We start from the raw sequence: 48,053 nt of genomic DNA on the forward strand, positions 1-48,053 counted from the left end.
CTGGATCTGTTGTTTCCGGTTTTTCTGGACCTGGTGGTGCTAAAGAAGTCAATTTATTTAATACTTCTAATTGAACCGGACTTACCATTCCTTTTGTAATTTCAAATGGAATTGGATTAGTTAATTTTTCATAACCTTTTGGTGCTTCTACTTCTACAAGTGTGTAGTGACCTACAGATAAGTCTGAGACTTTCGCTTTTCCTTCTTTATCTGTTGTTACTTTCGTTACTACTTTTCCTTTTTCGTCATGGACTTCAAACACTGCCCCTGATAATACATTCTTACTTTCAGCAGCCATTTTTGTAATTTCCACTGAACCTTTGTCTAACTGTTCATTCTCTACTTTCAATGATAAGACTTCCGTCATACCTTTTTTGATTTCAAATGATACTGGTTCTGTTAATTTTTTGTATCCTGGTAAGTTTTCTTTCTCTACTAATTTGTACTTTCCTACAGATAAATCTGAAATTGTTGCTTTTCCTTCTTTATCCGTTTTTACTTCTGTTACTACTTTTCCTTGCTCATCTTGCACTTCAAAGACTACGCCTGCTAATGCTTTTTGGCTCTCTTTATCTACTTTTGTAATTTCTACTGAACCTTTATCTAGCAATTCGTTCTCTACTTTTATTGATAAAACTTCCGTCATACCTTTTTTGATTTCGAACGATACTGGTTTTGCTAGTTTTTTATATCCTGGTAAGCTTTCTACCTCTACTAGCTTATATTTCCCTACTGATAAATCTGAAATTGTCGCTTTTCCATCTTTATCTGTTGTTACTTTTGTTACTACTTTATCTTTTTCATCTTGCACTTCGAAAGTTACGCCCGCTAATTTTGCGCCACTTTCTTTGTCCACTTTTGTAATTTCTACTGAACCTTTGTCTAATAGTTCATTCTCTACTTTCAATGATAAAACTTTCGTCATACCTTTTTTAATTTCGAATGATACTGGTTCTGTTAGTTTTTTGTAGCCTGGTAAGCCTGCTTTTTCTACTAATTTGTACTTTCCTACAGATAAATCAACAATTTTTGCTTTTCCATCTTTATCCGTTTTTACTTCTGTTACTACTTTTCCTTGCTCATCTTGCACTTCAAAGACTACGCCTGCTAATGCTTTTTGGCTCTCTTTATCTACCTTTGTAATTTCTACTGAACCTTTATCTAATAGTTCATTCTCTACTTTCATTGACAGGACTGTCGTCATACCTTTTGTAATTTCGAATGATACTGGTTCTGTTAGTTTTTTGTAACCTGGTAAGCTTTCTTTCTCTACTAGTTTGTACTTTCCTACAGATAAGTCTGAGATTTTTGCTTTTCCATCTTTATCTGTTGTTACTTTTGTTACTACTTTTCCTTGCTCATCTTGCACTTCAAAGACTACGCCTGCTAATGCTTTTTGGCTCTCTTTATCTACTTTTGTAATTTCTACTGAACCTTTATCTAGCAGTTCGTTCTCTACTTTTATTGATAAAACTTCCGTCATACCTTTTTTAATTTCGAACGATACTGGTTTTGCTAGTTTTTTATATCCTGGTAAGCTTTCTACCTCTACTAGCTTATATTTCCCTACTGATAAATCTGAAATTGTCGCTTTTCCATCTTTATCTGTTGTTACTTTTGTTACTACTTTATCTTTTTCATCTTGCACTTCGAAAGTTACGCCCGCTAATTTTGCGCCACTTTCTTTGTCCACTTTTGTAATTTCTACTGAACCTTTGTCTAATAGTTCATTCTCTACTTTCAATGATAAAACTTTCGTCATACCTTTTTTAATTTCGAATGATACTGGTTCTGTTAGTTTTTTGTAGCCTGGTAAGCCTGCTTTTTCTACTAATTTGTACTGTCCTACAGATAAGTCTGAGACTTTTGCTTTTCCATCTTTATCCGTTTTTACTTCTGTTACTACTTTGCCTGCTTCATCTTGTACCTCGAAGACTACGCCTGCTAATGCTTTTTGGCTCTCTTTATCTACTTTTGTAATTTCTACTGAACCTTTATCTAACATTTCGTTTTCTACTGTTAAAGCGAGAGATTTTGTCATGCCTTTTTCAATTTGGAAAGTAATCGGATCTACTAATTGCTTATATCCTTTTGGTGCTTTTACTTCTACCAACTTGTATGTTCCAACTGATAAATTAGTAACTTGTGCTTTTCCATCTTTATCTGTCGTTATTTTAGCAACCACTTGTCCTGCTTCATCTTGAATCTCAAATACGGCATCAGCTAAAGCATCTTTATTTCCTTTGTCTACTTTTGTAATTTCTACATTTCCTGAATCCACTAATTCATTTTCTACAGTTAATTGTAATGCTGTTACTCTACCTTTTTCAATTTCGAATGAAATTGGTTTTTCTAGCGGTTTGTATCCTGCTGGTGTTTCTACTTCTACCAACTCATACTTTCCAATAGATAAATCTGAAACATTTGCTTTTCCATCTTTATCTGTTGTTACTTTAGTAACTACTTTCCCTTTTGAATCACGTACTTCAAACACAACACCTTGTAATGGGGCTTTACTATCTTTGTCTATCTTTGTGATCTCTACATCCCCTGTATCTACCATTTCATTTTCTACAGTGAATGTTAAAGACTTCGTCATACCTTTTTTAATTTCAAATGATACTGGTTTTTCTAACTTTTTATAACCAGGTAAACTTTCTACCTCTACTAATTCATACTTTCCTACAGGTAAATCTGAAACATTTGCTTTTCCATCTTTATCTGTCGTTACTCTTTTCACCTCATTGCCCTTTTCATCTTGGACAACAAACGTTACTCCCGCTAACGGTGCCTTATTATCTTTATCTATCTTTGTGATCTCTACATTTCCCGTATCTACCATTTCATTTTCTATTTTTAATGATAGTACCTCGATCATGCCTTTTTTGATTTCAAATGATACTGGCTCTGTTAGTTTCTTATAGCCTGGTAAACTTTCTACTTCTACTAGTTTGTATTTTCCTACTGATAGGTCTGCAATTTTTGCTTTTCCATTTTTATCTGTTGTTAATTTCTTTATTACTTTTCCAGCTTCATCTTGCACTTCGAAGACTACACCTTCTAATGCTTTTTGGCTGTCTTTATCTACTTTTGTAATTTCTACTGAGCCTTTGTCTAACTGCTCATTTTCTACTTTCAATGATAAAACTTCTGTCATACCTTTTTTAATTTCGAATGATACTGGCTCTGTTAGTTTTTTGTAACCTGGTAAGCTTTCCGTCTCTACTAATTTGTATTTTCCTACTGATAAGTCTGAGACATTCGCTTTTCCATCTTTATCTGTCGTTACTTTTTTTACCACTTTTCCTTTTTCATCTTGCACTTCGAAGACTACGCCTGCTAATGCTGTTTGGCTGTCTTTATCTACTTTTGTAATTTCTACTGAGCCTTTGTCTAACTGCTCATTTTCTACTTTCAATGATAAAACTTTTGTCATGCCTTTTTTAATTTCAAATGATACTGGCTCTGTTAGTTTTTTGTAACCTGGTAAGCTTTTCGTCTCTACTAATTTGTATTTTCCTACTGATAGATCTGAAACGTTTGCTTTTCCATCTTTATCTGTTGTTACTTTTCTTACTACTTCACCTTTCTCATCTTGGACTTCAAATTCGACACCTGCTAATACTGCACCGCTTTCTTTGTCCACTTTTGTAATTTCTACATTACCTTTGTCTACCATTGCATTTTCTACTGTTATTGGGAATATGCCGTCCCCTGCTACATTTACTTCGAACTCTTTTGCTTTTAATTGGTATCCTTCAGGCGCTTTCGTTTCTTTTAAAATATATTTTCCTGGTGCTAACGGTTTAGAAATTGCCTTACCGTCTTTATCTGTAATAATATGTTCAACTACTACACCGTCTTTTACTATATCAAACTCTGCATTTGCTAATGCTTTGCCACCATTTTCCGAATCAATTTTCTTTAATTCAATTTGACCCTTTTGCATGGTATTTTTAATTTCAATTGTTTTTGTTTCTCCAGCTTGAAGTGTAACCTCTACCGGACTTGTTAATTTTTGATATCCTTCAGGTGCTACTTTTTCATAAATTTTATACGTTCCAGGTGTTAAAGTTTGAGGAGCTGAAAAACCTTTTTCGCCTGTTTTCAGTACTGCAACAACCTTATCTTCACTATTTCGAACTTCAAATTCGGCACCTGTTAACTCTTTATTCGGATCCTCAGCATCTATTTTATGAATAGCTACTGTACCTTCTTTTGGAGGTTCCGGCGGCGTAACCGTTACTTCATTCGATGTTAATTTCTTATCATCATAATGTAACTCTGCTTTATTAGGAATCTTCTTATCTACATAAGAAGATAAGTCTGCATCAGCTTTAATTTTCGCCTTAATATTCAAGTTAATTATCTGGTCTTCATATGACTTATAGTCAAAGCTCTCACCGAACGTAAATGTTACTTTACTTGTTTGTTTATCTATCGTTAGCTTTCCTTTAGACGTAATATCTTGACCACTTTGATCAAATACTTTCGCATCTATAACGTCTAATACATCTTCTAAATCATCACTAATTACCATTGATGTATAATTAGGCGGATCTTGTGGTATATGCGTACCAACTTGATATTGAATAGTTTGATCCATTTGTGTTAACTGCTGATTCTCTACAAGCTTACCATTCTCATTAACTATATTTTTTTCAATGCTAGGTGGATTATTGTCACCTGAACCGGTTCCTCCCCCACCACTTACAAATACTTGTCCTACTTTTTCTTCAGTTTCAATATTTTTGCCTTCTAATTTCACTGTATTTTTATGAGGCTTTGCAGCAGGATTTGTAATTTTTGTTTTATATCTTAAAATATAACCTTTTGAGCTGTCTGGAAATTCAATTGTAAATCCAGCCTTCGTTGTATTGATTTTAATTTTAGATAAATCTGCTGGCTTAATATTTGTTGCTGCATAGCCATCTTCAAATACAGCCTCTTCTAATACTAAGCTATCTGTAATTAATTCATGCCCAGGTCCTAATGTGTCTGTTAATTTAAGATCTTGCATTTCTGTTCCAGTTGCATTTACATATACCGTCCAGTCTGCAATTGAAGGATCTTCCTGATTATAAGAACCCCATTTCAATAGATTATCTGTATTGGGCTGTGGCTTCGGTCTCTCTGTCGTATTATTTACACTTACTTCTTTATCTACGATTTGACCATCAACGTTAAATTCTAATGGGATTTTTTGAACACCATCATATGCTTCTAGAGCAAAATAGAATTCTACGAATAAAGAACCTTTAATGTTATTCTTTCCTTCTACATAATCACCCATAGTACACGTCAATAGACCATTTTTCATCTCACATGTACCAACTGTTTTTCCTTCAGCATCTTTTAAAGGAAAACTCATATTCATAAGATCTTTTCGAAATTCTTTTGGCATATCAATTGTGAATTGATCTCCACTTTTTATCTGTTCTTTAGCTGACCACTTCACTTCTACTTTCATACCATCTGAAGCCTGATATGGTTCAGATATCGTGCCATCAGTACGGGAAATGCTAATATCATCCACCGGACTTTTCATCACAGCAGCTTGAATAACTGGAGCCCACACATTCAGCACTGAAAATAATACTAGAAAAACTAATGAAACCATTGAAATGTGCCTTTTAGTACTTTTTGCTTGCATATTTTCCTCCTTGAATATTATATTTATATAATAAAAAAGATCATCCAATTGCATCAAAAGTGCAACCAGACGATCTTAGTAACCAATATATATTACCGTAGACTCTAAGCTTTGCGGCCTATCCTTTCGAATAGTGTGCTAAAAATATGTTTTATTCTTTTTTTGTTTCATTTCCCACTTGTACCAAATATTACTATACCGTCTGGACGGTTATAATTCAACATCTATACAATTGTTCTATTATTCTAATTAAAAAAACAATTCCCCACCGGATTAAACAAACCAATGGGGAATTTTTTCATTCTATAGTTTATATATTCTATTTATAAGAAGCATTAATAAGGGCTTGAATCACTTTTTCTCTTAATTCAGGACTTAGTCTTCCGATCCCTAAATATTCCGAATACCATAATCCATCAGCTGCTAATCTAATAATTGTGGCACAAACAGAATCCATTTCATCATTTTCTATTTTAGTTTGCAATTGCTGAAATGCTTGTTGTAATGGCTCAAGTAATTCAGGTTTTAGCATTAATGCTGCCATCATACTACTACACAACTCTTCTGTTCTGTTCTCATTACTTAATCTTTCCTCTACAAAAGAACGAACCCACCTTCCTTTCTTCTCTGTGTCTTCCGTTACCCTATTATGAATAGCACCATGATACTCCTCTGTCCCTTTGAGTATCATGCCTTCTATTAAAGCTTCTTTATTTGAAAAGTGATACAATAATCCCCCTTTACTTACACCTGCCTCTTTTGCTACTGCTTCTAAAGTTAACTTAGCTACTCCTTTAAATTGAACAATTTGAGAAGCGGCGGCTAAAATTTTTTGCCGTGTTATGCTCGTGTTCATTCCTTTTTAAACCCTCATTTCTACTAATTCTATCTAAATACGTATTTTATCTTTAATATTGTTGAGTACTACTAGGTATTTTTTTATTCAATATAGGCCTCATTATTTTTGAATTGTGAGTTGCTTCTTCTATTAAAAATTTCCATATCATCCAATATGATAACATTAAATACACTACGTTGACTATACATCTATACATTTATATTAATTCCTAATATACCCATAAACATGAAATGTCATTTTAACGAGTTGATTTCCTATCCTTTAGTTTTCAAGCATTTTTCGAAGCTGGTCTTCCTACCACCCTATCAGCGTTATTGTTTTATTTTATAAGACGGTGTCAATTCTTTAATCACTAAATAAAAAATGTTATTACTTCTCTTTCTATAAGTAATAACATTTTCTACCTATAAACCACTTAACAAATTTGCTTCCAACTAGAATCCTTCACATCTTCACTAGTCGGCTTTCTAACTGATCCAACCAAACATTCCTCGCAAGCACCAAATGCAATGAAATTTTTCTGTGCTTGCCTTAACGAGGGCTTATTTGCTCCGCCTTCAAAGTCATGATCGTTAAACTGAACAGGATCATCTTCCCAATAACATATATTACAAATTTCATATGTACCTGGTGATTCTTCTTCTAACATTTTATATCCGCAGCATGGACAAGTGTATTTCATTCTGTCACTCCATTATTAATTTATTTTTTCTCCCATATATTCCGGCCCACAAAGAATGTAACAGCGCAAATCATAGTTATTACCATGAAAAAAACATTAGAATCTTCATATGTAGTTGGAATTCCTACCGTTACGAAAACAATACTAAAGGCTAAAAGTAAATATACTAATAAAGATATGATATAGCTTAGTTTAAATCGTAAAATGATACCTCTAAACAATAGCTCACCAAGAAGACAGCCACCTAAAATGATAGGTACTCCAAAATACAATGTAAGGACTCCCATTTGCGCAGTAGATTGAATTATCTTTCCAATTATGTTCGGCGAAGTCATCTCATCATTTTTCCCCATCCTATCATATAAATCAAGTGCCGTTGCTGAAATAAAGAAACTTAATATAGCAAATGAATACGGTATTAAAAATTTGCTCATTCTCATTCACCTCACTTTTTTGCTTCACATATATTATTAATTATTTTTTATCATTTTCACATAAAAAAATAACCCTCTATGATAAAACATAGAGGGTAGAATTTCTATATAAAAACCTATACCTTATCCTGAAGTGACCCCCGCGAACGGAACACCTAAACTATCTGTGCCCTATATTCTTTGGGGGATAGGTGGTTATTAGAAAGTAGTGTCTTCTTTTTTATAATATTCTTTTGAAATCTCTTCATAAAACGCTGCCGATGTCGAATAGAAATAAGGTACTAACCATAAGAAACCGATTCCTAAAGTAAGAATACTTAAAATGAACCAACCTAAGAAACTTAAGCATAGTAAAAAGTAATCCATTTTATGTCCATTCATCATACGACGACTTTCAGTAATCGCTTGATTCGCTGTATATTCTGGATGATCATTCAAAATAAAATATGTCATAGAATAAGAAAATGATTTAATAATACCTGGAATAATAAGAAGTAATGTCCATAGAATCAAGTATACATACATTAATAAGTATGTTAAAAACGATTTCATAAGCTTACTTCCATCACTAAACCATCTAAATATATGACCAATGCGAACACTAGTCCCACGAATTGCATTTAAAACAAGATAATAGGCGCCCATTGTTAACGGACCGATAACAAGCATTGCAATAATACTTACTGTAAGCGAATCACTTGCTTCTTCCCAACCCCAAAACATCGAGAAAACACCCGTGATTAGAAATTCCACAGCTCCAATAAGGATTCCAAGTAATAGTGTTGCCCCTACCGCTAATCCCCATTTTCCTTTTAATGCATCAAGTGCTTCTCTTTTTAACTGACTTATCATATATAGCCTCCTAATACTTTTTCTATATCAGTATACCATTTATATCAAAAATTCCACAGATTTTCCTGAAATAGAAGTATACTACTTTTTTTGATATGTATTGATATATGTGCGCTGTCGCTGTACTAATACATGGATTAAGTCACTCATTTTCCTATAACAAAAAAAGCCTGCCTTTCATAATAGGCAAGCTTTTTCAAGTTAATCCTCACTTATTCTCTTCTTATACCAATCCTGCATTCTCTCCGCATCTTCAACTCTCGTATGTTCTAATTTATAATTCGATGATGCACTAGAAAAATTATAGGTACATAAATCCGCCCGGCGCTGGAAATATGATTGTGTTTTTTCAATTGATTGGACGTGTCTTCTTCTTACAAGTCCTGTATGTTTCCCAATACTACGATGTATGATCGTAATTTGTTCTCCGTTTACGCCGTAACCATTTGTTTTAAATGTTGCGTATCCAAGTGTAAAGATGAGGATAGCGAGCGGTAACAACGCCCACATGATGTAATACTTTTCAAAGTATATGCTTATTCCAGTAAGCGGGATTGCTAGCATTGCGAAGAATATGAAACTATCAATTAAGTAACGGCGCAAGGCTGCTTTTGGTAATGCAATAATGTTTGTATTCAGTTCATATGGCAATTGTAAATGAGCAAGTAACTGTTGCACGCGATCTTTTCGAATAATCGGATGCAATGTAACTTTGTCTTTCTCTTCTCCCAAGCCCTTACTTTGAATGACTTCGACTTGCACAGCACAATAACCGAATGGCTGACGTAAAATACTTTCTTTTATCGTAATACCTTGAATACGGTGCAATTTTAGTACAAGTTCTTTTTTCTCAAGTAATCCTTGCGAAATGCGGACTTCATCATTTCTTCGATTCACTGTGAAATCTCCATGTTTCAACGCATAACCAATTGTGGATATCATCCAAGAAACGACAAGTAAAATAGCTACCATGTAAATCCAGCCGTATATATCATGATCCATTACATACGACTCTACGCTATTTTTTATCCATTTCGGAATGTATTCATCTACTTGGTTATAAACGAAAAATATTAAAGAGAATAACAATCCAAATTGACCAGATGTAACAGATGCTAATAAAATTTCTTTCAAAGTTAATTTGTACTCTGTCGCTTGCTTTTCCTCTGTAATGACTTCTTTTTCTACTACTTCTAACGTTTCTTCTGCTTTCACTTCTGGAGTTAGCTCATTTAGTAAGGAGATAAGTTCCTTCGCCTCATCTTCCGTAATACCAGCTAAGCTTACTTCTGCATCATCGCCTCCGCCAGCTGTTTCGATTTGAATTTTCTTTAAACCAAGCATTTGATATAACACGTTTGAACTTGTATTAATCGTTTGAACACGTTCTTTATTTAAGTAGCTCTCCTTCTTCACAAAGAGCCCTTGTTTCACATGTAATACGTTATTTTCAACCCAGTATGTTGTGTAATACCATTTTTCAAACGCTGAAAAGACGGTGAGTAAACCGAATCCAGCGGGAATTAAATACCAAAATGGAAACTTTCCATTTAAACTAAACATGAAAATAAGTAGTGGTATAAAGTCTGTTATTTTTAATTCTAATAACATCGTAATGGGATGCTGCCTCTTATACATCCTCATCACTCACTTTCGCTAATTCTGCGATTTTCGTTTTCAACATTTCTGCTTCATACATCGTTAAACCTGGGATGCTGTGAGAAGTTGCCGCTGTTGAAATATGTAATTCTGCTAATCCATATTTTCTCATAATTGGTCCTTGTTCAATTGTAACGTGCTGTACACGAATCATCGGTACTAATACGCGCTTTACAACGAAAAGACCGTGCTGAATTTCAAGCTCTTCTTCATTTAATTGATAGCTATAATAACGCTGACGCAGTTTCGGGAATAGGAAGTACTCAAATGGTGCTAGTGCAACTGTTAACCCGATCAGCACATACAAAATCCACGCCCACCAATCAAACTTTATCATAAGGAACAGGTAAGCTAAAATGACGAGAATACCGATCCCTTCCTCAATTACAGCACGAACTTTCCACACCTTGATCATGTCAGGATGAATTTCATTTTTCAATGGATCCATGTAACCACTCCAAATCTAGTAATCTAATATACGAATACTCTCAATCTATATTTTACATAACTTTACAGAAAATTGAAATTTAATTATCTTTCTTCTCAGGAATAAAATATCCGAACCAAAGTAACCACACGAAACCGATTAATGCAAACCAACCTTTATCCGCTTGAAAAGATTCAATCATACCTGGAATTTTATAAACGCCAATCAATCCAAGAAAACCGAGCCACCAGTTTTTTTGCATTTTCACCTTTAGTCCTCCTTCATTACGTTTTTCACATTTCGAATCCAAATTTCTTTATACTTTAACTGGAACCCTATTAATATGTAATTACTCATATTATCAATAACGAGCGCTAACGTATGCGCGTTTTCTTCTGTTCCATGTTCTGACACAATACCAAGTTCCACACCTTGCTTCAATAAATCGTGGAATCCATTTAAGAAATCTTCTTGTATTTCAAATAAGCGTTTCTGATACTTTTCATTTCGCGTCGCAGTTACGATGAATTCATTTATAACGCGTAATACGCCTTCTTGACCTTCATACTCAGACAACATATGTAAACCATCTGCGATTAACTTTTCTGCAAAGTTTTCTTTCGTATATTGGTCTTTATCGAAGTAATTTACGAAATGATATTCAGAAAAAATCTCTTCAAATAAAAAATCTACTAACGCTTCTTTAGACGGAAAATGATAATAAATAGCTGGCTTTGATATGCCTACTTCTTTCGCAATCATGGAAAGACTCATCTTCTCAATACCATGCTCTGCCATGAGTTTAAATGATGCCTCGACAATGTTTTGCGATGTTTGTAAATTCTTTGTCATACTGTACCTCACTTATTTTTACTTACCGGTCGGTAAGTAAATTGTAAAATAAAAAATCATCGTTTGCAAGTTTGATTCAAAACTGTATATTACTTTTTCAATCTACATTATGGATCTAGGATCATATTCCTTAATAATGACTAAAATAATCTTTAATCCAGTTAAACTACAAAAAGCACCTTTGTGAGTGCTTCTTGTAATTTAATATTTAGGCCCCATGTAATCATAACTTTGATCTAGCGCTTTTAATAAATCAATCGCACCCTTTAACTCTCTTTTATCAGACTCTAATTCTTCCATCCTTCTTTCGATATCTTTTTTAAAAGATTCTAAATCGCTAATGGCTTTTTTTCCCACCCCAAGTTGAGACCAACTTGATAAGAGTAAATTATGTACATTACTTACAACCCTTTTATTATGGTTTAAGTCTTGAATCATATGATCAAATTGCTGTAAAGCTTGGCTCAATGCTTCTTCATTTAAGTAAATTCTCGGCATCCTAATCTTCTCCCTTAATATTGTTGATCCGTCTTCTTATAATCATCGGCTTTCTTCTCAATAAAATCTGAAATTTCCGTTGCTGTTCGTATGTACCAAAAACTTAAATGCTCTACATGTGCACGTATATTATTTACTTTAGCTTCTACCCGTCTACTTTCAGCCGTTTCTAATAATGTCATCATATTAGAAATTAACCTCGGTACTCTATCTTGAAATTCTTGCGCGTTTCGCTTCATATCTCTTACAGCTTGTTCTAAATTCTCTACCACTACACGAATTTCTCCCCCGCCTAATAACGCACCTGGTGAATCATAAACTCTTTCATTCGTGTCTACATTTAACAAGTATTTATTGGATAAAGACCCATTCTCTCCAAACCGGAAGTTCTGATCTGTTTGATAATGATAACCAGGGCCACTTATCGAATTCAAAAATCGGGTAACATCCATCCCAAGCTTTTGCTGTAATGGTAACTTTGACATTGCTTCTTTCGAAATTGGTGGTGTTACCGCATAAGTAGATCCTATATGACTTTCATATGAGCCAAACGGCCCATAACCAATCGAATCATTTCCATGAACAACACTTACAATTCTATTATTAAATTCACCATTATTTGCTTTTTCTTGTAAATCAGGCGGTAACAAATGTTTTGCACTCGGCGCATTCCACGACAAACATCTTACGCTATCATTAAATGCTGCAACATATTCAGCTAAAGCGCCACCTAACGAATGACCTGTCGTATATATCTCGACATCATCCCTATCCTTGTATGTATCCGTTACTTGTTTCATGACTCTTTCAGCTTGTTCGAATTGATTGTGTGTTTCCCAACGTTGATGCTCTTCATTCCAATATTTCTTTGAATCTGCATTCTCAGTCCCTGCTACAGGAGGTGCTGCTGGTTCATGAACACCTTCTCGTAATACAAAATGATTGGTATCCGTTTTTAAATCCTTCATGCCTTCCCCTGACTTCATCGGAATGCCTAAAGAGTTTTTCTCTATAATTTTATCCCCTTCTGTACCTCGGAAAGCTACCATAACTTGCTTTTTGCCATCCACATCTCGTTCAAAGGCTACTGCGTCCATTCCGGTTTGTTTGTCGTGGAATGTTTTTTCTACTTTCCATGTTTGGACAATATTATCATGAGTATCTTTAACATCAAATTCTTTTTTTAATTGCTTATCATTACGATAAGCCCCTTTTGCTAATTGATAATAACTTAAGTCTAATACTTGATCATTTTCACTCAAAACATTTCCCCTCCCAAGAATTTTAAGATATCCTAAATATAGGATAACATTCAAGGAGGCTTATTGATTGAAAAAATATTATTTAGGATTAATGATGGTCTTTATATTAATGTTTATAGGAGGGTGTAGTATGGATAAAAAAAATGAGGAACAACAAATCGTTAATAAAGCAAAAGAAACAACCATTCAATATTTTAAAGAAAAACATAATTTAGATGTAGTAATTACAGGACATAGCTTTCCTCCAAATGATTTTCAAACTGTATTTATAGATGGTTATGTTAAGGATGATAAAAGTAAAGAATTCTCAGTAGATGTAGAATTTGGTGATGGGGAATATAGGGTAGGTTCTATATCTCGTTCTGAAAACTTTAAATTAAATTATTAATAATAATTCTAAAAAAATTTAATAATATTTAAGATTAATATAATATATAGGGCTTGGTTACCAAGTCTATCAAAGACACTTTATAGTGTCTTTTTTACGTAAAATATTTTAGCATATCAGATTTTTTCTTAACAAAATGATTGGTATCCGTTTTTAAATCCTTCATGCCTCCCCCTGGTTTCATCGGAATGCCTAAAAAATTTTTCTCTATAATTTTATCCCCTTCTGTCCCTCGGAAAGCTACCATAACTTGCTTTTTCCCATTTATATCTCGTTCAAAGACTACTGCGTCCATTCTGGTTTGTTTGTCGTGGAATGTTTCACTTGTTCCCCACTTTTGTATACTATTCCCATCCCTGTCTAAGACAGAAAATCCTTTTGCTAAATCCTTATCAGATTGATAAGCGCCCCTTGACAGCTGATAATAACTTGAATCTAAAACTTTATTATTTTCACTCCTAGAAAATTTAATATATTCTAAATATAGGATAACATTAATGGAGGAATGATAATTGAAAAAATTTTTTTAGGACTAATCATAATTTTTACACTAATATTTTCAGGGGGATGTAGTATGAATACTGATAAAAAAATGAGGAACAACAAATCGTTAATAAAGCAACAGAAGAAACCATTCAGTATTTCAAAAAAACAGAGGGCTTAGATGTAACAATTACTGATTATGAATTTGGACCAAAAGACTTTCAAACTATCTCTATATCAGGCTATGTGACTAATGATAAAACTAAAGAATTTACTGCTTCAGTTGAATACGCAAATAATTATCATATCGGCGCTGTTTCAGCCACCAAAAATTTAGAGCTTAAAAACTAATAATTGGGGCACTTTAGAGTGCCTTTTCTTTTTGCTTCACCACACAATGTTCAGTGAATATAAAATTTAGTGAAGAGGAATATAACGCACTATTAATGGAGTGATTATTCGTGAAAAAATATAGTATAAGATTATTCATTATTCATTATTCTTACACTTATACTTTTAGGAGGATGCAGTATGAATAATAAAACAAATGAAGAAAAAGAAATAGTAACAAAGGCAGAAGAGGTAACAATTAAATATTTTAAAGAAACAGAGGGCTTAGATGTAACAATCACTGATCATAAATTTGGACAAAAAGATTTTCAAACTATCCTTATCTCAGGTTATGTAACAAATGACAAAAGTAAAAAATTTACCGCTTCAGTCCAATACGCTAATGATTATCATATTGGTTCTATTTCAGCGTCTAATAATTTGAATTTTAAACACTAAATCTAATAGTTTCACGTCAACATAATTATTTAAGCTTTTTCTTTAATTCAAGAATGTTCTTTATAAGAAATAAAAAGCAACGGTTATCAGAAAAAGTGAGTGCTTTTTTCACTAAAAACATTCCTTCTATCACGATATTTTATATAATCAAGATGCCATTACTGGAGGATAAATATGGATATTAAAATCAAAAAAATTAGTTTTTTTCTATTCTTTATATTTATTTTAAGTATTTTAGGGGGATGTACTATAAATCAAAAAAATGAGGAACAACAAATAGTTGAAAAGGCACAAGAAAGGACAATCCAATACTTCAAAGAAAAACAAGACTTAGATGTAGTAATCACTGATTATAGATTTGGTCCAAGTGATTTACAAGGTATCTTTATCTCCGGCTATATAAAAAATGATGAAAGCAAAACATTTAATATTACAATAGAATACGGTGGAGATGAATATACAATAAGTTCTATCTCTACAAGTGAAAATTTACATTTAAAATAATAAAGAAAAGGCACTCTTTTAAAGAGCCCTTCCTTTATCCCCCACCACACAATGTTCAGTGAATATAAAATTTATTGAAGAGGAATATAACGCACTATTAACGGAGTGATTATTCGTGAAAAAATATGCTATAAGATTATTCTTTATCTTTACACTTATTCTTTTAGGAGGATGTACGATAGATCAAAAGAATACTGAACAACAAATCGTTAATAAAGCAACAGAAACTACAATTCAATATTTCAAAGAAAAAGAGAATTTAGAAGTGACTATTACAAATCATAGATTTCCTTCTAATGATATCGAAACTATTTTTATAACTGGTCATATCAAAGATGATACAAATAAGAAATTTACTACTTCAATTGATTATAAAGATGATTATAATATCGGTTCTATCTCTACCACTAATTTCAGCCTAAAACACTGAAAAGACAATCTGATAATTTCCTTTTAAACATTAATCATTAGAACAAAAAAGACATCCTAAATATGTGATTTAGGATGTCTTTTTTATAAAACAAATTAATTCCTGTTTAGATACACGGGAAAAGTTTCATCTGTAATTTTATTATTTTCTTTCAAAACACTCCCTCCTTGTAAAAAATGGTATATTCTAATAACTGGGACAACATCATTGGAGGGAGAAAATGGTTATCAAATTCAAAAAATTAGTTTTTATTTCCTTTTAATCTTTGTATTTACTACTTTAGAAGGGTGCACTGTGGATAATAAAAAAGAAGAGCAACTAATAGTAAATAAGGCTACAGAAACAACCATTCAATATTTTAAAGAAAAAGAAAATCTAGATGTAGTGATTACTAAACATAAATTTGCTCCGAAGGACTTTCAAAGTGTTTGGATTTCAGGTCATGTGAAAGATGATAAAAATAAAAAAATTTCGGCAGATGTTGAATTCGCTAATGATTATCACATCGGTTCCATTTCCACATCTGAAGGTTTTGATTTAAAACACTAAATCTAACAGTTTCACTTCAACATAACTATTTAAGTTTGCTTCTTTCATTCAGGAGTGTTCCTTATAAGAAATAAAAACTAAAAAACACCCACTATCAGAAAAAGTGAATGCTTTTTTTGCTTCTAGGAGTACGCCAGTAAATTGGATATAAACATAGGCATGCAAAATAAAAAGCCCCGGTTATATTTAACAGCCCGTGCTTTCTATTTTCAGTATTCTTATAATACTTCATCTATATTTCCAACTCGTAACCGTAAATCATTATTGATCATCCACAATAATATACGCTGTTCTGATTGGCCCGTGCACACCTACGACAAGGTTCATTTCAATATCCGCGCTATTTGATGGACCAGAAACGAAGTTCACACAAGCCGGCAGGTTTTCTCCCGCTTTACTTTGATCATGAATCAGTTTTGTAGCTTGGGTTAACCTTGGTACGATCGTACTTTTAGGAACGATTGCAATATATGACTCTGGGAGCAAACTAACATGTCTTCCTTTTAACCCATCATTAAATAGCACAACGGTTCCTGATTCCGCCAGAGTCATATCACTAAACGTAATGCCAAGGTCAGCAGCTTTCGCAAATTTTATGTCCTCTTCTTTATCACCTAATCCCCATGCACGAAAATGTGTTGTGCCTTCATTGTTGAAACATGAAGTAAGACCGTACTCATTAAAGCGCTCATCGTTCGAATACATAGCAGATTTGATATTCCATTCTTTTATTAAAGACCCCAATGTTTCAACAAGATTTTCCTTTGTTGTTCGCTTTACTTCTGTATGAATCACTTCGCAGTGCTCCATTAACTGTAATACAAGTTCGTCTTGCGCCAGTCCATCAAAAACATTCCACTGCGGGGAAAAAGACCATTTCGGTTTTTCCACCGCTTCTGGACGTTTCCTACCAAGCTTTTCTGATAATTGGAGTAAAAATTCCTCACGATTTTGAATGGCCATCATCGTTCTCCTTTACGTGTTTTTCAAACCACTCTCGAAACGGTTGTTTTTTCGGAACCGGAAAATCTCTCGCGTCCGTCCAAGCTTTTAACGGTCCAATGCCGCGCTCAATCTTATCTCCTTTTGCGAGAGGTTTTAATGCATACGGAGCGCTCTTCGCAGCAAAAGAAAATAGTCTAGGACTCTTCACCGCTTTTTCAAAACCTTTCATAGCCACGTTCCAAGCTACGGGTGATTGTTTTTCTTCTACGATGCGGCTGCGATGTTTAATTAATAAGTCGTGTAACGGGATTTTCACTGGACACGCTTCTGTACAAGCACCACAAAGGCTAGATGCATAAGGTAAATCCTTATATTCATCATATCCTCCTAAAAGCGGTGTTAACACAGCTCCAATTGGCCCTGGATAAATAGAGCCGTACGCATGTCCACCAATATGCCTGTATACAGGACACACATTAATACATGCTGCGCAACGAATACACTGAAGAACACTTTGGAATTCTGTTCCTACAATATCGGAACGACCGTTATCAACAATGACTAAATGAAATTCCTCAGGTCCATCTGTCCCGCCAGGCTCAGTTAATCCTGTAATATAACTTGTTAACTTTTGTCCTACAGAACTTCGGCATAGAAGTGTTACTAAAACATCAAGCTCTTCCCATGTCGGAACAATACGTTCCATCCCCATAACTGTAATTAGCGTTTTCGGAAGTGTCGTAGTAAGTCTTGCATTTCCTTCGTTTGCTACGATAGAAATTGATCCCGACTCTGCAACAGCAAAGTTACATCCAGTCACCCCTATATCCGCTGCAAAAAAATCATCACGTAAATAATCTCTTACAAACCTCGCCATTTCCGTAGGATCAGATGTTCCAGTGTAATTTAACTTTGTTTTAAATATTTCACAAATGTGTTCTTTATCTTTGTGAAGGCACGGAACAACAATATGCGAGGGAGGATCGTGGTCGTTCACTTGTAGAATAAATTCAGCAAGATCTGTTTCTAACACTTCCGCTCCAGCTTCTTCAATCGCTTCATTTAAACTAATCTCTTCTGTTACCATCGATTTTGATTTCACAATTTTTTTCGCATTTTTCTTTTTTACAATCTCTTTTACATATTCCCTTGCGTCTTCTGCAGTCTTTGCGAAATAAACGAAACCACCGTTTTTCTCAATATTTTCACTCAGCTCATATAAATAATAATCAAGGTTTTCTAATGTATGCTTTCGAATTTCTTCTCCTAAAGCTCGCCATTCTTCCCAGTTCCCAAGACTCTCAGTAGCTTTTAATTTCTTGACTCTCAGACCATCTTGCGCTTTCCTGACAGCCTGTCGCATAAATTGATCCCCAATACCTGTTGCAGTACGCTTATGAAAGGGATCGTTCCCAATTTTCATTCCCATCTCTATATCCCCCTTTGTTTTCGATCTTCATTTAATACTTGAGCAATATGTTTTACATCAATTGGATAATCATTACGTGTTAAACGTCCTTTTATATTCATTAAGCAGCTACAATCCATCCCGATTAACAATTCCGCACCGGTTTCCATAATATGCTTTACTTTTTCCTCAACCATTTGCTCAGAGATTTCTGGCATTTTCACCGAGAATGTCCCTCCAAATCCACAGCAATCATAATTATGCGGCAATGAAACAACTTCCAGTCCCTTTACACACTTTAATAGTTTTTGCGGTGGTTCCTTAATCCCCATTAATCGGCTCATATGACAAGATGTATGAACCGTTGCTTTTTTATGAAGCTCTGCACCTAAATCTTCTTTCCCTAATACTTCAACTAGAAATTGTGTGAATTCATACGTTTTATTCCCAAGTTCCGTAGCTTTTTTCTTCCACTCCGCTTCACTTTCAGAAAATAAGCTAGAAAACTCGTGAACCATCATAGCGCAAGACCCCGATGGTGCCACAACATATTCTGAACTAGCAAAGGCTTCAATCATATGTTTTGCAGCTGTTTTTGTTTCTTTCACATACCCGCTATTATAAGCAGGTTGTCCACAGCAAGTTTGAGTTTTTGGAAAATCAACTTCACACCCTAAATCTTCAAGAATTTCCACAACATCTTTTCCTACTTCTGGATAAAAAACATCTGCAACACAAGTAATAAATATTGATACTTTCATATTTTGCACCCCTAAATACAGTAAAGTAAGCTCAAGTAACTTTATAACCAAATCCACTTCATATGTATATTATTGGTAAAAAAATAAAAAATATGAATAGAAACAAAAAAAGACTCTCAAATTTGAGAGTCTTTTTTATCTGTTTAGAACTTCTTTTTCTAAAATTAGCGAATATGTATCCGTACGACGATCTCTTAAAAATTGCAGTAGATTACGTGCTTCATTAATTTCCTTTGTATCAATTTTTTGGATGAGTATTCCTTCCTCATCCTCTAAAGAACAAACAATTTCCCCCATTGGATTACTAATAAAACTTCCTCCATAGAAACACATGTCCTTTTCTTTTCCAACTCGATTTACAGCTGCAACAAATACACCGTTATGAATACTATGAGCTGAAATAGCTTTTGTCCAAATTGGTTTTGTTGATAGTTCTGGATAATCTGGTTCCGAGCCAATTGCGGAAGGGTAAAATAATATTTCTGCCCCTTTTAGTGTCAAAATTCGTGCCACTTCAGGGAACCATTCATCCCAGCAAATCCCGATTCCTATTTTTCCATACTTTGTACTATATACTGGATATCCTGTATTTCCTGGTGTGAAATAATATTTTTCATGGTAACTCGGTCCATCTGGAATATGATTTTTACGTGTTGTTCCTAAATATTTACCGTCAGCATCAAACACTGCTGCACTGTTAAAGTAAATCCCTTGCGCCACCCATTCATAAAAAGGAACAATTATAACCACATGAAGTTCTTCCGCTAACCTTTGCATCGCTTGTAATGCTTCATGTTCAAAAGGAATTGCCAGTTCATAATTACAAACTGAAACGCTTTGAGCAAAGTATTCAGCATGATATAACTCCTGTAAACAAATAATCCTGGCTCCCTTTTTTGCCGATTCTCTTACCTTTTCTATTGTTCTTTCTATATTTCCCTTAATATTTTCATTACACGCTAATTGAACTAGCCCAATTGTCACTTCATTCATTCTCTTCTTCCCTCCCCATTAATTCTTAACACTTTCTTTTTCATCCCGAAAAACTATATTGCCATTTACCATTGTAAAAATAACCTTAGCATCTTTAATTTCTTCCACCGGTACAGTAAACAAATTCAGATCTAGCACAACTATGTCAGCTAGCTTCCCTTCTTCTATTATGCCTAGTTCTTTTTCACGAAATGAGGCATAGGCAGGAGTATACGTGTATGCTCGTAACGCTTCCGCTAATGATATTTTCTCTTGCGAATTCCATTCCACACCTTCATCATCTAGCCTTGTTACAGCGCGGTATATTTCTGGTAACGGATTTATTGTAACAACAGGATAATCGCTGCCAAATACAAGCTTTGCTCCTGCGTCCATTAATGTTTTCATCAAGTAATTGTATTGCATTCTTTCTGATCCAATTAACCTACTATACACTTCTCTGCTTGTAAGATTAATATGTTCAGGTTGAATAGACGCCAGCACTCCTAATTTTTGAAACCTCTCAATATCATTTGGATGAATCATTTCGACATGCTCAATTGCGTGCCTCGCATCTCTTTTTCCATTCTGTATTTCAGCCTCTTCGAAAGCATCTAATGCTAAACGTACAGCCCCATCTCCTATTGCATGAAATCGTACGCGAAAGCCCTCCTTGTCAGCATCTACTGTCCATTTTTTTATGATTTCTGGTGGATATGTAGTATGCCCTCTTGTCGTTTCTTCATTATATGGTTCAAGTAAATATGCCGTATAACTAGTTGTTACTCCATCAATAAATTGTTTAAACCCACAAAATTGAACCATGCTAGATTTGTATTTTTCCTTTAAGGATTTTGCTAAGTTTAAATCTCCATTTAGCGGAGCAACAAAATGAATTCTCGTTGTTAACTTTCCTACCTTTTCAAATTCATCATATAACTCCGCTTCTTCTACGCCCATTTCTGGTATCCTCAATAAATCATGCACAGAGGTTACTCCATATTTCGCAGCTTCTATTAAAAAATTTTGAAGCAATGTCCTATTGCGTTTAGAGTTAAACTGCAATACGCTAGTTGCTAACCCTACTGCATTTTCCTTTAAGACTCCTGTTGGCTCACCATTTTGATCCCTAACGATTTCTCCATATGGTGGACTCTTAGTTTCTTTATTAATCCCTGCCATTTCAAGTGCTTTACTATTTAACCAAACACTATGAAATTCAGCATGGTATAAAAAAACTGGTCGATCTGCAACATACTCATCCAATATCATCCGATGTGGCTCTTCATGAATTTCCCACAAATTCTGTTCCCAACTGCTTCCAATTACACAATTTATCTCTTTATTTCGTTCAGCAAATTCCTTTACAAACTTTCCAACTTCTCTAGCTGAACGCGCATGAATTAACTGTACTCCTTCACTCACTAAACTTCCTAACATTAAATGAATATGGAAATCATGAAATCCAGGCATAATAAGCTGATTTCCAAAATCATGTACAATTGTGTCTGTATCTACATAACTATGAATATCTTCTTTCGGAACAAGAGCAATAATCTTATCATCCTTAACAATAATTGATGCCGGGATTGGTGCTTCTCCTATACCTGTAAATACAGCATGACTACTTAAAATCATATCCGCTTTTTTTCTCATAAATCTCCCTCCTAAATAGATACTTCTTTTCCATCTTCTTTTGGCAATTCATCAAAATTCATCTGTGGTGGTTGAACACGGAAGAATTTTGTTATATATAGAAGATATGCAATCCCTATAATGGTCCATAGTCCTCCTAGTATGAGAGACATCTTGTCCAAATCACTCCACAATTTAATTGTTATACATGCACCAATTAATGGTATTAATAAATAGAGAATTGTAGATTTTAATGACCTTTTTCCTCCCTTAATAAAATAATGTGCAATGACGGAAATATTCACAAATGTAAAAGCAATCAATGCACCGAAGTTAATAAAAGATGTAATTGTAACAAGGTCAGTAAATAGTGAAACCAGCGCAAAAATACTCACTAAAATAATATTTTTGATAGGTGTTTGAAAACGCGGATGTATATAGGCAAAAAATGATTTTGGCAGTACAGAGTCCCTCCCCATTGCATATAAAATACGCGAAACACTAGCATGAGAAGCTAACGCGGATGTGAATGAAGTTACAACCATTCCTGCAAGAAACAAAGCATTAAATAAATTTCCGCCTAGCATTCTAGCGATTTCAGCAGCTGCCGTATCTAAACTTTTATATGCCAAATAGTCTGGATGTATTAAATGTGCTAGATATGAGACGATAATATAGCACATACCAGAAAAACAAATGACAAAGAAAATCGCTTTTGGAATGGTTCTTTTCGGTTGAATTGTTTCCTCTGCAAAAGTGGTTAAAGCATCAAACCCTAAAAAGGATAAACAAAGTACAGATGCCCCTGAAAATGCTGCAATTATTGAAGAATCTGGATTCATAAACGGTTTTAATGAAAATAATGTTCCTTCTCCTGTTCCATTAAGAAGTGAATGAATACATAGAGCGCAAAAAACTATCAATACGATATATTGGAATCCTAAAAAAATCATATTCATCGTAATCGTTACTTTGGTCCCTACAACATTAATTACTGTCACAATTACAATCATCGCAATAATCCATATACTAGAAGGAATAGAAGGAAGATATTCCGATAAATAGAGTGAAATAATGAGGAAGTTGATCATGGGGATAAACAAATAATCCATTAAAATTACCCAACCAACCATGAAACCTAATCCTGGGCTTAATGACTTTTGTGTATACGTATAAGCTGATCCCGAAATTGGATATGCTTTTGTCATTTGTCCATAACTATATGCTGTAAATAGCATCGCACATAGTGCAAGTATATAGGCTGTTGGTATCACTCCTTTTGATAAAGATTCCACTACCCCAAACGTAGTAAATACCGTTAATGGTGCCATATAGGCCAAACCTAGCAATACAAGTTGAAAAAAAGTCAATGAACGCTTTAACTGAATATCATCTTTCACTTTTCAACCCCCTTCATCTTTGCAACTTATCTATGCAATTTCCGTTCCATTTTGTGACCATATAGAAAAATCATTATTTTCTCATGTTATAAAGTAAAAAAAGGATAAATTCCCCACGGGAAGATATCCTTTTCTGCATAATTTATGAATACTTGCATACTTTCCGTACGTCAGAAATATTAAAAAAATAAAAAATCCCGGGTGAAATTAAACTTAGCTTGATGGGTATGGTGCGAGAATCCTAAAAGAAAAAAGCACCCTAAATTACACATTTAGGATGCCTTCTTTTTATAAATTAATTTAATTTCTATTAAGCAATCGCATACGATAACAATTCATCGTCACTTCCCCAAGCCTTTGCAACAATTGATAATTCGCATATGCGCCAACCGGGGCACCTATGATTGGAACGAGTTGAAGCATTTTTGCTAAATCGATATAGTCTCGGTACTCTGTTTGGAACTTTTCCCAGTCCATATGATTTTCTTCTTCTGTATCCCACGTTTCAATCGCTTTCCATACTTCTTTTCGGTGATCGTCACTTGAAAAAGCAAGTTGGAAAACGTGAAGGATAAAGAGGCGCTCTTCTTGTTTACTCGTATCAAATCCGTACAATGTTGCTGCATCGAATAAAAATTTAATTTTAATTGTAAGTAATAGCGGAAAGTCAGCAAGACCGAGAAGAATACCACCAGCTCCTGTTCCCGCTCCTTCTGCCGCTGCTACTTTTTTATATTCGTCCATTTTTTTACGAACTTCATCGTCACGTCTTTGCAGCGACCAAGTCGTTTCTTTTAGTTTCGGCTTTATAAAATTTGATCCGGCGCTAATCGTTTGTACCATCATCCGAATCGTTTCTGTTAGTACCTTTTGCACTTTCGCCGGAATGAGCTGTTGTACTTTCACCTGCACTTTTTTAGAGAACCGTGTCATCATAGAAGAATCCTTCATGAATGTAGCTTTCCACTGCTCCAATTCTTTTATAACCTTCTCTTCATATGTAATCATAGGTTCATTCCCTTCAATTTAAACGCTCAATACGTTTCGCCCCGTATTGATAAACGAAACCGATACTAAATACTATGCTTACGATTAGTAAAATTCCCGTCATCATGAAATCTTTCGTCGCAAGGGCGAATATAACCGTAAATACAACACTGCCGATAATAAGAATCGCATTTAATAAAGTAAGAAAATCGTTCTTCTTCTCGTCTCCCCCTACCGGATATAAATCAAGCCAAACTTTCATACGGTGATGTTTCCAAAGGGTTAATAGCTGGTAGCCGATTAAGTATAAGAAAACAAGGCTTACGATAAAACGTCCATATAAAAATGGAATAAAGTAAAGAATAACTCCTCCAAGAGCGAGTAAACGCATATATAAGCCGAAATAGTTACCCGATCTTAAAAATGTTCTCGTATATAAGTATAAATATGTACGCTTCTCACCGATCATCGAAAGGATGAAATCAAGCCATTTCCTACGTGATACTCTCTCTTTTAACGCCGGTACATCAACGAACATATTCGCAATGCGGTACAGCAGCATCATTTTTTTACCTTCTTCAGAAATTAAATACTCCCAGTTTAGCGGCTTTCCCTTCACCATTTGATGCAGAATCACAAGGTATAACATCATGAGAATGACGATTCCGCCAATAAAAATAACGGAAGTACGCTCTACAAGGAAATACACAAATAAGCCGTTTAAAATAAAACGAATGAACCAATCAGCTCTTTGTATATTTTGATCTGTTAAAAATGATTTTTCCCACGCCACGAATAAATTCCACGCTTTTACAATGACGAACGCGATTACAATCCATATGTAAGCCGCTCCTGTTTGTTTCATTTGCTGGAAGTATAACGGGGCAAGCGCAGCCGCTACCATTGCGATTATGTATAACTGAATCATAAACGTAAAGAGAAATGCCTTTGTAAAATAAGGCTTTAACTTTTCTTCAACTGGCAGCAAATAAACGAGGTCCGCTTCTTTTAATAACGTTTGGATGGATCCAGCTGTTAATACGAGGCCAAGTAAGACTGCCATAACGAGCGCCGCCTCAAACGAAGGTGTTAACGTTTGTAACCATTGCTGGTAATAATACGCTCCTGCGCCGATGATGAATACGAAAATAAATTTCAAATGATCATTAAATACGTATTTACTATATGTACGAACTTCTTTTAGAAAGTGACGAAATCGTTCTTTCCATAATGCTGTGCTATTCATAATCTTCTTCCTTTGTTAATGCAATATAAATATCATCTAACGTTGCACCAGGCATGTTAAACCCAGATTGAAGTTCTGATAATGTTCCCATCGCTCTCACTTCACCTTGATGCAAAATAATAAATGAATCACAATAGCGCTCTGCTGTCGCTAAAATATGTGTACTCATTAAAATACCTGCACCACTCTTTTTCATTTGATCCATCATTTGAAGAAGCGATTGAATCGCTAACGGATCAAGACCAACGAAAGGTTCGTCCACAATGTAAAGAGATGGTTCAACTAAAAATGCACTCATAATCATTACTTTTTGTTTCATCCCTTTTGAGAAATGAGACGGAAACCATTTCAAACGATTTTTCATGCGAAACTCTTGTAATAGTTGTCCTACGCGTTCTTCATATTGTTTTTCATCTACACCGTACGCCATCGCTGTTAATTTCAAATGCTCTTCTAACGTTAACTCATCATATAATACCGGCGTTTCTGGAATGAAAGAGAAACTAGAACGGTACGCTGTCATATCATCACGAATTGTTTTCCCGTTAATTGTGACAGTTCCTTTTTTCGGCTCCATTAAACCGATGATATGTTTAATTGTCGTACTCTTCCCGGCTCCATTTAAACCGATTAAGCCGACAAGTTCGCCTTTATTCACAGAGAACGAAACATCTTTTAGTACAGGTCGTTTCGTATATCCTCCTGTAACATTTTCTACACGCAATAACTCGCTCATACGACACCACTTTCTTCATTAGTATTCATTCTATATTCATCTTACCAAAAATGGCGCTGTACTACATAGTATCGATGCCCTCAAAAAAAATTTAAATTTCTTGGCATATATTTTTACGAAAGCGGACATCATAATTAGTGAGGAAGGAACACATTGAAAAAGCAACCACCAATTGATGAGTATAACAACACAGTGAAGTCATCATGAAATGGGGTGTCCAAATTGGACAATGAAATTTACACATAACCAGATAATTTGTTTCATTTTCGAAACGGGGTGTCTCCGAAAGAGCATATACTGTTTTAAAAAATAAACAATTTCATTTTAAAAAAAGATTGCAATTCATTTCACTTGAAAATGGGGTGTCTACGGCAGAAACTTTAGCCGATTTACCGTGCATTTCTTAAATAAATGAGGTGTCTGCGAACCGTAAATTATAAAAAATGCTTTTTCAATCCCTCTTCAGAAAACAGGAAGCTGAGTCAGCTTCCTGTTTTTCGTGTTTGTTCTCCTATGTAATTATGGTAAAATACGGCTAAGGATATTTGAAAGGATGAGATCGATGAATCATACAGCGGACAATTGTATTTTTTGTAAAATTATTGACGGGCAAATCCCTTGTTCAAAAGTATACGAAGATGAACATGTGCTTGCATTTTTAGATATTAGTCAAGTAACAAAAGGACATACTCTTGTTATTCCAAAAGTTCACAAACAAGACATTTTTGCGTTAACGCCAGAAATCGCATCACACATTTTTGCTGTCGTTCCAAAAATCGCAAATGCAATGAAAGCAGAATTTAATCCAGTTGGCTTCAACTTGCTTAACAATAACGGCGAGAAAGCTGGACAAACTGTATTCCACTTCCACCTTCATTTAATTCCACGCTACGGTGAAAACGATGGTTTCGGTGCTGTTTGGAAATCACACCAAAATGAATACACTATGGAAAATTTACAAAACATCGCAAGTACAATTGCAAATAGTGTGAAATAGTGCCACTATAATAAGAAGTAATACATAACAAGCCTATCCCTTTGGCATATATACCCTATGGCTTGTTTCTTCACAAAAAATGCCAAGGATATGATTTTTTGTGCATAGCACGTACAAGAGAGAAAATTTCACTTTTCTTCCCCTTGTCTTAAAGATATGCACAGTTTTATACATCATGAATACGAACGAAAAATAAGGAGGTTTCCTTTTATGTCAAAAGCTAAATCCTTTATTACAGGTGTAATTTGCGGCGGAGCAGTTGCTGGACTAGCCGTTCTTTTCTCAACTCCTTCTTCTGGTAAAGCTATGCGCGGTAAGCTGAAAGAAAAAGGAACTGATATTAAAAAGACATTAGCTGATATTACAGCTGATACGAAGTTGTTAAAGCGCCAAATCGTCGAAACTGCTTCAGAAGGTAAAGAAGTATTTCAAGAACTAAAAGACGATATGCAAGACACGCTTTCTAACTGGAAACAAGATATTTCTCAAAACAAACGACATATTGAAAAAGAAATTTTAGACATTCAAAAGTCAATTGAGAAACTACAAGAAGCGGTTCCAGAAAAAGCGTAAACATATTCCTGCTTAGTTTTTTGCATATAACAAATATTTTTTATACAAATTGACCTTGACACGGCATATCACATAGATATGTCGTGTTTTTATGCATTTACAATATCTGTTATCCCTTAACATGTACAGACAACACATGTATTCTTGACTCATAAAACGCTTCCATAGTTATGCATGATTTGTATAGAATGTCATTTTTCCAAAAAATTTTCACAATTCTCACAAAAAGACTTTATTAATTTTTATTTTACTGGCATAATAGATAGTAATGAAAAAGAATGTTAAAGTGGGTGAGTAAATGAAAAGTGGAGAAAAAGATTACTCGGTAAAAGAAGCGATGATTTTCAGCCAACGCATTGCTCAATTATCGAAAGCGTTATGGAAATGCGTAGAGAAAGATTGGCAACAGTGGATTAAACCTTACGATTTAAACATTAACGAGCACCATATTTTATCAATCGCTTATCATTTAAAAGGGGCTTCTATTTCTGAGATTGCTAAGTTTGGAGTTATGCACGTATCAACGGCGTTTAACTTCTCTAAAAAGCTAGAAGAACGCGGCTATCTTGTATTCTCGAAAAAAGAAGATGATAAACGAAATACGTACATTGAAATTACAGACAAAGGGGAAGAATTACTACTTCGCTTAATGGAGGAGTATGATCCTGAAAATAATTCTGTGTTTAATGGGGCACTTGCACTTCGTAATTTTTATGGTAAGTTCCCAGAAAATATCGAACTTATCGCGATCCTTCGCAATATTTACGGACAAGACTTCATCGATATTTTTGAGAAATCATTAGAAAATATTGAGGAGAACTTTACGGAGTCCGATCAAAAATTAGTTAAGAAATAATCTATTTATCCTTTCGCAATCATGCGTAAGAATTCATTCATAAGTGGTACAAATAAACCTTGTTTTACTAGCGCTTCCGCAGTTTCGTTTACTTCGAGCTGATGTGGAAGCGCTTTTTCAAATTGATCTAACAGCGCGTCGAACAATAGAAAGCCTTCTGCTTTCTCCTTTACGTATTGTTCGTTCAGCTTTTCACAAAGATTTAGTATACGTTCAATATCTTTTTTACGAGCTTTTTTCTTTATGATTAAAGAATAAAATGGACACTTTTCTTCATCAATCATTTTAAATAGTAGGTCTACGTAATATTCAGCTTGTTCTAGTCTTCTTACAACGTCCATTTTCTCCCTCGCTTCCTAACACAAAGTCTTCTATTTCTGAATTTTGTAACACGAACAAAATATCGTATGATACAATATATAAAGTATATGTATTTTAGCCAAAAGGAGGTCTCGCCTCATGACTCTTATAACCGTTGTTTTTGTCGCATTTGCACTTCTTGTTATATTTTACACGAATTTCATGACACATACACTGTGTGAGCGAAAACAAATATCTGCGAGCCGCCAGCCAGGTGTCTTTCGAGTTATTAATGTATGTATTACCATTCTATTAATTTCTAGTTATGTAGAAATTATATTTCATGGAAAGTGAGGAAGGAAAGCCCCTTCCTCATTTTTTTCCTCTATAAGCAAATTATACCTACTATAACTAATAAAATAAACAGTACAAGTAATAAAATAAGTTTTGAATTCATCCCCCATCCCCTCCTCTTTTCTATATATGCGACATGTGCCCAATACGGCACCCCTTCAAAATCTGACACAAACTGGTTAAAATTTCTTTATCAATAGGAAAACAGGTCGAAATATGATATATTAAATTTTGTACATATTGCTTATACTATGAAATAAACGACACGCATCTAAACTTTATCCTCAGCCTCGGTAAGCCCTGTTAAGCGCGCTTTACCAAGATAGAAAGCAAAAGTATCAGTGAGACTTAATCGGGCTCTTATGAACCAAAATTCATCGGTATAGGATAAATTAAAAATACATAATAGTAGGAGTGTTTATCGAATGAAGAAAGCTATGCTTGCCTTAGCCGCAACAAGTGTAATCGCATTATCAGCATGTGGAACATCATCATCATCAGACAAAATTGTTACATCTAAAGCTGGTGACATTACAAAAGAAGAGTTCTACAATCAAATGAAGACACAAGCTGGTAAACAAGTACTAAATAACATGGTTATGGAAAAAGTACTTATCAAAAACTACAAAGTCGATGACAAAGAAGTAGACAAAAAGTACGATGAAATGAAAAAGCAAGTCGGTGATCAATTCGATACACTATTGAAACAACAAGGCCTTAAAGAAGAAACAGTTAAAAACGGTGTTCGCGCTTCATTAGCTCAAGAACAAGCAATTGAAAAAGCAATCACTGATAAAGACTTAAAAGCAAAATATGAAGACTATAAGCAAGAAATTAAAGCAAGCCATATTCTTGTAAAAGATGAAGAGACTGCTAAAAAAGTGAAAGAAGAACTTGCACAAGGTAAATCTTTCGAAGAGTTAGCGAAAAAGTACTCTGAAGATCCAGGTTCAAAAGAAAAAGGTGGCGACTTAGGATTCTTCGGACCAGATAAAATGGTTAAAGAATTCGATGAAGCTGCTCGTAAGCTGAAAAAAGACGAAGTAAGTGAACCAGTAAAAACACAGCATGGTTACCATATCATTAAAGTAACTGATACTCATGCTGACAAAACTTTCGATCAAGCAAAAGCTGACATCAAAAAAGAAGTAGTTCAAGAAAAAACACAAGACGCTCAATTTATGAACGATCTTATGATGAAAGAAATCAAAAAAGCTGACGTAAAAGTTGACGATAAAGATTTGAAAGATCTTTTCGAAGAACCAAAAGCTGACGCTAAAAAAGACGAAAAGAAATAATGAAAAGCTCGGGCTTAGCCCGAGCTTTTTTGTTTGTCCAAATACTTTTTATATAAGAAGTAAACCTATTTTACGTTAAATGAAATTATATCGACTTACCGACAAAATCAGACATGAGTCCCCTCTCCCCTTGTAAAAAGGAAAACAAAAAACCTCAGTTCCACCACATACGGAACCAAGGTTTATCTTATTATCATTGATTAAATTAAAAAACTATGGTAAATTAGTACAGAAACACGTTTCTATAAATATAAAGAACGTATTTATCCGTATCTTAATTTTACACCAAAACACATCTTCAGTCAACCTCTATTTTTCACTTTTAAAGGAGTGCTTACGTATGAACAAAAAACTTGATTTAGAGCAAAAACGATTGGATACCGTAATAGAAACGATTACGGAGCAAATTGATAAACTGGAAAACGAAACTGGCAGACGCCGGGCAGAAGTAATCAATATTCGTAAACACTTCTGGGATGACGTTAAAGTGAATACTGATACTTTTGATGATTATCTTGAAACAGTTATCAACTTAAGACAACAAGCTCAGTCACTAGCTGTCACACAAATCACCCATAAGCACACCTTTAATCGACTTGCCGCACTAAGACGAATGCATAAAGCACCTTACTTCGGACGAATCGACTTCAAAGAAGAAGGAGAATCTGCTGCAGAGCAAATTTATATCGGCGTAGCTACCCTTACTGATGCAAGCGGAGAAAACTTTCTTATATACGATTGGCGCGCACCAATTTCAAGTGTCTACTACGATTATCCGCCAGGACCGGCTGAATATAGTACACCAGGAGGCGTAATCCACGGTAATGTAGAGAAAAAATTACAATACATTATTCAAAATGGCGAGATTGATTCTATGTTCGATACGAGCCTTACAATTGGCGATGAAATCCTGCAACAAGCGCTCGGAAAAGGTACAAACAAACATATGCAAAGTATCGTTGCTACGATTCAGCGCGAGCAAAACGAAATTATTCGTCACGATGAAGGCCGACTCCTTATCGTGCAAGGAGCTGCTGGTAGTGGTAAAACGTCAGCTGCCCTGCAACGAATCGCCTACTTACTATATAAATATCGCGAATGGTTAAAAGCTGATCAAATTATTCTCTTCTCCCCTAACTCTATGTTCAACAGCTACGTTTCTAACGTACTACCTGAACTTGGTGAAGAAAATATGCAGCAAGTGACATTCCAAGAATATTTAAACCATAGACTAAGCAAGTCATTTGATGTTGAAGACCCTTATGAACAATTAGAATATATGTTAACTGAAACGAATAGCCCTACCTATAAAACGAGAAATGCGAGCATTCGATTTAAAGCATCTACTCAATTTTTCGAGATGATTAGAGCGTACAGACAATCTCTCGAATCTTCAGGCATGCTATTTAGAGGAATGAAATTTAGAGGAAAACTGATTGCCTCTGCTAAAGAAATTACAGAGCAATTTTATAATACTGATTCCTCCCTCCGCTTCCATAATAGAATTGAAAAGTTAACGGATTGGCTAAACAAACAAATAGATGCAATCGAAAAAACAGAACTGAAAAAACCTTGGGTAGAAGAAGAAATTGAACTGCTTAGTAAAGATGAATACCAAAAGGCTTATAAATATTTACAGAAAAAAGGCGAGTTTGACGACAACTCCTTTAATGATTATGAGAAAGAAACGAAAGTACTTGGACGTATGATTGTCCGTAAAAAATTGAAGCCACTTCGTAAAGGCGTTCAAACATTGCGTTTCATCAATTTCACAGGCATATATAAACAACTCTTCACAGATGCATCATGGGTTACTGGAGAAAAACCGAAAGAATGGGATGACATTTGCTCACTGACAGTGAACATGCTTGATGAAGGTAAGTTATATTACGAGGATGCGACTCCATTTTTACTTTTAAAAGAATTAATTGAAGGCTTCCAAACGAACAGATCGATTAAACACATACTCGTAGACGAAGCGCAAGATTATTCGCCGTTTCAGTTCGAGTTTTTAAAACGTCTCTTCCCTGCTGCAAGAATGACTGTACTCGGAGACTTTAACCAAGCGATATTTGCCCATGCGAGTGAAGCAGTGAATTTCAATACACTTACTAGCTTATACGGACCAGATGAAACGAACGGTATCAACTTAACTCGTAGCTATCGCTCAACAAAACCAATTATTGAATTTACACGTGATCTCGTACCGGAAGGAAAGAACATTCACGCATTTGAACGTGACGGTGAAAAGCCTACAGTGACTAAAGTGACTGATTACAGCGAACTGCACGAGCATATTACTGCCAAAGTTGCTGAACTACAAAAACAACAGCACAATACGATCGCAATTATATGTAAATCCGCAGCTGAAAGCGCCGCTGCATACGAAGCACTCTGTCATATCGAGAATATTAAACTTGTCAAAAGTAACTCAGCCGAGTACGAGCAAGGCATCGTCGTTATCCCTGCTTATTTAGCGAAGGGTATCGAATTTGATGCTGTTATTATTTACGATGCTTCTAAAGATGTGTACAGCGATGAGAGCCTACGTAGATTGTTCTACACTGCCTGTACGCGCGCGATGCATGAGTTGCAACTTTATAGTGTTGGTGAGGTTAGTCCTTTTGTACTTGGGGCTGATACGGAGAGTTTTGAAGTTATTACACCTTGATGTGAATCAAGGTTTTTCTTTTTAAAAACAAGTATGACCTCATTTAAATATTAGATGAGGTCATACTTGTTTTATTTTGACGCAATACATTTACATATACTTTCGTTAACACTAAACTTGAATTTTTATTTTAGAAAAAATTGTATAAATGCTAAACTATCATAAATATAATGGCAAATCCAACTTACCCAAACACTATTGGATTTTTTCCATACATAATTTAGTGCCAATCTAATTGGAATTATAGTTATTAATAACTGCATTGGCACAAAACCATAAGCTGGAATATGCCATAAAGCGAACAAGACACTACATATGATTGATGCCGTGCCAAATTTCAACCCTAGTTTTTGTAATGCAAGAATTCCATTCGTACAAAGCAACTCTTCACCCATGAGCATAAATGGTACACGGAATAAAATCATAGAAATACTTATTACTTCTGCAACAGAATTTTTAGTTGCTGGTTCAAAAATGTAATTGAATATAGCGCCGGAACTTACACCTACGATAACTACTAAAGGTAAACCCCAAAGTAATGTCTTAAATTTAAAATGTTTAAATTGCTCTAACGATATTTCCCCTAAAAAATAGTATCCAATAATTCCACATAATACAAGATTCCATAGAGCTTCAAGAATCATTCCTAATAAATTAGGTATAGCATCTCCCAAAACATTCCCTAAAAACTGATATGTAATACCGGTAATCATCAATAGCCCCAAAGCCAAGAGAGACTTCGAATCAATTTTTTTCTCTGTTTCTAAAAGCTTTGTTTCCACAACAACCCCTTCTTTCTTATTATTTCGTTAATTACGAATATATCATAGCACAATGACCCAATATCTATATAGAGACTGAATCGTGAATTTTTGAAGGCATTATGCATTTTATCGCTAAGTTAGAACCGTTACATTATAGGTATAGAAAAGCTGTCCTAGTTCTAGAAAAATAAAACCACCTATCCCCTAAAGAAGACAGAGAACAGATGGTTTAGATGTTTTGATGTGCGTCCCATTTTCGGAGTGCACGTTAAATCATCAAGGTGTTTTTTTCATTCTAAATGAAATATCTTTACGTCGATACACACTCAACACGATCCCCATTATAAATGCATGAAACAGAGTTGGTATCAAGCCGTAGCTAATAAAAGGTAATGATATAGAAGCAAGCGGTAATAATCCTAAAATCATACCAACGTTACAAATAAAATGAATTACAAAAAGAGTCACTCCGCCAACGAGAAGCAATTTACCATAATCATCATTTATTTTATAAGTTATGTTCATTATTCTCACTGCAAAAAGAGAAAGAATCAAGACAAGAACTAGCGCAAGCACATACCCATAGTAGTAAGTCAAACTCGCGAATACAAAATCAGTATGCGCAGCAGGGATAGAATTTATATTTCCATATGTACCAAACCAACCTGCCGACGACATTGCCTCTTTTAAACGTAAATACCATACATGCTCTGGGTTTAAAAATCCTAAAATTCTAGCTATCCGATATTCTTTTACAGCAGACCAGGAAAATAAATCCCTAATAATAAAGGGGAAAATTGGTAACATCGTAATGAGCCATGCCGTTTTCTTTCCTAGCTTACTCCACCAAAGCATAACGAATACCATCGTAATATAAATGTAAATTGGCACCATAATTGATGTAGTTAAAAATAGATATAAAGAAAATACGTACAGCATGAAAAGATGTATAAACTTTAACCTACTATTATTGAAAAAAGAAGCCCAAGCTAGAAAGAAGAATGGTATCGTCATTAAACAGTCAATTGTGAGAGGACCAATCTTTATTAGTGCTTCTCCACTCACAGAAATAGTCGGAAAACATTTTATAGCTAACAAGATAAGTATTCCAATTGTATAAAACAGCCACCCGATTCTTTCTAGCTTCCGGTAATCAAGCAACATCATCCCAATAGCTGTTGCAATGCCGAGAATCACAAAAATTACTTTATTCATTAATAAATCATTCGTATGCCCAAGAGCAATTATTGGTAAAAACCCTAGCCCCATAGCAGCCACTAGCAAAATAAGTAAGAACCAATCAACCTTTGGCTTATGAAGTTTATTAAGTTCTTGCCCTAGTTTAATTGGACTTCCCATTTGTTCCACAGCTTTATTTTCAGCAACTTCCTCACTTAAACCTTTTTCTGTCCATGTGTTCTTCGCCTGTTTTAAGTGAAACTCTAGTTCAGTTGCTACAAAGCTCTTTGCTTCTTTTGATTTAATATGATTCGTAACTTCGCTTACAAAACGCTCCCCTTTTTTATTCAATTTCGCCTCACTCCTGTACTAAGCCTTTTAATATAAATTGTACCTTCGTAGCATTTTTTTCTGCCTTTCGCAGCATCTTTCTTCCTTTATCATTTAATTGATAATATTTCGCTCCTGCATGATCCCAACTCGATTGGATAAAACGATTCTGTTCTAGACGATGTAATACGGTATATAAAAACCCTTCATTTCCTTCGAATTTCCGAATCCCTCTCCCTCGTAGTAACTGTGACAATTCGTATCCTGTTTTTTCATTACTGAGGAGTTGTAAAATGGCTAAAGAGATGTCCTCTTCCTTTTCGTTTGAAGCATTGATTTTTTCGCGCACCTGCTTTCGATGTTGATCAGAAAAACTCAAATGTTTAAACGTTGTATTCTCCATTGATTTTCGCAGGCTTTTTAATCGATCTTCCATTTGATTATTCCTCCAATCCTTTCTTCAAAAGCTCCTTCGCTTTTTTCAGTCTCGTTTTTATCGTGTTTTCTTTCACGTCTATTACAATAGCAATCTCTTTAATTGATAATTCTTCATAATAAAATAGATAAATGACTTCTCGATATTTTATCGGTAAATTCATTACCGCAGAAGCGAGCTCACGGTCCTCCGCATTTTGAATGACAGTTTGTTCAACGCTCTCTTTTTGACTCCCAACATACGTAAATTCATCCTCTGTCACGATCACCTTTTTGTTATACCAACTTTTTATATAGTCTTTACATTGATTAATTGCAATTCTCCATAACCACGTTTTCACATTCGACTTCCCTTTGTATGTATGAAGAGATTTATAACATTTCACAAATATATCTTGCGTTACATCCTCAGCAACCTCTTTATTGTTTACATATGAATACACAAGCTGTAAGACTTCTTGTCCATACTTGTTCATGATTTCATCGATAAGGAGTTCCTTATCTTCTATTTCAAACGCTTCTACCGTTAATTCATCCACATCATTTCCTCCTTCCCATATATTAGACGACGCACTGTATGGAAAAGTTTTATAAATTCATAAAAAAATACGGTTGGAAATGTCCATACCGTTTTTTGAAATCTTAATGTTTCTTTGCTTATTCCTCACACTAACGCTCTGCTTGAAGACAGAAATTTTCATCTATATGTCTTGTTCCCTATTTTAAAACATAATACAATTAAAATGTAACTTAATAAGCTATAACTAGTAGGTGTGGTAATCATCTCTTCCATTTTGAAAAAGGGGGGAGGTGATAAAATGATCGCGATGTTTGTAATTAAATTAGTGTATGGTATCCTAACTGGAGCTGGCGTTGTCATCGGTAGAAGATACGTCGGTCCGTGGCTAATTTCTGTATACAAAAAAGCGAGAACCACCCTGCTTCGTGGAAAAGGTAAGGGCGGTTCTCGGCTAAAACGTTAATGTAGTTGTCTTATAACCGCACCTACTACCACCACAATAGCAAGTTAGGTTACACAAGGCAGAAGTTTCTCAGGCTTCTGTCTTCTTTATTTTATGCAAAATTCATACTATATACTCTATCATCATTGTAACACATTCTATTTATTTTTAGTCAAGATAAAAAACACCTGAAGGCTTCTCCTTCAGGTGTTTCTCTATTTTACGCTAACGCAGCCGCCTGCTCTTGTTGATCTACAGGAATTACAGCATCTGTTAATGCTTTTTCTAGTTCAGCTGTGTATTTCATTTGCTCTTCTTTGCTCCAGCCTAGTTTCGCAGCCATATAGTTGATTACTGCTTCTTTCCACTCATATACCCAGTGGATGTTGAAGAATACAGCGCCTCTACGGCGTACGAAGAAGTCAACTGGTTTTGCTGTCATTTCGTAATCCATTGCGTATACAAGTGGGATTAGAACGTCTAGCGGCATGTTGTATTCTTTCGCTTCGTCTTTATGTTTTTTCGCTAAGTCGAATAGTACGTCAACGTTAGAGCCGTAGAATTTCGCGAATTCTTCTGCTTGTGCTTTCGTTAAACCAGATTTCGTACCTTCGTCTGCTTTTTTCGCAACGAATGCTGGGAATCCGTGTGAACCACTTACATGTCCACCAGAGATTGGCATATGTTTCGTGTCACTCTTCTTATATGCGCTATGACCTTCTTTTTGTAATAGATTCGTTACGTAGTCTACTACCATCTCAGCCATTTTACGGTATCCTGTTAATTTACCACCTGCGATTGTAATTAAACCAGATTCAGAAGTCCAAATTTCATCTTTACGAGAAATTTCAGATGCATTCTTACCTTCTTCATAAATTAACGGACGTACACCAGCCCAGCTTGACTCCACGTCTTTTTCTGTAATTTTCACGCTTGGGAACATGTAGTTAATCGCGTTAATGATGTATGTGCGATCTTCTGTTGTCATATGCGGTACAGCTGCGTCTTTATCATAGAACGTATCTGTTGTACCTACGTATGTTTTTCCGCCGCGAGGAATCGCGAACACCATACGTTTATCTGGTGTATCAAAGTAAATCGCTTGACCTAATGGGAAACGTTTTTGGTCAATTACTAAGTGAACACCTTTTGATAACTGCAGTACTTTACCTTTTTTCGAGTTATCTTTTTCACGAAGTGTATCTACCCAAGGACCAGCTGCGTTTACAATTTTCTTACCGTAAACTTCGTATACTTCTCCGTCTAGTAAATCGATTACACGTACACCGCATACTTTTCCATCTTTATATAAGAAACTGTCTACTTTTGCGTAGTTAACAGCTTTCGCACCGTGTTCAATTGCTTCTTTCATTACTTCAATTGTAAGACGCGCATCGTCTGTACGATATTCTACGTAGTAACCGCCGCCTTTTAATCCTTCTTTTTTTACAAGAGGCTCTTTGTTTAATGTTTCTTCACGGTTAAACATTTTTCTGCGCTCGCTTCGTTTTACGCCTGCTAAGAAGTCGTATACACGAAGACCAATTGATGTACTGAATGATCCGAACGTGCCGCCTGTATGGAACGGAAGTAACATCCACTCTGGTGTTGTTACATGGGGACCGTTCTCATATACGATCGCACGCTCTTTCCCCACCTCTGCTACCATTTTCACTTCAAGTTGTTTTAAATAACGTAAACCGCCATGTACAAGTTTCGTTGAACGACTTGATGTACCTGCTGCAAAGTCCTGCATTTCAAACACAATCGTTGATAAACCGCGTGTTGCCCCATCTAATGCAATACCAGAACCAGTAATACCTCCACCAATTACGATCACATCTAACTCTTGTTTATTTACTCCATTTAATACGTCTTTACGTTGTTTACTTGAAAATTTCATGGTAATTCCTCCCTTTGATAACGAAAAAAGAGACCACGAACTCCGCTATAGATTTCGCCTCTATAGCGTGTTGTGGTCTCTCCAAATCTCCTACCGAATTATTAACTTGTCATCATTATAACACTGTTTATGATTATTTAAAAGCTTTTGTTGCTTCAATTGCTTTTTTCCATCCAGCATATAGCTCTTCGCTTGTTTCCGCTTCCATTGCTGGTGTAAAGCGTTTATCCATATGCCACTGCTCTTTAATTTCGTCTTGGTTTTTCCAATATCCAACTGCAAGACCCGCTAAGTACGCTGCTCCTAAAGCTGTCGTTTCATTGATCACTGGACGCTCTACAGGAACGTCTAACATATCGCTTTGGAACTGCATTAAGAAGTTATTCTTAACTGCTCCGCCATCAACGCGTAATGTGTTCAGTTTAATACCTGAATCAGCTTCCATTGCACATAATACATCTTTCGTTTGGTATGCTAAAGATTCTAGCGTTGCACGAATGAAGTGCTCTTTCGTCGTACCGCGTGTTACTCCAAACATAGCGCCGCGCACTTCACTATCCCAATACGGTGTACCTAATCCTACGAATGCTGGTACAACGTATACGCCGTCAGTTGATGCAACGCGAGAAGCGTACACTTCACTCTCACTTGCATCTTTAAACATGCGCATTCCGTCACGTAACCATTGAATTGCAGAACCTGCTACGAAAATACTTCCTTCTAATGCGTAATTTACTTTACCATCTAAACCCCATGCAATTGTTGTTAATAGGCCATGCTCAGAAGCAACTGCTTTTTCGCCTGTGTTCATTAACATGAAGCAACCAGTTCCGTAAGTATTTTTCGCCATACCTTCACCGAAACAAGCTTGTCCAAATAATGCTGCTTGCTGGTCACCAGCTACACCTGCAATCGGTACATTTTGACCGAAGAAGTGATAATCAATTGTTTCTCCATATATTTCAGATGATGGACGTACTTCTGGAAGCATGCTCTTTGGTACTGTTAACATGTCTAGAAGCTCATCATCCCACTGTAAGTCGTGAATGTTAAACATTAATGTACGTGATGCATTTGAGTAATCTGTTACGTGCGCTTTACCGCCAGACAATTTCCATACAAGCCATGTATCAATTGTTCCGAATAATAGCTCGCCGTTTTCCGCTTTTTCTCTTGCACCTTCAACGTTATCTAAAATCCATTTTACTTTCGTACCAGAGAAGTATGCATCAATTAAAAGACCTGTTTTTTCGCGAACCATCTCGCTATAACCTTTTTCTTTTAACTCATCACAAATTTCAACTGTTTGACGAGATTGCCATACGATTGCGTTATAAATTGGTTTTCCAGTTGTTTTATCCCATACAACCGCTGTTTCACGTTGGTTCGTAATACCGATACCAGCGATTTGTTCTGGTTTTACATCCGCTTCACTTAAGCAAGTTGCGATAACTGCTAAAATAGATCCCCAAATTTCTTGTGCGTTATGTTCTACCCAGCCTGGCTTCGGAAAATGTTGTGTAAACTCTTTTTGAGCTGAATGAACGATTTTTCCTTCTTTATTGAAAAGAATTGCGCGTGAGCTTGTTGTTCCTTGGTCTAATGAAAGAATATATTTTTTCATATCGGTTTCCCCCTATGCTACTTTTCTACTTTTTGTAGTAGTTCCACTTTTTTTACTTGTCATATAAGAGATTGCTAGTACAATCACAGTTGCAATAATCACATAAATAAGTGCTGAATTTTGTTTTCCTTCAAATACAACTTGATGGAATAATCCTGCAAGTGATCCACCTAAAATTGGACCAACTACCGGAATCCATGCATACTTCCAATTTGAACCGCCTTTTCCTGCAATCGGAAGGAAGAAGTGTGCAATACGCGGACCTAAATCACGAGCCGGGTTGATCGCGTATCCTGTTGTTCCACCTAATGATAAACCAATACTTACAATTAAGAAACCTACGATAAATGGATTTAATCCATCTGCAAATTTATTTGCTCCAATTGCTAATATACCAAATACTAAAACGAATGTTCCAATCATTTCACTTAAAAGGTTTGCAAATGTGTTCGGAATTGCTGGACCTGTTGCAAATACACCTAACTTCGTTCCTGGATCTTCTGTTTCTTTCCAATGTGGTAAGTAGTGTAAATATACGATAACTGCCCCGATAATTGCCCCAATCATTTGTGCTGCGATATAACCTGGTACGTCACTCCATGGGAACGCTCCCTTAAAAGCAAGTCCTATTGTTAAAGCCGGATTCAAATGTGCCCCACTAATTGATCCAACTGCATATGCTGCAACCGCTACCGCTAAGCCCCAGCCCATTGTAATTACAATCCAACCCGAATCTTTCGCAAACGATTTCTTTAAACTTACACCAGCACAAACGCCGCCACCAAGTACGATTAACAACGCTGTCCCTATTAATTCCCCTAAAAATGCTGACATAAAATCCCTCCACAATCAATTTAAATGCGTTCAAATGTGATAGAGGTAAAATGAATGGCCATTCGTTTTTTTCAAAAGAAAAAGATCCACAGCTTACATGCTTCTATATAATATATAGAAACAATAAAATGTGGATCTCTTCTTTTCTCCGTCACGTTTATTAACTTGTCTATAATGTTAACCTCTAATGAAAGCGGTGTCAACAGAATTTTTTCACATTTTCGTCACTTTTTTTGGTAATGTTTCCATAGTTCTTTTTTCGATGTCGTAATTGCTGTCGCACCAGCATTTAACGCTCTTTCAACGTCCTCGACAGTTCGAATGAAACCACCCGCTAAAATCGGTACACCTGTACGCTCTTTCACTTCAGCGATCACATCCGTTAACGCACCAGGAAGCACCTCTATATAATCCGGCTTCGTCTTTTCTAGCAAATTACAGCTCTTTTCCATCGCACTAGAATCAATTAAAAAGATGCGTTGAATTGAGACGACACCTTTTTGCTTCGCCTTCATAATTACACTCGCCTTTGTCGATAATAACCCATACGGTTTATATTCTTGGCATAAAAACTCCGTCGCATGCCCATCACTTTGTAATCCATGGATCAAATCCACATGTAAAAATACTTTTTTATTATGCTGCTTCGCGAGCGACACAACACTCTTCAATTGACCGACATGAATATCTAAAATAACAATATATTCATACGAACTATGTAATAGCTTCTCCAAATCTTTAATTTGTCTCACTGCCGGCAAAATCTTTTGCTCATGAAATTCCATTCTAAACGTCCCCTTCCTATCTATCCTTTATAGTACACAATTTGGGTGAAAAGAACAGCTAGTGTAGGGGATTTCTTACAAATCTTTCTCTTATCTATATATTTTCTTCAACTTATCAGAAACCGTACCACCTATAATCATTAATAGGAGCGGTAAAAAATTCATTACATATGGTGCATCTGCGACAATTGTAATGCTTGCTCCTGCAAACTTATTTAACGCCCATACAACGATTTTTGTAATAAACAAAAATACCCCCAGCATGAATAGACCATCAAAGAACACCTTCCATTTTGGATACGCTAATTGTTTACTATCTGCAATTACTTTCTGCGTCAACTCTTCATCACTCCTTAGCAGTTCATCAATTGTAATACCGAACAGATCACTTAAATGAATAATAATTTCAATGCTCGGATAGTTCTTTCCCGTCTCCCATTTCGAAACAGATTGTCTACTTACATGAATTTTTTCAGCCAAATCATTTTGCGACCAATTTCTTTTTTCCCTTTCTTCTTTTAAACGCTCACTAAAAATCATACTGTGTTTATCACCTCTCTATGTCTAGTATGGTCAAATAAATGATGAAGAGTAAAGCTAGTTATCGTTGCATAGCCTGTGCAACTTGTGCGTTACAGCTTATAATGGCGCCATTTTGTATTTTATGTCGTGCATATTTTATATGTTTTTCTTCTATAATAATTTCCCGAACAATAAAAAGAAGAGAAACAAAATCCTTTTCTCTTCTTCAAAAGTTTCTATTAAAGTAAAACCGAAAATTTTTCCTCTGTCATACTGATTACGTCTCTTTTTATAAACAGTATTTGGACTTTGTTATTTAAGGCATTTCCCCAAATCATCTAAGTTTCTCGTATGATTTAAAATGATTACATACTCAACTTCAACTTCTGTTACTACCGTTTCTAAAACTTGATGAATCTCAACATAATCATTTTCATATTCTTTTGCCGAAGCTACAATCTCTTCTAAGGTTCTTACAAATGTTTCAGCACTCCAGTCTTTTGTTGACAACGCCACATAGGTTTGAAATTTTTTTGTATTCATGTTAGTTCTCATCCTCCTCCAAAAACAATAAAACTATATATTAAATATTTTAAATGTAAAGTATCCCCCAGCAATAATCAATTATCTTTTCATTTAATAAGTCTTCAATTTTAAAATAACAGCTACTAAACGTAACCTATACTTTTATACAAATATTTCATACAACAAAAAAGAAGAGAAACAAAATCCTTTTCTCTTCTTCAAAAGTTTCTATTAAAGCAACACCGAATCCTTATCACTATCCTGATTCCGTTTCTCTCGTTCTTCTTCTAAGCGCTTCATATATACTTCGCCTTCTTTTTCGATAAAATCATTATCCATCTCTTGCTCTTTTTTTGAAGTATATAAAACCATGTAGCCACTCAATACAATCCCAATGATCACAAGATAAATCCACCATGGTAAAGTTTCCAAATCACTTCATTCCTTTCCTTAGACAAGCCTTATTAGTTTCACTCTATGAGGAAGGAAGTGGATTTATGCTTAAAATTTCATTGTGGATTCTCCGCGAAGAACGCTTGTACATATTCCATAAACTCGATTGGCTCCTGACGAAACGGTGCGTGGTATCCTTTTTCAATGATATGAAACGTGCTATTTACAAATAGCTGATGATACAGTTCACCATTTTTCCAAGAGACGCTCTTATCGTGTCGGCCCCATATAATTAAAGTCGGCACCTTAATTTTATCGGCTTCCATCGCAATGCGGCGCTCTCTCATTTTTGTAAGCTGATCATAATGCTCTTTATCGTCGCGGCTATTTTTCACTGCATTTTTATTATAATCCGTAATCGCAGTCACAGTTTGTGGGTCCATTGATAACTGTGGCAGTTCATAACTTTCCTTTTTCTGGAAAGATTCGATCCCTGTAGAATCCGCTAAAATGAGATGGGTAACCGCGTCTGGATATAGATACGCTAAATTAAGGGACATCTCTCCCCCCATCGAATGACCAAGTACTGCAAATTGATCATATCCGAGTTTCTTCATTAATTTATAATATAAATTCACTTGCGTGGGAAACGAATACTGAAAATCAATTGGCTTAGAAGAACGCCCAAATCCTAAAATATCAACAGCGATAATCGTATGATCCTTTACGAGTTCCGGATAAATATCACTAAACCCATCTGAAGAACCGCCAAATCCGTGAAGCATAAGTAAGGGCGGTTTCCCCTCACCAAGTTGCTTAAAATAAATCGTCTGCCCATCAATTTGCGCCATCTTCTCTTTCGTATTGAACTTCATCATAACAGTATCTTTCACTTCTTCAACCTTCGCAATCGGCTTATCAACGAAGTTACATACTACTAATACAACAAGAACAATACCGCTAATCATATAAAACTTAAACCGTTTCAACATTCCCGTCTCCTTTCTCAAGTTGCTATTTAAAGGTTTTACATTATTTGGTTGTTTTATGTTCTCTTTTTGATTGTAACCGATTTAGTTACAATTATATTAAAAAAATATAACTCATTTCTATTAATGATGGTTATTTTGTAACTATTATAGTTACATATAAAAAGTAAGTCAATTATTTTATTCTATATAATAAAAAGAGCGCTGAACAAACATCAGCACTCTTTTTCATCATCCTCGTTATTTACACAAAGTTGTTCCGCTATTTCTTGTACCCGTTCCATCGTTATTCCTTCTCTAAACTCCACTGCTAGAGGACGGTCTGTCGGCTCCAGTTCAATATAGGGACGAATACCATCCGCTCTCGGATGAACCATTGTTTTTAAACTTACTGTTTCCAGCTCATATGGTAAATCAGTCGAAAGCCACCCAAACATCGGCTCTAATAATTGTTGCTTATCCCAAAATTCATTCACCTTATCAAAATTCGCTTCACTTAATGAAACCCATACACCCCATATGAAATGTTCACCTGTACCAACGATAGGAATTTCAATACTCCCTCGCATAAAGAAGTGTTCTCCATCCATCACGCATAAATCATCGTTCATTTCAAATCTATCTTCTCGCTCTTCAGGTTCAGCGTCATAATAATAAACAGGAGCCGATGATCCATAGCTCGTTGGAATTTCTTCATGATATGTACCGCAGCATCTACAAGTATACCCATTAATTTTCGTCATTCTATTCCTCCATCAGTTTTACATACCTTTTAGCAAAATACTTATAAAGCGAAAACAAAAAAAACAAGCAATTCCAGCGATTCGCTAAAACTACTTGCTCTCCTACTTATTATTTTTACTCTTTAATAAATTCCTTCGTACTTCTCACTGTATCAATCGGACGAACTAATTTTTCGATTTCTTCACGTTTTGGCTCTAGGAACGGAGGTAATGATAATTTTTCGCCAAGTGTTTCGTATGGCTCATCTCCCATAAATCCTGGGCCGTCTGTTGCAAACTCGAATAAAATTTGTGGTGCAACTCTTGCGTATAATGACTCAAAGAAGTGACGATTTACATAACCAGATGAAGGGAGTCCAACTCGGCTTAGTCGCTCAATCCACTCTTCTAATACAGCGCGATCCTCTACGCGGAATGCTGCATGATGCACTGTACCAAAACCTTGTTGTGCTTCAGGAAGAACCGTATTATGTTCTACAATGACAGATGCACCGTTTCCGCCTTCGTTTACTTCAAATAAATAGAATTCTCCTTCTTGAGCAATCTCTTTAAATAATAGAACTTTTTCTAGCACCTCTTTGAAATAACTAAAGTTCGCGATACGGATAAATACAGGTCCTAAACCAGTAATTGCATATTCTAATGGAACTGGACCATTTTGCCACGGTGTACCTGATTCTATCCCGCTATCTAATTCATCTGAGATTAATTGATAGTGTTGATCATCAAAGTCAACGAACGAAAGAGTTTTCTTACCAAATTGCTCTTTAATTCCTGTATGTTCCACTTCAAGACGGTCAAAACGTTTCACCCAATATGCTAATGCCGCATCAGTTGATACTCGGAATGAAGTTTTTGAAATTTCATTTGTACCGTGTACACCTTTTGGAACACCTGGGAAATCAAAGAAAGTCATATCTGTTCCTGCACTACCTTTATCATCTGCAAAGAATAAATGATACGTTTGAATATCATCTTGGTTTACTGTTTTTTTAACTAAACGCATTCCTAACACATGAGTGAAAAACTCATAGTTCTTTTCTGCACTACTTGTAATTGCTGTAACGTGGTGAATTCCTTTTAATTGGTTCATTTTATATTCCTCCAATGGTTTTAAATTGTATATTTTCTCTTCTATTACTTCTCTTCAATAGGTGCTAAATTCGCTTCAATTTCTGCTCGCTTCTCCTCTAAGAACGGCGGTAAATCAAGTTTTTCTCCTAAATGTTCCACATCTCCATCAACTGTAAATCCCGGCCCATCTGTCGCAATTTCAAATAGGATTCCGTTTGATTCACGGAAGTATAAGCTTTTAAAGTAGAAACGGTCGATAATGCCTGAAGAATGGAAACCTCTTTGTATCACCTGTTCTTCCCAATAAGCTAGCTCTGCACTGTTCTTTACACGAATTGCTAGATGGTGAATGCTACCGCGGCCTGGCTTTTCAGTAGGACCATCTAAATATTTCACAACGATTTCTCCAAAAGCTTCTCCATTTATAGACTGGAAAATCGCTTCTTCATCGCTTCGGCTAATCTCTGTATAACCAAATATGTCTGTAAGTGTACTCGCCAGTTTATCAAGTCTACGCACTGTCATTTCCACAGAACCCATTCCTTGAATTTGATGTTCAGCCGGAACTTCGGATTTCTCCCACGTTTCCCAGTGCTCCACTTTTTCTCCGTTTGAAACGAGTAGTACGAGGCGAAGACCTTCAGCATCCTCAAATTGCAAAGCAGGACGATTTGCATATGTTGTTATTTCACTATGTTTTACACCAAACTTCTCAAATCGTTCTTTCCAGTAATGTAAGCTTTCCTCTGACGGCACGAGTAATCCAATTCGAGTAATTGCATTCGTACCACGGTATGTTTTTCCTACTAAAGGCATTTCAAAAAATGATAGTTCTGTACCGGGACTTCCTGTTTTATCTCCATAAAATAAGTGATACATGGACGGATCATCTTGGTTTACCGTCATTTTCACACGGCGTAAACCAAGTACATTTTTATAAAAATGGTTATTCTCACTCGCGTTTTTTGTAACCATTGAAATGTGATGATGCCCTTTAATTTCATACATTGATAATTCCCCCTTTTCATTTTACTAGTCAAGTGATACATAAAAAATAATATTTCCAACAAATAATATGGTTATTAACTTTTCAATTTATGCTCATTATGTTTTTATAGCTTAGTCGTATTTTTTTACTGAATAAGCTGCACTGAATCCATTTATAAATTACTTTGTTTTGTATACCGAAAGCAACTGAGTGTATGTTTTTCATATGACTCAATCGCTTTCGTTACTATCACTTTACATCTCAAGTGATTAAAAAGCAAGTAAATTATCTCGAATTCAAGACATTTTTTTATATAGTCTTATGTACTTCCTATAAAAACAGCTGTGCAGAAATAATAAAGTTGTTTAATTTACAATAAAGTCATTAAAAAAATAATATAGTTGTTTAAAAATCCTTATTCGACGAACGGAGCAGGTTAGTGGAAGCAATAGTAATTAGGTTTGACTGGGAAAATTGTCGATGATATTAAAAAAGACACCGAAGTGTCTTATGTTTTTCAAATTAAGCATACCGATAAATTGA

General features: G+C 35.4%; 48 protein-coding genes, 2 pseudogenes and 1 riboswitch. Of the genes and pseudogenes, 13 read left to right on the forward strand and 37 right to left on the reverse strand.

The genetic code is table 11. The annotated features are described in order from the left end of the window. The 11 genes from Q3V31_RS06015 to Q3V31_RS06065 all read right to left on the reverse strand — a co-directional run. On the reverse strand, positions 1 to 5,653 hold a 5,653-nt coding region (locus tag Q3V31_RS06015; RefSeq protein WP_329762755.1), incomplete at its 3' end, for a SpaA isopeptide-forming pilin-related protein. Positions 5,654 to 5,710: 57 nt separating this feature from the next. Continuing rightward, positions 5,711 to 5,803, reverse strand: a riboswitch (cyclic di-GMP riboswitch). Positions 5,804 to 5,972: 169 nt separating this feature from the next. Beyond that, complete coding sequence (locus Q3V31_RS06020; protein ID WP_001097940.1) at positions 5,973 to 6,509, reverse strand: TetR/AcrR family transcriptional regulator; 537 nt, start codon at positions 6,507 to 6,509, stop codon at positions 5,973 to 5,975. 418 nt (positions 6,510 to 6,927) lie between these two features. After that, a complete protein-coding gene (locus Q3V31_RS06025; RefSeq protein WP_329762756.1) occupies positions 6,928 to 7,194 on the reverse strand; it encodes a CPCC family cysteine-rich protein in 267 nt (88 codons plus the stop codon). A 20-nt stretch (positions 7,195 to 7,214) separates the two neighbouring features. Beyond that, positions 7,215 to 7,628, reverse strand: coding sequence for a hypothetical protein (locus Q3V31_RS06030; protein WP_016128893.1), 414 nt, complete (start codon positions 7,626 to 7,628; stop codon positions 7,215 to 7,217). A gap of 198 nt (positions 7,629 to 7,826) precedes the next feature. Continuing rightward, complete coding sequence (locus Q3V31_RS06035; protein ID WP_329762757.1) at positions 7,827 to 8,480, reverse strand: DUF975 family protein; 654 nt, start codon at positions 8,478 to 8,480, stop codon at positions 7,827 to 7,829. Between the two features lie 201 nt (positions 8,481 to 8,681). Continuing rightward, positions 8,682 to 10,118: a PH domain-containing protein gene (locus Q3V31_RS06040; RefSeq protein ID WP_329762758.1), complete on the reverse strand. Its 1,437-nt coding sequence runs from the start codon at positions 10,116 to 10,118 to the stop codon at positions 8,682 to 8,684. Continuing rightward, positions 10,111 to 10,587 carry a PH domain-containing protein gene (locus tag Q3V31_RS06045; RefSeq protein WP_329762759.1) on the reverse strand — a complete coding sequence of 159 codons (477 nt, stop codon included), beginning with the start codon at positions 10,585 to 10,587 and terminating at the stop codon, positions 10,111 to 10,113. Before Q3V31_RS06045 ends, Q3V31_RS06040 begins: the two co-directional genes overlap by 8 nt. Before the next feature lie 79 nt (positions 10,588 to 10,666). Beyond that, on the reverse strand, positions 10,667 to 10,834 hold the full coding sequence (locus Q3V31_RS06050; protein ID WP_329763065.1) for a hypothetical protein: 168 nt from the start codon (positions 10,832 to 10,834) through the stop codon (positions 10,667 to 10,669). Between the two features lie 2 nt (positions 10,835 to 10,836). Then, positions 10,837 to 11,418: a TetR/AcrR family transcriptional regulator gene (locus Q3V31_RS06055; RefSeq protein ID WP_329762760.1), complete on the reverse strand. Its 582-nt coding sequence runs from the start codon at positions 11,416 to 11,418 to the stop codon at positions 10,837 to 10,839. A 201-nt stretch (positions 11,419 to 11,619) separates the two neighbouring features. Continuing rightward, positions 11,620 to 11,916 carry a hypothetical protein gene (locus tag Q3V31_RS06060; protein ID WP_098271496.1) on the reverse strand — a complete coding sequence of 99 codons (297 nt, stop codon included), beginning with the start codon at positions 11,914 to 11,916 and terminating at the stop codon, positions 11,620 to 11,622. Positions 11,917 to 11,930: 14 nt separating this feature from the next. Further along, positions 11,931 to 13,178 carry a lipase family protein gene (locus Q3V31_RS06065; protein WP_329762761.1) on the reverse strand — a complete coding sequence of 416 codons (1,248 nt, stop codon included), beginning with the start codon at positions 13,176 to 13,178 and terminating at the stop codon, positions 11,931 to 11,933. A gap of 91 nt (positions 13,179 to 13,269) precedes the next feature. On the opposite strand from Q3V31_RS06065, the gene Q3V31_RS06070 reads away from it, so the two are divergent. Continuing rightward, positions 13,270 to 13,566 carry a hypothetical protein gene (locus Q3V31_RS06070; protein WP_425332953.1) on the forward strand — a complete coding sequence of 99 codons (297 nt, stop codon included), beginning with the start codon at positions 13,270 to 13,272 and terminating at the stop codon, positions 13,564 to 13,566. Positions 13,567 to 13,687: 121 nt separating this feature from the next. Here the strand turns inward: Q3V31_RS06070 and Q3V31_RS06075 are convergent. Continuing rightward, positions 13,688 to 14,038 (reverse strand): annotated as a pseudogene (locus Q3V31_RS06075) (lipase family protein); the annotation flags it as partial. Between the two features lie 33 nt (positions 14,039 to 14,071). On the opposite strand from Q3V31_RS06075, the pseudogene Q3V31_RS06080 reads away from it, so the two are divergent. From Q3V31_RS06080 to Q3V31_RS06100, 5 genes and pseudogenes are all read left to right on the forward strand, one after another. Further along, positions 14,072 to 14,400 (forward strand): annotated as a pseudogene (locus tag Q3V31_RS06080) (DUF1433 domain-containing protein). A gap of 144 nt (positions 14,401 to 14,544) precedes the next feature. Further along, positions 14,545 to 14,838, forward strand: a complete 294-nt coding sequence (locus Q3V31_RS06085; RefSeq protein ID WP_425332954.1) for a DUF1433 domain-containing protein — start codon at positions 14,545 to 14,547, stop codon at positions 14,836 to 14,838. 174 nt (positions 14,839 to 15,012) lie between these two features. Continuing rightward, positions 15,013 to 15,342, forward strand: coding sequence for a hypothetical protein (locus tag Q3V31_RS06090; protein ID WP_329762763.1), 330 nt, complete (start codon positions 15,013 to 15,015; stop codon positions 15,340 to 15,342). 115 nt (positions 15,343 to 15,457) lie between these two features. Further along, the gene (locus tag Q3V31_RS06095; protein ID WP_329762764.1) at positions 15,458 to 15,772 is read left to right on the forward strand and encodes a DUF1433 domain-containing protein; all 315 of its coding nucleotides are present in this window, start codon (positions 15,458 to 15,460) and stop codon (positions 15,770 to 15,772) included. 294 nt (positions 15,773 to 16,066) lie between these two features. Further along, on the forward strand, positions 16,067 to 16,321 hold the full coding sequence (locus Q3V31_RS06100) for a DUF1433 domain-containing protein (RefSeq protein WP_425332952.1): 255 nt from the start codon (positions 16,067 to 16,069) through the stop codon (positions 16,319 to 16,321). Positions 16,322 to 16,582: 261 nt separating this feature from the next. On the opposite strand, the gene Q3V31_RS06105 is transcribed toward Q3V31_RS06100, so the two are convergent. The 9 genes from Q3V31_RS06105 to ecsA all read right to left on the reverse strand — a co-directional run bounded on the left by Q3V31_RS06105 (position 16,583) and on the right by ecsA (position 26,411). Beyond that, entirely contained in the window at positions 16,583 to 17,284 is a 702-nt protein-coding gene (locus Q3V31_RS06105) for a LutC/YkgG family protein (protein ID WP_001007538.1), read from the reverse strand. Next, positions 17,265 to 18,695: a LutB/LldF family L-lactate oxidation iron-sulfur protein gene (locus Q3V31_RS06110; protein WP_329762765.1), complete on the reverse strand. Its 1,431-nt coding sequence runs from the start codon at positions 18,693 to 18,695 to the stop codon at positions 17,265 to 17,267. Before Q3V31_RS06110 ends, Q3V31_RS06105 begins: the two co-directional genes overlap by 20 nt. A 2-nt stretch (positions 18,696 to 18,697) precedes the next feature. Next, positions 18,698 to 19,435, reverse strand: a complete 738-nt coding sequence (locus Q3V31_RS06115) for a (Fe-S)-binding protein (RefSeq protein ID WP_329762766.1) — start codon at positions 19,433 to 19,435, stop codon at positions 18,698 to 18,700. A 135-nt stretch (positions 19,436 to 19,570) separates the two neighbouring features. Beyond that, a complete protein-coding gene (locus tag Q3V31_RS06120; protein ID WP_329762767.1) occupies positions 19,571 to 20,428 on the reverse strand; it encodes a carbon-nitrogen hydrolase in 858 nt (285 codons plus the stop codon). Between the two features lie 18 nt (positions 20,429 to 20,446). Further along, positions 20,447 to 22,063, reverse strand: coding sequence for an amidohydrolase (locus Q3V31_RS06125; protein WP_329762768.1), 1,617 nt, complete (start codon positions 22,061 to 22,063; stop codon positions 20,447 to 20,449). Positions 22,064 to 22,074: 11 nt separating this feature from the next. After that, complete coding sequence (locus Q3V31_RS06130; RefSeq protein WP_329762769.1) at positions 22,075 to 23,442, reverse strand: APC family permease; 1,368 nt, start codon at positions 23,440 to 23,442, stop codon at positions 22,075 to 22,077. Positions 23,443 to 23,742: 300 nt separating this feature from the next. Further along, a complete protein-coding gene (gene ecsC / locus Q3V31_RS06135) occupies positions 23,743 to 24,450 on the reverse strand; it encodes an ecs operon protein EcsC (RefSeq protein ID WP_000634147.1) in 708 nt (235 codons plus the stop codon). A gap of 13 nt (positions 24,451 to 24,463) precedes the next feature. Then, positions 24,464 to 25,675, reverse strand: coding sequence for an ABC transporter permease EcsB (ecsB, locus tag Q3V31_RS06140; RefSeq protein WP_329762772.1), 1,212 nt, complete (start codon positions 25,673 to 25,675; stop codon positions 24,464 to 24,466). Beyond that, positions 25,668 to 26,411, reverse strand: a complete 744-nt coding sequence (gene ecsA / locus Q3V31_RS06145) for an ABC transporter ATP-binding protein EcsA (RefSeq protein WP_097829915.1) — start codon at positions 26,409 to 26,411, stop codon at positions 25,668 to 25,670. Before ecsA ends, ecsB begins: the two co-directional genes overlap by 8 nt. Before the next feature lie 562 nt (positions 26,412 to 26,973). Between ecsA and Q3V31_RS06150 the strand changes: the two genes are divergently transcribed. From Q3V31_RS06150 to Q3V31_RS06160, 3 genes are all read left to right on the forward strand, one after another. After that, entirely contained in the window at positions 26,974 to 27,408 is a 435-nt protein-coding gene (locus Q3V31_RS06150) for an HIT family protein (RefSeq protein WP_001016832.1), read from the forward strand. A 210-nt stretch (positions 27,409 to 27,618) separates the two neighbouring features. Next, positions 27,619 to 27,981, forward strand: a complete 363-nt coding sequence (locus Q3V31_RS06155) for a YtxH domain-containing protein (protein WP_000030296.1) — start codon at positions 27,619 to 27,621, stop codon at positions 27,979 to 27,981. Positions 27,982 to 28,279: 298 nt separating this feature from the next. After that, the gene (locus tag Q3V31_RS06160) at positions 28,280 to 28,837 is read left to right on the forward strand and encodes an HTH-type transcriptional regulator Hpr (RefSeq protein WP_000834920.1); all 558 of its coding nucleotides are present in this window, start codon (positions 28,280 to 28,282) and stop codon (positions 28,835 to 28,837) included. Between the two features lie 5 nt (positions 28,838 to 28,842). On the opposite strand, the gene Q3V31_RS06165 is transcribed toward Q3V31_RS06160, so the two are convergent. Next, positions 28,843 to 29,178 carry a YhaI family protein gene (locus tag Q3V31_RS06165; protein WP_000383654.1) on the reverse strand — a complete coding sequence of 112 codons (336 nt, stop codon included), beginning with the start codon at positions 29,176 to 29,178 and terminating at the stop codon, positions 28,843 to 28,845. A 118-nt stretch (positions 29,179 to 29,296) separates the two neighbouring features. Between Q3V31_RS06165 and Q3V31_RS06170 the strand changes: the two genes are divergently transcribed. From Q3V31_RS06170 to helD, 3 genes are all read left to right on the forward strand, one after another. After that, positions 29,297 to 29,491: a hypothetical protein gene (locus tag Q3V31_RS06170; RefSeq protein WP_000172693.1), complete on the forward strand. Its 195-nt coding sequence runs from the start codon at positions 29,297 to 29,299 to the stop codon at positions 29,489 to 29,491. A 425-nt stretch (positions 29,492 to 29,916) separates the two neighbouring features. Next, on the forward strand, positions 29,917 to 30,789 hold the full coding sequence (gene prsA, locus Q3V31_RS06175) for a peptidylprolyl isomerase PrsA (protein ID WP_329762818.1): 873 nt from the start codon (positions 29,917 to 29,919) through the stop codon (positions 30,787 to 30,789). 340 nt (positions 30,790 to 31,129) lie between these two features. Continuing rightward, positions 31,130 to 33,460, forward strand: coding sequence for an RNA polymerase recycling motor HelD (gene helD, locus Q3V31_RS06180; RefSeq protein WP_329762819.1), 2,331 nt, complete (start codon positions 31,130 to 31,132; stop codon positions 33,458 to 33,460). Positions 33,461 to 33,585: 125 nt separating this feature from the next. Here helD and Q3V31_RS06185 read toward each other — a convergent pair whose 3' ends face one another. The 4 genes from Q3V31_RS06185 to Q3V31_RS06200 all read right to left on the reverse strand — a co-directional run bounded on the left by Q3V31_RS06185 (position 33,586) and on the right by Q3V31_RS06200 (position 36,707). Further along, positions 33,586 to 34,242, reverse strand: a complete 657-nt coding sequence (locus Q3V31_RS06185; protein ID WP_098318786.1) for a CPBP family intramembrane glutamic endopeptidase — start codon at positions 34,240 to 34,242, stop codon at positions 33,586 to 33,588. A 258-nt stretch (positions 34,243 to 34,500) separates the two neighbouring features. Beyond that, positions 34,501 to 35,754 (reverse strand): FtsW/RodA/SpoVE family cell cycle protein, encoded by a 1,254-nt coding sequence (locus Q3V31_RS06190; RefSeq protein WP_329762821.1) that lies wholly within the window; start codon positions 35,752 to 35,754, stop codon positions 34,501 to 34,503. 7 nt (positions 35,755 to 35,761) lie between these two features. Continuing rightward, the gene (locus tag Q3V31_RS06195) at positions 35,762 to 36,169 is read right to left on the reverse strand and encodes a PadR family transcriptional regulator (RefSeq protein WP_329762822.1); all 408 of its coding nucleotides are present in this window, start codon (positions 36,167 to 36,169) and stop codon (positions 35,762 to 35,764) included. A 4-nt stretch (positions 36,170 to 36,173) separates the two neighbouring features. Continuing rightward, complete coding sequence (locus Q3V31_RS06200) at positions 36,174 to 36,707, reverse strand: sigma-70 family RNA polymerase sigma factor (RefSeq protein ID WP_329762824.1); 534 nt, start codon at positions 36,705 to 36,707, stop codon at positions 36,174 to 36,176. A 279-nt stretch (positions 36,708 to 36,986) separates the two neighbouring features. Between Q3V31_RS06200 and Q3V31_RS06205 the strand changes: the two genes are divergently transcribed. Then, complete coding sequence (locus Q3V31_RS06205) at positions 36,987 to 37,151, forward strand: hypothetical protein (protein ID WP_000561154.1); 165 nt, start codon at positions 36,987 to 36,989, stop codon at positions 37,149 to 37,151. A 199-nt stretch (positions 37,152 to 37,350) separates the two neighbouring features. Here Q3V31_RS06205 and glpD read toward each other — a convergent pair whose 3' ends face one another. The 11 genes from glpD to Q3V31_RS06260 all read right to left on the reverse strand — a co-directional run bounded on the left by glpD (position 37,351) and on the right by Q3V31_RS06260 (position 47,530). Next, entirely contained in the window at positions 37,351 to 39,033 is a 1,683-nt protein-coding gene (gene glpD / locus Q3V31_RS06210; protein WP_329762868.1) for an aerobic glycerol-3-phosphate dehydrogenase, read from the reverse strand. Between the two features lie 133 nt (positions 39,034 to 39,166). Further along, the gene (glpK, locus tag Q3V31_RS06215; RefSeq protein WP_000759982.1) at positions 39,167 to 40,657 is read right to left on the reverse strand and encodes a glycerol kinase GlpK; all 1,491 of its coding nucleotides are present in this window, start codon (positions 40,655 to 40,657) and stop codon (positions 39,167 to 39,169) included. Positions 40,658 to 40,669: 12 nt separating this feature from the next. Next, positions 40,670 to 41,491 (reverse strand): glycerol uptake facilitator protein GlpF, encoded by an 822-nt coding sequence (gene glpF, locus Q3V31_RS06220; RefSeq protein WP_001272196.1) that lies wholly within the window; start codon positions 41,489 to 41,491, stop codon positions 40,670 to 40,672. A 224-nt stretch (positions 41,492 to 41,715) separates the two neighbouring features. Beyond that, positions 41,716 to 42,276 (reverse strand): glycerol uptake operon antiterminator GlpP, encoded by a 561-nt coding sequence (glpP, locus tag Q3V31_RS06225; RefSeq protein WP_000394292.1) that lies wholly within the window; start codon positions 42,274 to 42,276, stop codon positions 41,716 to 41,718. A 90-nt stretch (positions 42,277 to 42,366) separates the two neighbouring features. Then, a complete protein-coding gene (locus Q3V31_RS06230; protein WP_016128873.1) occupies positions 42,367 to 42,816 on the reverse strand; it encodes a helix-turn-helix domain-containing protein in 450 nt (149 codons plus the stop codon). 294 nt (positions 42,817 to 43,110) lie between these two features. Further along, positions 43,111 to 43,341, reverse strand: a complete 231-nt coding sequence (locus Q3V31_RS06235; RefSeq protein ID WP_001093031.1) for a hypothetical protein — start codon at positions 43,339 to 43,341, stop codon at positions 43,111 to 43,113. Between the two features lie 213 nt (positions 43,342 to 43,554). Beyond that, complete coding sequence (locus Q3V31_RS06240) at positions 43,555 to 43,755, reverse strand: sporulation YhaL family protein (protein ID WP_002087191.1); 201 nt, start codon at positions 43,753 to 43,755, stop codon at positions 43,555 to 43,557. A gap of 77 nt (positions 43,756 to 43,832) precedes the next feature. Next, positions 43,833 to 44,708, reverse strand: coding sequence for an alpha/beta fold hydrolase (locus Q3V31_RS06245; protein ID WP_000919265.1), 876 nt, complete (start codon positions 44,706 to 44,708; stop codon positions 43,833 to 43,835). 212 nt (positions 44,709 to 44,920) lie between these two features. Then, a complete protein-coding gene (locus Q3V31_RS06250; RefSeq protein ID WP_329762872.1) occupies positions 44,921 to 45,448 on the reverse strand; it encodes a DUF2199 domain-containing protein in 528 nt (175 codons plus the stop codon). A 115-nt stretch (positions 45,449 to 45,563) separates the two neighbouring features. Next, positions 45,564 to 46,541: a ring-cleaving dioxygenase gene (locus Q3V31_RS06255; RefSeq protein WP_329762874.1), complete on the reverse strand. Its 978-nt coding sequence runs from the start codon at positions 46,539 to 46,541 to the stop codon at positions 45,564 to 45,566. Positions 46,542 to 46,585: 44 nt separating this feature from the next. Then, on the reverse strand, positions 46,586 to 47,530 hold the full coding sequence (locus tag Q3V31_RS06260) for a ring-cleaving dioxygenase (protein WP_090812973.1): 945 nt from the start codon (positions 47,528 to 47,530) through the stop codon (positions 46,586 to 46,588). Between the last annotated feature and the right edge of the window lie 523 nt (positions 47,531 to 48,053).

The organism is Bacillus nitratireducens, assembly GCF_036320425.1.
Taxonomy (GTDB): domain Bacteria; phylum Bacillota; class Bacilli; order Bacillales; family Bacillaceae_G; genus Bacillus_A; species Bacillus_A nitratireducens.

Coding starts and splice junctions, on each gene's coding strand:
- Q3V31_RS06205 (WP_000561154.1), top strand. CDS start 36,987: ATGATCGCGATGTTTGTAATTAAATTAGTGTATGGTATCCTAACTGGA.
- Q3V31_RS06195 (WP_329762822.1), bottom strand. CDS start 36,169: ATGGAAGATCGATTAAAAAGCCTGCGAAAATCAATGGAGAATACAACG.
- Q3V31_RS06230 (WP_016128873.1), bottom strand. CDS start 42,816: ATGATTTTTAGTGAGCGTTTAAAAGAAGAAAGGGAAAAAAGAAATTGG.
- Q3V31_RS06060 (WP_098271496.1), bottom strand. CDS start 11,916: ATGCCGAGAATTTACTTAAATGAAGAAGCATTGAGCCAAGCTTTACAG.
- Q3V31_RS06110 (WP_329762765.1), bottom strand. CDS start 18,695: ATGGGAATGAAAATTGGGAACGATCCCTTTCATAAGCGTACTGCAACA.
- glpF (WP_001272196.1), bottom strand. CDS start 41,491: ATGTCAGCATTTTTAGGGGAATTAATAGGGACAGCGTTGTTAATCGTA.
- Q3V31_RS06165 (WP_000383654.1), bottom strand. CDS start 29,178: ATGGACGTTGTAAGAAGACTAGAACAAGCTGAATATTACGTAGACCTA.
- Q3V31_RS06035 (WP_329762757.1), bottom strand. CDS start 8,480: ATGATAAGTCAGTTAAAAAGAGAAGCACTTGATGCATTAAAAGGAAAA.
- glpK (WP_000759982.1), bottom strand. CDS start 40,657: ATGAAAAAATATATTCTTTCATTAGACCAAGGAACAACAAGCTCACGC.
- helD (WP_329762819.1), top strand. CDS start 31,130: ATGAACAAAAAACTTGATTTAGAGCAAAAACGATTGGATACCGTAATA.
- ecsA (WP_097829915.1), bottom strand. CDS start 26,411: ATGAGCGAGTTATTGCGTGTAGAAAATGTTACAGGAGGATATACGAAA.
- Q3V31_RS06020 (WP_001097940.1), bottom strand. CDS start 6,509: ATGAACACGAGCATAACACGGCAAAAAATTTTAGCCGCCGCTTCTCAA.
- Q3V31_RS06120 (WP_329762767.1), bottom strand. CDS start 20,428: ATGAATGAAGTGACAATTGGGCTAGTTCAATTAGCGTGTAATGAAAAT.
- Q3V31_RS06125 (WP_329762768.1), bottom strand. CDS start 22,063: ATGAGAAAAAAAGCGGATATGATTTTAAGTAGTCATGCTGTATTTACA.
- Q3V31_RS06025 (WP_329762756.1), bottom strand. CDS start 7,194: ATGAAATACACTTGTCCATGCTGCGGATATAAAATGTTAGAAGAAGAA.
- Q3V31_RS06150 (WP_001016832.1), top strand. CDS start 26,974: ATGAATCATACAGCGGACAATTGTATTTTTTGTAAAATTATTGACGGG.
- Q3V31_RS06245 (WP_000919265.1), bottom strand. CDS start 44,708: ATGTTGAAACGGTTTAAGTTTTATATGATTAGCGGTATTGTTCTTGTT.
- ecsB (WP_329762772.1), bottom strand. CDS start 25,675: ATGAATAGCACAGCATTATGGAAAGAACGATTTCGTCACTTTCTAAAA.
- prsA (WP_329762818.1), top strand. CDS start 29,917: ATGAAGAAAGCTATGCTTGCCTTAGCCGCAACAAGTGTAATCGCATTA.
- Q3V31_RS06250 (WP_329762872.1), bottom strand. CDS start 45,448: ATGACGAAAATTAATGGGTATACTTGTAGATGCTGCGGTACATATCAT.
- Q3V31_RS06235 (WP_001093031.1), bottom strand. CDS start 43,341: ATGAATACAAAAAAATTTCAAACCTATGTGGCGTTGTCAACAAAAGAC.
- Q3V31_RS06030 (WP_016128893.1), bottom strand. CDS start 7,628: ATGAGCAAATTTTTAATACCGTATTCATTTGCTATATTAAGTTTCTTT.
- Q3V31_RS06160 (WP_000834920.1), top strand. CDS start 28,280: ATGAAAAGTGGAGAAAAAGATTACTCGGTAAAAGAAGCGATGATTTTC.
- Q3V31_RS06045 (WP_329762759.1), bottom strand. CDS start 10,587: ATGGATCCATTGAAAAATGAAATTCATCCTGACATGATCAAGGTGTGG.
- Q3V31_RS06055 (WP_329762760.1), bottom strand. CDS start 11,418: ATGACAAAGAATTTACAAACATCGCAAAACATTGTCGAGGCATCATTT.
- Q3V31_RS06170 (WP_000172693.1), top strand. CDS start 29,297: ATGACTCTTATAACCGTTGTTTTTGTCGCATTTGCACTTCTTGTTATA.
- glpP (WP_000394292.1), bottom strand. CDS start 42,276: ATGGAATTTCATGAGCAAAAGATTTTGCCGGCAGTGAGACAAATTAAA.
- Q3V31_RS06260 (WP_090812973.1), bottom strand. CDS start 47,530: ATGTATGAAATTAAAGGGCATCATCACATTTCAATGGTTACAAAAAAC.
- Q3V31_RS06155 (WP_000030296.1), top strand. CDS start 27,619: ATGTCAAAAGCTAAATCCTTTATTACAGGTGTAATTTGCGGCGGAGCA.
- Q3V31_RS06090 (WP_329762763.1), top strand. CDS start 15,013: ATGGATATTAAAATCAAAAAAATTAGTTTTTTTCTATTCTTTATATTT.
- ecsC (WP_000634147.1), bottom strand. CDS start 24,450: ATGATTACATATGAAGAGAAGGTTATAAAAGAATTGGAGCAGTGGAAA.
- Q3V31_RS06255 (WP_329762874.1), bottom strand. CDS start 46,541: ATGAACCAATTAAAAGGAATTCACCACGTTACAGCAATTACAAGTAGT.
- Q3V31_RS06105 (WP_001007538.1), bottom strand. CDS start 17,284: ATGGCCATTCAAAATCGTGAGGAATTTTTACTCCAATTATCAGAAAAG.
- Q3V31_RS06115 (WP_329762766.1), bottom strand. CDS start 19,435: ATGAAAGTATCAATATTTATTACTTGTGTTGCAGATGTTTTTTATCCA.
- glpD (WP_329762868.1), bottom strand. CDS start 39,033: ATGAAATTTTCAAGTAAACAACGTAAAGACGTATTAAATGGAGTAAAT.
- Q3V31_RS06040 (WP_329762758.1), bottom strand. CDS start 10,118: ATGTATAAGAGGCAGCATCCCATTACGATGTTATTAGAATTAAAAATA.
- Q3V31_RS06070 (WP_425332953.1), top strand. CDS start 13,270: ATGATGGTCTTTATATTAATGTTTATAGGAGGGTGTAGTATGGATAAA.